Source organism: Stenotrophomonas sp. LARHCG68 (assembly GCF_052871705.1).
This window is the reverse complement of record NZ_JBIXJV010000004.1, coordinates 1-57,671: the sequence shown is the minus strand read 5'-3', so window position 1 is coordinate 57,671 and position 57,671 is coordinate 1. Positions and strand designations below refer to the sequence as shown.

Genomic DNA, 57,671 nt, shown 5'->3' with positions numbered 1-57,671 from the left:
CCGACAAGCCCTATGGCTGGGCCGACGGCCAGCTGGACCTGGACCGCAATGAGTTCGTGCGCGCCGCGCCGAAGTTCAAGGTGGTGGCGTACGACTTCGGCGTGAAGACCAACATCCTGCGCATGCTGGCCGAGCGCGGCTGCGAGCTCACCGTGGTGCCGGCGCAGACCCCGGCCGCCGAGGTGCTGGCGATGAATCCCGATGGCGTGTTCCTGTCCAACGGCCCGGGCGACCCGGAACCGTGCGACTACGCCATCGCCGCGATCAAGGCGTTCGTCGCCGCGAAGGTGCCGACCTTCGGCATCTGCCTGGGCCACCAGCTGCTGGGCCTGGCCTCCGGTGCCAAGACCATGAAGATGGGTCACGGCCACCACGGTGCCAACCACCCGGTGCAGGACATCGACAGCGGCCGGGTGATGATCACCTCGCAGAACCACGGCTTCGCCATCGATGAGAGCGTGCTGCCGGCCAACGTGCGGGTCACCCACCGCTCGCTGTTCGACCAGACCATCCAGGGCATCGCCCTGACCGATGCGCCGGCGTTCTCCTTCCAGGGCCACCCGGAAGCCTCGCCGGGCCCGCACGACGTGGCGCCTCTGTTCGACCGCTTCATCACCCTGATGGAAGAGGCCAAGGCCTGATGCGCGCCATCGCGCTGATCGCCGGCCTGCTGCTGGCCACCTCCGCGGTGGCGGCACCTGCTGAGCGCAAGGACGTGGGCGAGATCATGCAGGCGCTGGGCATGAGCAACCTCGCAGGCAGTGCCATCGGCCCGTTGCTGGCACAGCTGCCGGGCATGCAGGACCAGGATGCGGCTGGCATGGCCTGCGCCTCCACCCAGGTGTCCCGGCTGATGGGCGAACAGTTCCAGCAGGGCATCGCCGACGCCTTCGGCGACGACGGTGCGCAGCTGGTGGGCGAGTGGAAGCAGTTCCTGGCCACGCCGGCCGGCACCGACATGGCGCGGACGTTCCGCGCCACCGCCGCCGCGGCCGCCGCCGGCAAGGAACCGGCCGACCCGGGCGTGGACGAGGCCACCAAGCGCAAGATTGCCGATTTCATGGGCAAGCCGGCCTTCCAGCGCTTCATGCAGGCCTTCAACGACAACGAGCCGCCCGCTGACTTCAGCCAGCGGATCGTCGATGCCCTGCAGCGCGAGTGCAAGATCGCGCTGGACCCGGAACAGATTTCCTGATCGACAGCGTGCGATCACTTCCCCCAGACACGCTGTACTGACTTAGAGAAGACAATGCCAAAGCGTTCCGACCTCAAGACCATCCTCATCATCGGCGCCGGCCCGATCGTCATCGGCCAGGCCTGTGAGTTCGACTACTCCGGCGCGCAGGCCTGCAAGGCGCTGCGTGACGAGGGTTACCGCGTGGTGCTGGTCAACTCGAACCCGGCCACGATCATGACCGACCCGGAGATGGCCGACGCCGTCTACATCGAGCCGATCAACTGGCAGACCGTCGAGAAGATCATCGAGAAGGAGCGCCCGGACGCGCTGCTGCCGACCATGGGCGGCCAGACCGCGCTGAACTGCGCGCTGGACCTGGCCGACCACGGCGTGCTGGAGAAGTACAACGTCGAGCTGATCGGCGCCAAGCGCGACGCCATCCGCATGGCCGAGGACCGCGAGCTGTTCCGCGTGGCCATGCAGGAGATCGGCCTGGAGTGCCCGAAGGCCGCCGTCGCCCACACGCTGGAAGAGGCGCTGGAGATCCAGACCCGCGTCGGCTACCCGACCATCATCCGCCCGTCCTTCACCCTGGGTGGCAGCGGCGGCGGCATTGCCTACAACCGCGAAGAGCTGATCGAGATCGTCAACCGCGGCCTGGAGCTGTCGCCGACCACCGAAGTGCTGGTGGAAGAATCGGTGCTGGGCTGGAAGGAGTTCGAGATGGAAGTGGTCCGCGACACCGCGGACAACTGCATCATCGTCTGCTCGATCGAGAACCTGGACCCGATGGGCGTGCACACCGGTGACTCGATCACCGTGGCCCCGGCGCAGACCCTGACCGACAAGGAATACCAGCGCCTGCGCGATGCCTCCATCGCCGTGCTGCGCAAGATCGGCGTGGACACCGGCGGCTCGAACGTGCAGTTCGGCATCAGCCCGACCACCGGCCGCGTGGTCGTGATCGAGATGAACCCGCGCGTGTCGCGTTCCTCGGCGCTGGCTTCCAAGGCCACCGGCTTCCCGATCGCCAAGGTCGCCGCCAAGCTGGCCGTGGGCTACACGCTGGACGAACTGAAGAACGAGATCACCGGTGGCCTGACCCCGGCCTCGTTCGAACCGTCCATCGACTACGTGGTCACCAAGATCCCGCGCTTTGCCTTCGAGAAGTTCCCGGCCGCCGACGCGCGCCTGACCACCCAGATGAAGTCGGTGGGCGAGGTGATGGCGATGGGCCGCACCTTCAAGGAGTCGCTGCAGAAGGCGCTGCGTGGCCTGGAAACCGGCAAGATCGGGCTGGACCCGACCGGCCTGGACCTGGCCAGCGAAGACGACATCGCAACGCTCAAGCGCGAGCTCAAGGCCCCGGGACCGGAGCGCCTGTTCTACGTCGGTGATGCACTGCGCACCGGCATGAGCGTGGAGGACGTCTACGGCTTGTCGCACATCGATCCGTGGTTCCTGGACCAGATCGAGGAAATCATCGCCGACGAGAAGCAGGTGCAGGCCGAGGGCATCGACGCGCTCGACGCCGCGCGCCTGCGCGTGCTCAAGCGTGCCGGCTTCTCCGACGCCCGCCTGGCCCAGCTGACCGGCACCAACGAAGCCGCCATCCGTGCACTGCGCCGCGCGCACAAGGTGCGCCCGGTGTACAAGCGCGTGGACTCGTGCGCGGCCGAGTTCGCCACCAGCACCGCCTACCTGTACTCGACCTACGAGGACGAGTGCGAGGCCGCGCCGACCAACCGCGACAAGATCATGATCCTGGGCGGTGGCCCGAACCGCATCGGCCAGGGCATCGAGTTCGACTACTGCTGCGTGCACGCCGCGCTCGCCCTGCGCGAGGACGGCTATGAAACCATCATGGTCAACTGCAACCCGGAAACCGTCTCCACCGACTACGACACCTCCGACCGCCTGTACTTCGAGCCGCTGACGCTGGAAGACGTGCTGGAGATCGTCGAACTGGAGCAGCCCAAGGGCGTGATCGTGCAGTACGGCGGCCAGACCCCGCTGAAGCTGGCACGAGCGCTGGAAGCCAACGGCGTGCCGGTGATCGGTACTTCGCCGGACTCCATCGACCTGGCCGAGGACCGCGAGCGCTTCCAGAAGCTGGTCCAGGACCTGGGCCTGAAGCAGCCGCCGAACCGCACCGCGCGCACCGCCGACGAGGCGCTGGCGCTGGCTCGCGAGATCGGCTTCCCGCTGGTGGTGCGCCCGAGCTACGTGCTGGGCGGCCGCGCGATGGAAATCGTGTACGGCGAATCCGACCTGGCGCGCTACATGCGCGACGCGGTCAAGGTCTCCAACGACTCGCCGGTGCTGCTGGACCACTTCCTGGACGCGGCCGTCGAGGCCGACGTGGACATCATCTGCGACAAGGACGGCAACGTCCTGATCGGCGGCGTGATGGAGCACATCGAGGAAGCCGGCGTGCACTCCGGTGACTCGTCCTGCTCGCTGCCGCCGTACTCGCTGTCGGCCCAGACCCAGGCCGAACTGCGTCGCCAGGTCACCGAGCTGGCCAAGGCGCTGAAGGTGGTCGGCCTGATGAACACCCAGTTCGCGATCCAGACCGACGCCGACGGCAACGACGTGGTGTTCCTGCTGGAAGTGAACCCGCGTGCCTCGCGCACCGTGCCGTTCGTGTCCAAGGCCACCGGCATGGCGCTGGCCAAGATCGCCGCCCGCTGCATGGCCGGCAAGACGCTGGCCGAGCAGGGCGCGACCGAGGAAGTGGTGCCGGACTACTACTCGGTGAAGGAAGCCATCTTCCCGTTCGCCAAGTTCCAGGGCGTGGATCCGATCCTCGGGCCGGAGATGCGTTCCACCGGCGAAGTGATGGGCGTGGGCCGCAGCTTCAGCGCCGCCTTCGCGCGTGCGCAGGAAGCCGGTGGCATCAAGACCCCGCCGCTGGGCAAGGCCTTCATCTCGGTGCGTGATGCCGACAAGCAGCGCGTGATGCCGGCGGTGCAGGGCCTGGTCGAGCGTGGCTACTCGCTGGTTGCCACCCGTGGCACCGCGGCGTGGCTGCAGCAGCAGGGCTACACCTGCGAGGTGGTCAACAAGGTGGTGGAAGGTCGTCCGCACATCGTGGACAGCATCAAGAACGGCGAGATCGTCTACATCGTCAACACGACCGAAGGCCGTGCCGCGATCAACGACTCGTTCTCGATCCGTCGCGAGGCGCTGCAGAACCGCATCACCTATTCGACGACGGTTGCAGGTGCCAAGGCATTGGTGCAATCGTTGGAATTCCGCGGCACCGGCCCGGTCTGGTCGCTGCAGGAACTGCACAAGGAGTTGAATGCATGAGAGCCCCGATTACCCTGAAAGGCGCACAGCGCCTGCGCGAGGAACTGGATCACCTGAAGTCGGACAAGCGCCCGAAGGTCATTGCGGCCATCGCCGAGGCGCGCGAGCACGGTGACCTGAAGGAGAACGCCGAGTACCACGCCGCGCGCGAGGAGCAGGGCTTCATCGAAGGCCGCATCAAGCAGCTGGAGGGCGAGCTGTCGCATGCCGAGATCATCGACATCACCAAGCTCAACGCCGGCAGCAAGGTGGTGTTCGGTGCCACGGTGACGCTGGCCGACGTGGAGTCCGACGAGGAAAAGCGTTACCAGATCGTGGGTGACCTGGAAGCGGATATCAAGCTGGGCCTGATCGCCATTTCCTCGCCGGTGGCGCGTGCGCTGATCGGCAAGAACGAAGGCGACAGCATCGCCATCGATGCGCCGGCCGGCCAGCGCGAGTACGAGATCGTCAGCGTCGAGTACCTCGACTGACGATGGCCAAGGCCACGCTGCTGCTGCCTGCGCGCAGCCGTTTCCCGGCCGGCGCATTGCCGGCACCGGTGGCCGCCGCGCTCGGGCGGGCCGAACATGGGCTCGCCGATGCAGGAGAGTCGGCGCAGCTGCGCCGGCATTTCGACATCGCCGCCGACACCTGGTCGGCGGCGGCATTGAGCCGCCACGCCGATGCCGGCGATGCCGCCGGTGCGTTGTGGCTGCGCGCCGACCCGGCCAACGTGGCGCCGGACATGCAGGGCGCACGGCTGATGGCATCGGCCGAGACGCTGCGCCTGGAGCAGCCCGATGCGGACATACTGTTGCCCGCGCTGCAGCCGTTGTTCGCCGGGTTCGGCTTCCAGCTGGACGCCCCCACGCCGTCGCGCTGGTACCTGCGCCTGCCCGAGGACACGCCGCTGCCGGACTTCGTCGACCCGGACGTCGCGCTGGGCGATGACCTGTTCCTGCACCTGCCCGAGGGCGAGGCCGGCCGCCAATGGCGGGCCCTGCTGACCGAAGCGCAGGTGGTGCTGCACCAGCATTCCTGGAATGAGCAGCGCATCGCGCAGGGCAAGCGCGCGGTGAACTCATTGTGGTTCTGGGGTGCCGGCCGGCTGCCGGCGTCGGTACAGACCGCGCATGCGCAGGTGCGCAGCCGCGACGCGCTGTTGCAGGGCCTGGCCAAGATGGCCGGCGTGCGCGTGGGCGGGGAACAGACCGTCGATGCGTTGGTCGACCTGCGCCAGTTGCGTTCGCTGGAGCAGCTCACGCGTGATGCGATCACGCCGTTGCTGGAGGCGATCAACCGCGGTGAGCTGCAGGAGCTGCGCCTGGATTTCGAGGACGGCACGCATTACCGCATCCATCGCGGGCAACGGTGGCGCTTCTGGAAGAAGCCGGTGGCGACGTTGGCCGATGAGTGATGCCGTGAAGATCGTCCGGCGCGACGTGCTCGACGCCGGGCAATGGGATGCACAGACGCTGCCCCTGCTGCAGCGGATCTACGCGGCGCGTGGTGCCCGCTCGGCGGAGCAGGCGCAGCCGAAGCTGGGGCAACTGCACGCACCGGAGTTGCTGGGCGGGATGCAGGCGGCGGTTGAACTGCTGGCCGCGGCGATCGCCGGCAACAAGCGCATCCTGGTCGTCGGTGATTTCGATTGCGATGGCGCCACCGCGTGTGCGGTGGGCGTGCGTGGCCTGCGCCTGCTGGGCGCGCGCGACGTGGTGCACGCCGTGCCCAACCGCATGGTGCATGGCTACGGCCTGTCACCGTCGTTGGTCGAGGAGCTGGCCGCGTTGCAGCCGGATCTGCTGGTCACGGTGGACCATGGCATTGCCTGCCATGCCGGCGTCAACGCCGCCAAGGCGCTGGGCTGGCAGGTGCTGGTCACCGACCATCATCTGCCGGGCGAGAAGCTGCCGCCGGCCGATGCCATCGTCGATCCGAACGTGGATGGCGATGCGTTCCCGAGCAAATCACTTGCCGGTGTCGGGGTGATCTTCTACGTGCTGATGGCGTTGCGTCGCCATCTGCGCGGGCAAGGGGCCTTTGCCGGGCAGCCCGAGCCGGACCTGCTGACGCTGCTGGACCTGGTCGCCGTCGGCACCGTGGCCGACCTGGTCGCGCTGGACGAGAACAACCGTGCGCTGGTGGGCGCGGGCCTGCGCCGGCTGCGCGCCGGCAAGGGCTGCGTGGGCCTGCGTGCGCTGATCGAGGCCAGTGGTCGCGATGCACGTCGACTGACCGGCAGCGACATCGGTTTTGCACTGGGTCCGCGCCTCAATGCGGCCGGGCGCCTGGAGGACATGGCGCTGGGCATCGAGCTGCTGTTGACCGAAGACCCCGCGCAGGCCCGTGAGATCGCGGCGTTGCTTGAAGAGATCAACGCCGAACGCCGTGCCGTGCAGCAGTTGATGACCGACGACGCCGAGTTGGCCGTCTCGCGTGCACTGCTGGCCGACGACGGGCAACGCCCGGTTGCCGCCTGCCTGTTCGATGCCGAATGGCATCCGGGCGTGGTTGGGCTGGTGGCCTCGAAGATGAAGGATAGGCTGCACCGGCCGGTGATTGCATTCGCGCCGTCCGAACCGGGCAGTGCAGCATTGCGTGGCTCCGCGCGCTCGATTCCCGGTTTCCATATCCGCGATGCACTGGCGGCGATCAACGCCACTCATCCGGGCTTGATGGAGAAGTTCGGCGGCCATGCGATGGCCGCTGGCCTGAGCCTGCCGCGCGAGCGGCTGGATGCCTTCAAGGCCGCGTTCGAACAGCAGGTGCTGGCCACGATTGACCCCGCCGCCCTGCAGCAACAACTGCTCAGCGACGGCGAGCTGTCGGCATCGGAGCTGGACTTCACCCATGCCGAAGCGTTGCGTCTGGCCGGGCCGTGGGGCCAGGGTTTCGCCGAGCCGCTGTTCGATGGCGCGTTCGACGTGCTGGAGTGGCGCGTGCTGAAAGAGCGGCACCTGAAGCTGGTGCTGCGCGCGCCAGGGGGCAACGCGAAGATCAGTGCGATCCATTTCAGCGGCTGGAAGGGCGCTGACCCCGGTAGCCGTGTGCATATCGCCTACCGGTTGGTCGGTGACGACTACCGTGGTGGTCAGGCCATCCAGTTGATCATCGAGCATTGCACCCCGGCAGAAGCGCCGTCCCCGTAGGCACGCCTTCAGGCGCGAAGCCGGGCAATTCCGGGCATACGGAGCCTTCGCTACTGCAGGCGTCTCAGCTTCGCCGCCAAGGCCGCTCCTCCGACATTCGGCTTCTACGGGCGGTCGGGTACCGCCGCCGCTGATGCCGCGCTGCCATTGAGCGGGTGCAGGCCGAACAGCGGGCGCAGGATGCGGCCGCGGCGTATCAAGGCATAGCCGGCCAAGCACAGGGCGAAGGTGGCTCCAACCAGCAGCATGGCCTCAAGCGCGGGGGCAATCTTCAGTGGCTTCAGTGCATGGGCCAGTACCACGATCACGGTCTGGTGCAGGATGTAGACCGGGAACACCGCCATGGTGAGGTAGCGCAGGGCGCGGCTGTCGGCATGGCGCCAACGGTAGGCGAAGCCAAGCAGGGCGGCGATCGCGCACCATTGATCGGCCGCCCAGGCCAGTCGCAACCACAGTCGCAGCGCTTCGGGAATGGGGTGCGCATCGTCATATCCGGCGAAGTACCACGCATGGACGAGGGTGGCATAGCAGGCGGCGGCCACCAGCAACGACACCCACCGCAGGCGCTGCAGCGCTTCCCAGAAGCGGCTGTCGAACGCGGCCAGGAATCCGATCAGGAACACGCTGAAGTACTGTGCGTGGCTGTACCAGTCATCGATCAGCGCGTGGGTCTGCTCGAAGCGCTCGACCATCAGCAGGCGGGCCGCCGCGAGCACGGCAACCGGCAGCAACAGCGCGCCCCACCCCGACAACATCCGACCGAGCGCCGCACTCAGGCGCTGCAGCGCCGTCGCTGGCAGCAGTCGCCACGCCAGCCATGCCAGCACCGTATAGCTCCACAGATAGGGCAGGAACCACAGGTGGTTCCAGGTAGGCAGCCGCAGGCAGTCCCCGTCGGTCCCGCAGAACCCGTGGTACCCGCTCAGGTACCTGCCGTAGAAGGCCAGGTACGACTCGGCGTAGCCGCCTGGCAGCTGTTCGACCACCTGCAGGTAGGCCTGCGGTGGAACGATCACCAGCATCCCGAACAGCAGGGGCAGCAGCAGTTGGCGCGAGCGGCGGCGGAAGAACCCGCTGGCGGGGCCGCGCAGCATGTAGGCGGTGGCCACACCGGAGATCAGGAACAGCAGCGACATGCGCCAGGGACTGCTCAGCAGCATGAATGGCTCGGGGCCTTCATTGGCGAACGGACTTTTGACGTGCCACCCCCAGCTCACGTAGTACATGCCCACGTGGTAGAGCACCAGCAGTCCAAAGGCGATCACCCTGAGCCAATCCAGATCGTGGCGGCGTTGCATGGTCCAGTCCCGTTGGAAGTGGCGTGCATCAGAGCACTGCCTGCGTCCGTCGGCGCAGGCCAAGTGATTGATGGAAGGGGATTTGGGACGGGTGGTGGCAACGAGGGGACGAGCCGCGGCAGCGTGTCGCGCCAGCTCCCCTAGAATGCGCGGATGGAACAACGACCTGCTCTCGATGCCTTCACCCGCTTCCGTCCATGGCGACGCCGAGTGGAGGTGGTGTTCTGGTTGCTGGTGGTCCTGCTCAACTGCAGCGGCAATGCGATCACGACATGGATGGATGCCAATCGCTCTGGCCGGCCGCCGATGGAGGCGTGGGAACCGTGGGTCTGGGAGTTCTCCAGCGGCCTGGTCTGGCTGTTCGTGCTGGTGCCGGCCATCGTCTGGCTGACCTCGCGCTTCCCGCTGCACCGAGACAGCTGGCGGCAACGATTGCCGGGGTACCTGTTGGCCAGCGTGCCGGCGTCGCTGCTGCACGTGCTGGCGATGTTCGGCCTGCGCATGCTGGTCTACCGGCTGATGGGCGAGCAGTACCGGGTCCACAGCTGGGGCCAGGAACTGCTCTATGAATACCTGAAGGACATTCGCACGCTGGTGGTGATCGTCGGTTTCATCGAAGGCTATCGCTTCCTGCTGCGCCGGCTGCAGGGCGAGGCACAACTGCTGGCCGAGCCGGACGAAGGTCCACCGGTGGAGCCCATCGAGCGGCCGGAACGGCTGCTGGTGCGCAAGCTTGGAAGGGACTTCCTGATCGCCACCGAGGACATCGAGTGGGCGCAGGCCGCCGGCAACTACGTCAACCTGCGGGTGAAGGGGCATGACTATCCGCTGCGCATCACCATGGCCGGCCTGGAAGAGCGCCTGGCCGGCGGACGCTTCATCCGGGTGCACCGCAGCTGGATGGTGCAGATCAAGCACCTGGTGTCGATAAGATCACTCGACGGCGGCGAAGCGGAACTGCAGATGGATGACGGGCAGGTAGTGCCCTGCAGCCGTCGTTACCTGCCGTCGGTGCGGCAAACAGTGGGCGAGGGCGCAATAGCGCCGGCCGCAGGGTTGCCGGGCCGGTGAAACCGTGACGGTGCGCGAGTCCTGACGCCGGAACGGGGCCACTCGATGGATGCGTGCGGCCGGGCCAGGCATCCCTGGGATCAGGCCCCATCACGTGAGCAGGCGCACTCCGGGTGCACCAGAGGCTCGTCACATCACCGGCCTCCCGGGGCCAGATCAATACGGTTGGCCGTGCCCATGACCCCCCACGCAGCACACGTTCTCAAAGACCTTCGGTCCAGGCTCCGCCCTGCGGCAGTCGCACGGGTCGGTGGCTTCAGGCCCCCGGAAGATCCGACCACCTCCTGGTTCTGCCGGGCGGTCGGCTTGCCCGGCGAGACGGTTCCGCAATGGCAGGGCGAGCCGATGTTCCCCCTCCTGCAGGTACGGGTGTCCGAACTCCCGGTGGTCCCCGAGGCGCTTGCGGGCATCGCACTGCTGGTGCTGTTCCTGAATCGGCACGAGTACCCGTTTGACCGTCCGCACGGGGAGGGCTGGCTCATCCGCGAGTACACCCGCCTGGAGGGGCTGGTCCCCCTCCAGGCCGATACCGGGCCGTTCCGTCCTTTTCCCATTGCCTGGAATCGCGTCGACGATGACGCGCCGGGCTGGGAAGATGCGTGGGAGTTGGTCGACCTGGGGCCGGTGAATGACGACGAAGCGGCGAGCAACGCCTTCTTCAACGCCTTCTCGCGGTACGGAGGCACCAAGTTCGGTGGCTATCCCACGGAAATCCAGCATGGCGTAGGTCTGCAGGACTACGTGTTCCAGGTCGCTTCGGAAGAGAAGGTCGGCTGGATGTGGGCCGACAACGGCCGTGGCTACTTCTTCCGCACCCCGTCCGGCGATTGGCGCTGGGCGTGCCAGTTCTACTAGACGCGGCGGTTCATTCCCCCAAGGCGGGTTCACCTCGGACGTTGCGAACGTCTGCAGGGGGCATTGTGCGGGGCAACACCATCGGTGATGCCGACGGCGCTCACGCGCAAGGCGTGACGATCCGTTCTGATGAATGGGGATGAATCGACGAAGTCACGAGGGCCAGTCGATGCACAGCGGCATCAATATTCATGCGCCCGGTTCACTTTCGGTGGATGCGCGAGTCACCTTCAGACGGACGATACGCGTTCAACGGCTGCGATCTATCGTGATGAATGAGGGTTTCAGGCAGGAACGCTGCCGATTCACGCACTTTCACGACGCATCGATGTACGCCAACGTCAGCTGAAAGCAGGTTGCGGGCTCCGCAAAAAACGCCGCTATATTCCAGACTCCCCAGACGAAGGAGGGAGTGGAATGTTTCTGACCAAACAACAGCTGGTGATGGCACGCAGGCTTGGTGTGGCGATTCTCGTAGCCGGGAGTCTTGCGTCCTGTGCAACCTACAAAGAGGAGTTTGCAGGGATCAACTCGCGCCTGGACCAACTTGATGCGAAGGTGCAGGGCGCAGCGCAGAGTGCCGAATCGGCCAATCAGTCCGCGCAGCAGGCAAACCAACGGCTGGATCAAATCGAGGGCCGCGTCCAGCAGCTCGAAAGGGCCCCGCGCCGTACGCCGCGTGGCTGATCCCCTTTTCCGCACGCGATTCATGACGAACATCTGAATCCAGGATCCGGTGGCCGTTGCTGGCCACTGGTTTCCTTTCCATCGCGCAATCCTCATTCCAAGGAATCGTCCCATCCGTACGCACGCATACCCCGCAATCCGAGCCATTTCCGTGGCAATGGCGCTGGCGTTCGTGAGCATCGGCGTGGCCAGCGCCAAGGATGACGTGGCACCGCCGGTTGCGGCAGTCGACCAGCTGCCGCCGGGCCAGGCCGTGTCCGAGACGGTGATTGAACTCGCAGGCTGGGTTGTCGCCAGCAAGGACAACCAGGGCTACCCGTTCGCGATCATGGACAAGGCCGCTGCACAGGTCCTTGTGTTCGGCGGCGATGGCCGTCTTCGTGGTGCAGCACCAGCCCTGTTCGGTTCGGCGACCGGCGATCACACCGCGCCCGGCGTCGCCGGCCTCGCGCTTCGTGAGATCCCGGGCCGGGACCGCACCACGCCCGCCGGTCGCTTCGTGGGTGGCTTCGGCCCCTCGATCGACGCCGGGCGAGTCCTGTGGGTGGACTACGACTCCGCGGTTTCCATCCATCCCACGGCCACCGGTGTGCCGGCCGAACGGCGCGCCGAGCGTCTGGCTTCGCCTTCCCCGGACGACAATCGGGTCACCCACGGCTGCATCAACCTCTCGCCCGAATTCTACGAACAGGTCGTCCGCACGACGTTCGAGCGGGGCGGGGTGTTCTACATCCTTCCGGACAAGGCATCGCTGGCCGAAACCTTCCCGGAGTTCGCGCAAAGCCGTGCAACGGCGCCGCACGACGACGGCAAGCGCGAGCGGTCCGCGGGCCGATAAGCGCGTCAACGCGTTGTCGTTGGCGTGCCCGATAGCGGCGCGCTGAAGTAGCGTTGCCGGTTGCCCTGACTCGGGTCTTGCGGCCCACGCTGCAGGCTCATTCAGGATGCTTCAGCGGAGCAGCATGTCCCGTTGAGATGCCTGTATCCCCAACGCCGAAGCCGCGCTGGGATTCGCGTATCGGTGGCAGTATCCTGCCTGCATGCGCCTGCTCGTCCTGGAAGATCAATCCGATTTGCGCGAGTCCGTGGCGGGCAGGCTGCGCGCGCAGGGCCATGCGGTGGACGAAGCAGGCGACCTGGCAGAGGCGGAATCTTTCGTGCAGTCCTATGCCTACGATGTTCTGCTTCTTGATCGCAGCGTGCCAGACGGTGACGCCTTGGGCGCGCTGCTGCGCTGGCGCCAGAGCGGTATTGTTGCGCCTGTGCTGTTCCTCACTGCACGTGACTCGATCAAGGACCGGGTGGAGGGCTTCGCCGGCGGTGCCGACGATTACCTGGTCAAGCCGTTTGCGATGGACGAACTGGTCGCGCGCGTCAGTGCAATCGGCCGTCGTGGCGGCATGATCCGCCCCAGCACGATCCACATCGGCGATCTTGAAATTGATCTGGCCCGGCGCGTGACGCGGCGGGGCGGCATCGCTTTGCCGTTACGGCCCAAGGAATTCGCGTTGTTGCAGGTGCTGGCCGAGCGGGCAGGGCAGGTGGTGTCGCGGCAGGACCTTCTCGCGGCCTGCTGGGGCGAAGACCAGCAACCGGCATCCAATGCCGAGGAGGTGCTGATCGCGGCCCTGCGCCGCAAGCTCGGCAATCCCCCGTTGCTGCGCACCGTGCGTGGAACGGGCTATGTGCTGGAGACTCCCGATGTCGCGCGCGCGTGAGCGGCTGTTGCGTCGGTTGCATCTGCGTCTGACGGCGATCTGGAGCCTGGCCTGGTTATTCTGTGTGATCGCCTTGTGCGTGGTCGCGATCCTGACGCATGCCCGGCTGACCGAGCTCGATATCACCTCCACGCTGCGGCTCCGCGCGACCGCCGTGTATGGGCTGACCTGGTTCGATGCCAATGGCAGGTTCCATGACGAGGTGCTGCGCAAGGAGGCGGGTGTGCTTGATGGTGGCGCAGACGTCTGGGTGGTGAGCCAAGGCGCACCTGCGATGGTGCTGCTGCGTCCGGATCGCCCTCGGTTCGAACTGGCCGACGTCACGGCCATTGCCGATATGGCGACGCGCGACGGTACCGATACGGTTCACGAAGGCCGGGATCGACGTGGTCGCCCATTTCTGTTGTATGCCAAGGAAACCTACGATGAGCGTGATCGCCCTGCGGCCATCATCCTGGTGTTGGGTGATCCTGCCGCGCGTGATGCTGCGCAGTCCGCCTTTGTGCGCTCGACACTGTTGATCGCGATCGGCTTTGCGGCGTTCGGGATACTGGTTGGCTACTTCCTTTCGCGGCGTTCGATGCGTCCGGCGATCGCGTCCTTCGAGCAGCAGGAACGCTTCCTTTCGGCCGCGGCACACGAACTACGTACGCCGGTTGCGCGATTGCAGGCATTGTGCGGGACCGCCAGGGATGGGCGGGAACCGCCCACGCAGGTACTCGAGAAAGTCGAACGGGTGGCTGGCCAGACCACACGGCTGGTGGACAAGCTGCTGGTGCTGGCCCGCCTGGATGCCGTTGATACGCCGGTATCGAAGGAGCCGGTGCGTCTGGACCTGCTGGTTGAATCCGTACTTCCGGAGGATGCGCAGGTGGACCTCCACGCGACCGAGTCCGTAGTGAACGCCGACGTCAATCTGGTCCAGATCGCAGTCCGCAACCTGATCGACAACGCGCTGGTGCATGCGGCGAATGCCGGGACGAACGAGGGTGTTCGCGTGACCGTGGTGGGCAGCTCCGTCGTTGTCGAGGACCGCGGCCCGGGTTTTCCCGAGTCACTGCTCGAACGCGTCGGCGAGCCCTTCATGTCTGGTCCCAACAGTCCCGGCAGTGGCCTCGGGCTGTCCATCGTACGACACATCGCGCAACTGCATGGCGGTGAACTGCGCCTTGAGAACCGGGATGGCGGTGGGGCCCGCGTCGAACTGCGCCTGTAGTAGCCGGGATCGGGACCGTCAGCTGGATATCAGGTTGGCTCTTTAAGGTAGGCCCCGTCCAACGGCACTCCGCCGTTCGCAGCCCACCACCGAGTGCTCCGCATGTCCACTTCCGCCACGACCCGTACCCCATGGTTCTCGCTGATGACCAGCCTCCTCCTCGCCGCTGCCTGCACACTCCCGGGCACCGTCCGGGCCCAGTCCGGTTACATGCCTGACGAAACATCCCCCCACGAAGGGACCTGGTTGCAGTGGCCGCATGATTACACCTATGGCCGTGCCTACCGCGACCGGATCGAACCCACCTGGGTGGCGATGACGCGGGCATTGGTGACCAGCGAGAACGTGCACATCGTCGTCTACGACATTGCCGAGAAGGCCCGCGTGCACAATGCGCTCCAGACCGCGGGCGTGTCGTTGGCCAGGGTCGACTTCCTGGTTCGCCCCACCGACGACGTATGGGTGCGCGACAACGGCCCCATTTTCGTCTACGACCGCGACGACAAGCTCACCGTCACTGACTGGGGCTTCAACGGCTGGGGCTACGACGCGCCGTACCGGAAGGACGACCGCGTGCCCGGCGCAGTGGCGCGCACGTATGGACTTCCCAGCGTGGACCTGAACGATGTGGTGTTGGAGGGCGGTGCGATTGAGGTGGACGGGCGCGGGGTGTTGCTGGCCACGCGCAGTTCCACGCGCGAGCCCAACCGTAACGCAGCGCTGAGCCAGTCCGAGTTCGAGCAGGTGCTGCGCGACCAGCTGGGCGTGGCCAAGTTCATCTGGCTGGAAGGCGCTCCAGGTGGCAAGGAGGACATCACCGACATGCACATCGATGGTTTCGCCCGCTTCGGGACGCGCGACACCATCGTCACCATGAGTCCTGCCGATCTGCGCGAATGGGGGCTGTCGGACGCTGACATTGCCACCTTGTACCGCGCCACCGATATCGACGAGGCGCCTTACCGCTTCGTGCAACTGCCGCTGACCCTCCGCGACGTGGTCACCGGCTACGGCTACAAGCTCGGCTACAAGGGGTCCTACGTGAACTACTACGTCGGCAACACCGTGGTACTCGTTCCGGAGTACAAGGACCCCAATGACGCAGTCGCCAGAAGCATCCTCCAGCGCCTGTATCCGGACCGTACTGTCGTGGGCATCGACGTGCGCAACCTGTACCGCAATGGTGGCATGGTGCATTGCGTTACCCAGCAGCAGCCCGTGGCGCTGTGATGGTGTAAGGGTCCCTTCATCCGATGATCGCGGGCGTGTGATCAAGGCGGCGCGTTCCGTTGCCGGTTCGCAGCGTCGGTAACGAGGTGTTCCACGCTGGCGGCGTGGGACAGACGGCTTGAATCTCGACGAATGCAGAGGAGCTGATACTGGCCGTGCTTGGGGCGCTGAAAGGAGGGCTGCCCCTTCGCCCTGTTCGATGAGTTGCATGCTGGCGGCCGACCATGACGATTTACGCCTGCCAGTGCAGCGTCGTGGTGCTTCGAAATGAATGTTTCGGGTGAAGGGTGGATGGTTCAGAGTGGAAAATTTCGACCCATAGCCGGCATCAGACCTTCTACAGGTGCGAGCTTGCGGTGGTCAATGAGCCCTCCTCTGGGTCTGATTGTAGGCTGACTTGATAGCCGGACCCGGCGGCCCTAAGATCGAGCCGTATCAAGGGGAAAGCCCGTCATACGGTGCTTTGGGGATAAGTCGCATAACCGGGCTCGCGGGTCCGTCCATTAGGTAGTTTGGGCCCATGTGGAAGATATTCCCAACCTTGGCGCTATTGATCGCCGGTTGCTCGGCAGAGTCACCGCCATCTTCCATACCTGCCGCTCGTAGCTCTGACCCTTGCTCCACTGAGGTAGTCGAGCCAATCAATGTTTCCTTGGTGGCGCTACTTGCTGATCCGGAGCGCTATGAAGGTCGATCCGTTGCGGTTATTGGCTTCTTGCATCGGTCCTTGGAGCACTCCGCGATCTATCTCCATCGCGAGGACTACGTGCAGGCCATTACGCCCAATGGGCTGTGGGTTAGCGGCGCTACTATTCCTGAAGCATTGAACGACCGCTACGCCCGCATCGAGGGGATTTTCACCACAACTGAGACCGGCCACTTGAATCAGTGGCCAGGTGCCATCTGCAACATCGGACGGGCGACACCCTGGGGGCGGGATGTGCCCTAACAATTCATTCAAGCCGAACCGGCTTCGCCAGTCGGCTTAACTCAGGCATTGAACGTCCGCTCTTGGTCGCTACCGGTCCGCTTCCATGCGAGACGCACAGTCTTGGCCCGTAAGCCCCCTACTTCATCGCAGAATAGAAAAAGGTCGAATTGCGTCTTTCTGCTTCGCTAACAAGGGCGCGAACTGAGGTGGCACTGTTTCGGCATCTACTGAAATTGCCAGTGCCAGGCCTAAGGAAGGACTTCTGCATTTCGAAGAACTCCAAGTCGCTCAACGTCTAGAGGATCCACCTTCCCCTCAGCGAGGTAGAACTTCCCCTTCACCACGACCCTCGAATCAAGATTCCTTTGATTGAGATCGGATGCTGTTTCGTTCCCGTATATGACGATGGACGAGACGGATTCACCATCTTCCATTGCTTCTTTTGTTGGAAAAACGAGGGTGACGTCGCCAGCGGTGCGAGCCCATGCAGAGAACGCCACATCTCGACCATCAAACTTCTCCGGGTGTGCCATCAAGTAAATATAGGGAATGACGCATACTCGCTCAGTGCGGGAGTTTCCTCGATATTTGCAAGCGTCGAAATCTTGCGTCACACCGCATCCTGAAAGTAGGAATAGGCTTAGGCAAATCGTCGAAACTTGTCCAATACTCATTCGGGCACCTGATAATTGCAATTTATTGCGGGTATGTATGAATTGGCGCTGTTTCGTCGTTCCCGGATCATGCCGCCCTCTGCGTGTCCTCTCGACTGCCGATGGCATCTAGCCTGACCGCGCCTCGGCTCAGTCTATCGGGGCTGGCATTACGTCGGTGCCGGGATCGCCAATCGCCAGAGGCTGCTGACTTCGCAGATCCGTTAGCGATAGCTGGAAAAAGAATCTACTCATCGCGAACATCCTGATCCATAAGGTCTAGCTTGATCTCCAGCTTGCTCGCTGATTTTCCGTGGCTGGATATCCTGGTCAGGAGTGAGTGAAAGCCACGGGGATGCGAGACAGAGCCCTTTAAGGAGTAATGCCTCGTTTGGATCTCGATATGAGCCGTCCTGATTCTGATAGGCATCTGAATGGTTGGCTTCGGTGGGAAGCAGATATCAGCAGCGGCCAACCAACGGCCATGAAAGCCTAGGCGATTCAACTACCTGTTGGGCTCGAGCCTGCTTGGCCTTCATGGGCGTCGGGAGGCTGAGGTGCTTCGCGTTCTTTGGGCGATCTGATGAAGGGTTTTGCAGTCATGCAGCCGGGATCAGGCTTTTTGATGATGCGGGCAAAGCCATCCGGTGTCATGCAGCGATACCAGATGTCCAGCTTCAGTGCATCCGTGGGAGGAGGCGTGGGGGATGCGCCGAGGCAACCGCGAGGGCGCAGAGTGAACCGATGACAGTCGAAAACACGGGGAAGGCCTCGGCGGCAGCCATGCGAGCGGATGCCAGCATCGTAGTCTCGTCCTGAGGTGCGTGTGAACCGGGAAACGTCCTGACTTTTTTGCCAGCGGAAGCTGGCAGCGTCTTCTGGGCAGCAATGGCCATCGATGGTTTCGAGAAGCCGCACAGCTGATGCAGGGGGTATCGGGTGATCGGTTGCCAAGGCACGCATAGCGGGTGAATCGCTGGGGCTGGGCGATTGCGTCTAGAATCCGGTAGAAGCCGCTTCACTGGATGTGCAATGAGAATCTCCGTCGCTGCAACGATCTTCTTCTGTTGTTTCTCCCTGTCGGCCGCTGCACAGGACGCGGCCAACGGTCCGCCCCGGGGGGATATCGCGAAGGCAGTTGGATTCGACCTCTCCAGGCGAACGGAGAATGCGCTACCGGTGTTGTCGGCATGGGTGGAGGTGGTTGATGCAAGGGCGCTGGACTACGACTGCTCCGCGAGATTGGATGACCTGGTGGAGTGCGTGGTTACCGGCAGCTTTCAGGGCGTTCTCAGCCTGAACGGAAGCGCGACCTCCGCAGAGCCCAGAACGTTCGTAGTGAAGAAGGCGCTGCGCTTCAGGAAAGTTGAGGCGGCTTGGGCTTTCATCGATGCCGAGGATATCCAGAGTCCCCCGGGCAAGGGATGAGGCCCGGTCCATGCGTCATACGCCCATCAGCACGGCACCGCAGATTTCTGCGCGTTGGGTGTTGAGCGGGCTGGCATCGTGGTGCATGCCAAAGGGCTGCGGATCGCGATGGGTTCCCTGCGGCAATTCGGCAGGACGCTGAATCATCTCCACGGAAAACAGGACCTCCGCATCATGTTTCTTTACTACGGCATCAGTCTCGTCCTCAGCATGTTGGCGTTGGCGGCCTGGTTGATCGTTGCGGTGACGCATGTGCCTGTCCATCAAAGCGATGGTTCCGGGCCCGACGGCGTCGTCATTCTGCTCTACCTGTCACTTTGGCCCGTTGCTCTACTGCTGGTGCACTCCGCATTGCTGGCATGCCTGGTACGGGACAGGAACCCGGCAACGCTCATGCAAGGCCGCTGGGGTCTTTCCCTGCATGGCGTTCTGGGTGCCGGCTTCTTCCTCTACGCGCTGCACCTGTTCCATCCCGGCTGAATGCTGCACGGATGTTATCCAGTGGGACGAGGGCGGACGGGCCCGAATGCTGGCACGGATCACCCTCCGTCGTGCCAGGGTTTGGCCGGCGAAATCCATCCCGGCAAGCACCGGGAATCGTTCACATGGGTTGATCTATAGTCCGCGCCGTGACGCCGCGTGGCGCGGCCTGGACAGGAGGTTTCCTCATGAAAGCTGGACGTTTGCTGGGCATGGCATTGACCGCTGCGGGGGTGTTGGCTGTTGCCCCTGCCTGGGCGGACCCGCCCCATCATGCGCGGGGCAACGGCCCGCCACCCCACGCGGGCGGGCCGCACAACCGTGATGCACCGCCGCCGGGCTGGCAGAAGAAGGCATGGCGTCGTGGCGATCGCCTGGCCTGGGCGGAAGTCGACCGCCGCTACTGGGTGGAGGATTACGACCATTACCACCTGCGTGATCCGGGCCGCGGAGAACGTTGGGTGCGTCAGTCCGATACCGAATACCTGCTGGTGGAGATCGCGACGGGGCTGATCATCGACGCGCTGCATCGCTGAGCGGTGACTTCGTGGAAGGGGCTTCCGGGCGTTGGAATCGCCCGGAAGCCTTTTTTTGTTGCCTGTCCCCGCATCGCCCATGATTCCGAGGCGCGGGGCAACTGGCCGGTCCGCGTCGGCAGTGCCGCCGGGCTGGGATTTCATCCCCGCGCACGGTTACCTTCTGCGGGTAACCCCGAAGCTGGTGTCTGCACGTTCAATCTCCCGGTCCCTGGATGGAGCATCGAGATGGTCCCGAAATCTTGGCAATGGTGTTTGGGTTGGGTGGCGTGGCTGGGCGTGCTGGCTGGGCCTGCAGATGCTCAGCAGGCGTGGCGTGCCCCGCCGCTGATCAGCGTGGCCAAGGCCGAGCAGCCGATCCAGCTGCTGCGCGCGAGCATCGAGGGGGAAGTGCAGGCCGGGGTGGCGCAGACCCGCATCGAGCTTGAGTTCCGCAACCCCAACCGGCGGGTGATGGAAGGGGAGTTGCAGTTCCCGCTGACCGATGGTCAGCAGGTCACCGGCTTTGCGCTGGACATCGACGGGGAGCTGCGGGCGGCGGTGCCGGTGCCGAAGGAACGCGGCCGGCAGGTGTTCGAGCAGGTGATCCGCCAGAAGGTGGACCCCGCCCTGCTGGAACAGACGGCCGGCAACCAGTTCCGGCTGCGGGTCTATCCGCTGCCCGCCGGCGGTACCCGGCGCGTGCAGTTGACGCTCCGGGATGCGATGCCGGTACGTGGTGAGGCCTGGCAATGGCGCCTGCCATTGCAGTTCGCGGCGGGGGCAGGGCAGGTACGCCTGCACCTGCAGGCATCGTCCGTGCCGCAGGGCGGCACCGATGGGTTCCGTTTCAACGGCCGTGAACTGGCCTGGCAGGGCAGCGGCCGGCAACTGCCCGCCGAACTGCAGTGGCAGCTGCCGATGCAGGCGACGGCACGCATGCAGGTGGCCGCGTACGACGGCCAGCAGTACCTGCTGGCGCAGGTGCCGGTGGCGCGCCCGGGTGCGCGCCGCCTGCCCGGCCAAGTCGGGCTGCTGTGGGATGCCTCCGGCTCCGCGGTGCATCGCGACCGGGCGCGGGAGTTCGCGCTGCTTGATCGCTATTTCGCCGCCATGGGTGAGGGCGAGGTGCAGTTGACCGTGCTGCGTGATACCGCCGCTCCGGCGCGCCGCTTCGTGGTTCGCGGTGGTGATTGGAGCGCGCTGCGCAAGACGCTGGAACAGGAGCCGCAGGACGGTGCCAGCGGGCTGGCGGGGTGGCGCGCCGACCCGGGCGTGGGGGAGTACCTGTTGTTCAGTGACGGGTTGTTGAATTGGGGCGGCGATGCCCAGCCCAGCCTGTCCGCGAACCAGCGCCTGTTTGCGATCAGCAGCGCGGGCGCGCGTACCGACAGTGCTCGCCTGCGCGGCTGGGCCGAAGACAATCGTGGTCGCCTGCTGTTGCTGGAGGGCGGTGATATCGCCGCCGCCGCGGCCGAGCTGTTGTCCATGCCGGTGGACGTGGCGCTGGCCGATCCGGTGGGCCTGCGCGAAGTGGTGCTGGACCGTCGCAGTATCGGCCAGGGGTGGTTGTGGATCCTGGCGCGCAGCGATGACGACACCCCGGCATTGAAGCTGCGGGTGGGTGAAGGTGATTGGCAGAGCGTGCCACTGGCAACGGACAAGGCCGATGGAGCGTTGTTGGCCGGGTTGTGGGCGCAGGCGCGGTTGCAGCAGCTGGGGACGGACCCTCGCCGCAACCGTGAGGCGATGCAGCGCTTGTCGCAGGCTTTCTCGTTGGTGAGTGAGGGGACCTCGCTGATCGTGCTGGATTCCCTGGAAGACTACCTGCGCTTTGCGATCCGGCCCCCCGCACCGATGCGGGCGGAGTACGAACAACGTTTCGCCCGGCAGGTGGCCGACCGCGATGCCGCGCGCAGGTCGCACCTGGATGCGGTCGCCGCGCAGTGGAAGGAGCGCGAGCAATGGTGGAACCGGCGTTGGCCGAAGGATGCACCGCCGAAGGTGGCTGGGCCGGATGCGCGCCAGCGGGCGGCGTATGCCGAAGCCCCCGCGCCAGTAGCGGCCATGGCGCCGGCGAGGCCATCAATGCTGCCGCCTCCGCCTCCGCCTTCACCGCCGACGGACCTGGCCGCCGAAGTCGCCGATGGCGCCAGCCTGGACAGGGTCGTGGTGAGTGCTGCCTCGGCCAACGCGGCGCCGGCGGCCGCGGCCGCTGCCAACGACGGCGCGCTGGAGATCCGGCTGGCCGCCTGGGTGCCGGATTCGGAAGCGGCCAAACGCTTGCGCAACGGGCCGTCCAGCACGCTGTACGCGCGCTACCTGGCCGAACGCGCCGCCAATGCCGACAGCAGTGCGTTCTTCCTCGACGTGACCGACCTGCTGCTCGCCGCCGGGCAGAAGCCGCTGGCACTGCGGGTGCTGTCCAACCTGGCGGAGATGGACCTGGACAACCGCCACCTGCTGCGCGTGCTGGGCTACCGCCTGATGCAGGCCGGCGAACCGGCATTGGCGGTGCCGGTGTTTGAACAGGTGCGGGTGATGGCCGAGGACGAGCCGCAGAGCTTCCGTGACCTCGGCCTGGCGCTGGAGGCCAGTGGGCAGGCACAGGCGGCATTGCAGCCGCTGTACGAGGTGGTGCAGCGCGAATGGGACTCGCGTTTCGACGGCGTGGCGTTGATCGCGCTGGATGAGCTGACCAACCTGATCGCCCGCAGTCGCACCCCGCTGGACGTGCAGATGATCGACCCACGCCTGCGCAAGGCGATGCCGCTGGACCTGCGCGTGGTGCTGGCCTGGGACAGCGACAACAGCGACATGGACCTGTGGGTGACCGACCCCAATGGCGAGCGCGCCTACTACGGCAATCGCCTGACCCGCCAGGGCGGGCAGATGTCGCAGGACTTCACCGGGGGCTACGGGCCCGAGCAGTTCTCGTTGCGCGATGCCAAGCCCGGCATCTACAAGGTGGAAGCCAACTACTTCGGCAGCCGCGAACAGCTGGTGACCGGTTGGGCGACGTTGATGCTGCGCCTGAGCACGCATTGGGGCACGCCGGGGCAACAGGACAAGGCGGTGACGATGCGGTTGAGCGAAACCGAATCCACGGTGCTGGTGGGCGAGTTCGAGGTGCGCTGAGCACCGCCGATGGCGACAAAAGAACGGGGCCGGCAATGCCGGCCCCGTTCGTATCCTGCCGCGGTGGTTACTTGCGGCGCGCCAGCAGGCGGTAACCGCCGGTGGCGTTGGAGTCATAGCTGTGCGCGAGCAGCACGTAACGGCCGGCGTCCAGCTCCACTTCCAGCGACGGATCCAGGCTGCTGTCGCTGTCGTCCTGCTGGGCGACTTCCTCGCCGTTGCGCATCAGCGTGAGCATGCCGTCCAGGCCACCGATGCCGGTCATGCTGATCACGTAGGTACCCTTGCGCGGGATCTCCAGCGTGTACAGGTCGCGGTTGCCCGGGCGCAGCTGGCCCTGCACTTCGCGGCCGAGCTTGAGTTCCGGGCGGGCGGAGCCTTCCGGTGCGGCGGTGGTGGTGGTGGCGAGCTGGAACACGCCGCCACGGCCGTTCACCGAACGCACCGAGACGTTGTACTGGCCGGCATCGAGCACCTGGGTCAGGCGCGAGTTGGTGCCATTGCCGGCACCGTCGTCGTCGCTCAGCACCAGGTCGCCGCCCTGCACGGTCAGCAGGGTGTCGAAGTCACGGCTGGTGGCATCGAACTGGACACGGCGGGTTTCCGGCAGGGTCATCACGAAGCTGCGGGTGACATCGCCGGTGACGAAACTGCTGGTCGAGCCGTCCACCGGCAACGCGCTGCCGTCCTCGAAGACCAGGCCTTCGGGCATGTCGGCGCGCTGCACGCCCAGGTAGAACGCGCCGGAGGCTTCGCTGAAGCCGGCGGCGGTGAGGGTGTAGGTGCCGGGCTTCAACGGCGCCAGCAGGCGCGAGTTGAGCTGGTTGCCGCCGTCGTCGTCTTCCATGCTCACGCCGTTGCCGCTCAGGGTCAGGCGTGCGTCGAACTCGTCCGACTCCAGGTCGATGGTGTACAGGCCAGCCTGTTCGACTTCCAGGGTGAAGGTCTTGTCGCCGCCGCGCAGCCAGTCGGTGATGCGGCGGCCGGCGGTCAACGGCTTGCCGTCGTAGGTGGCGATCGGCTCGGCCGACAGCTGGTACGGGCCGAACGCACGGGCGTCCGAGCCGCTGACGGCGACCAGGTACTGGCCGGCCTTGTCGGCGCGCATGCTCAGCGTGGTGCCGCCGTTCTCGCCGGCTTCGGTGCGGCTGATCAGGCTGTCACGCAGGAACACCGCCAGCGAGCCGTTCAGCGGGCCATCCAGCTTCAGTGAGACGGCCTGGCCGGCGGCCAGCTGCAGCGTGTACAGCTGGCTGCGGGTGCCGTCGCTGTAGTTGACCGGGGTCGAGGAGGTGATTTCGCCGTCGGCTTCACCGTTGAGGGTGAGGGAACGGGCGGGACCGGCGGCCTGAACGGGGGAATTCACGGCGGCCGCGATGGCGAGGGACAGCAGTCCTGCTGTGAGTCGCTTCACTTCGATTTCCTTATGGATTGGTACAGGGGTGGAACAGGGGAATGGTTGGCCTCCAGCCCATGGCCGCCGGCAGCGGCCATGGGGCGGGACCGCCGGGGCAGGGACCCCGGCGGCACGGCGCGTTACTGGATGACCGGCTCGGCGACGGCGGCAGCATCGGCTGCGGCGCTGGCGGCCTCTTCGGCGGCATCCTTGCGGTTGCTCGGGCCGGCCACGTCGATGGCGTCACCGCTCAGGTCGGTGGTTTCCAGCTCGAACACGCCCTGCTGGCTGCCCAGGCTGGTGACCGCGACGATATAACGGCCCGGACGCAGGTTCAGGGTCAGGCGCGCGTTGGTGCCGTTGCCGCCGTCATCGTTCTCTTCGTCCACGCCGGGGCCGGTGATGTGCAGCACCGAGTCGAAGCCATCGGCGATGGCATCGAACTGCACCTGGCGCGGCTTGTCCACGGTCAGCACGAAGGTGCGGCGGGCACGCGAATCCATCATCGACTGCGCGGTCTGGCCGATGGTCAGGGCGGTACCGTCACGGGTGACCAGGTTGCCATCGGTCGCGGTCATGGCCACGCTCAGCTTGAACGAGCCGGTCTTGCCGTTCACCGAGGAGGCATCGATGGTGTACTCACCGGGCTCCAGGAAGGTGCGGATACGGGCGTTCAGGCGGCCGCCGTTGTCGTCGTCCTCCAGCTCGACGTTGCGACCGTTCAGGCGCAGGTAGGCGTCGAAGGCACTCGATTCCAGGGTGATCGAGTACAGGCCGGCCTTGTCGACCTGCAGCTTGTACTCCTGCTTGTCGTCCATCAGCCAGTCGATGGCCTGGCTGCCCGCGCCCAGCGGCTTGCCGTCGTAGGGGACGATCTTGCTGCTCTTGAGCTTGAACGGGCCGAAGCTGTTGGAGCCGGCGCTGTTGACCGCGACCAGGTAGGTGCCGTCCTTCGGTGCGCGGAAGGCCAGGTTGACCGCGCTGCCGGAGTCACCTTCTTCCATGTCCGAGTTGCCGCTGGCGTTGGCGAGCATGGTCTGGCCGTCGAACACGGCCAGCTGGCCGTTGAGCGAGCCGCCCAGCTCCAGCGACACCGCCTCGCCGTTCTTCAGGGTGACGGTGTAGGCCTGGTGGCGACTGCCGTCGTTGTAGTTCAGGGTGCTGCGGGAGGTGATCTCACCGGCGACGCTCTCGCCGACGGTCAGCTTGGGGTTGCTGTCGCCGCCGGCGACGCCCCCCAGCTTTTGACAGGCGGCAAGCGCAACTGTCATAGAGATCGCTGCGAACAGGCGGGCATGACGTGTGTTCAAGCGTGGGTCCTTCAAGTAAGGGTGGTTTCCGTTCCCCGCGGGGGCGGGTCGGACGGGATTCTAACGGGTCCGGCGTTGTGTATTCAGCGAGAATCCTTCACACGGGCCGGGGGAGGGCTGGCGGGCCGCTTGGATGCTAGAATTCCCGGCTTGTCTGCCTTTTTCATCGACCGACCATGATCGAATTGAATCCCATCCGCCAGCGAATCACCGATCTGACCGATCGCGTGGTCTCGCTCAGGGGGTATCTTTGACTACGACGCCAAGAAAGAGCGTCTTGAAGAAGTAACCCGCGAACTCGAAAACCCCGACATCTGGAACAACCCCGAGTACGCCCAGTCGTTGGGCCGGGAGCGTTCGATGCTGGACAAGACCGTCGGCGGCATCGCCGTGGTGCTGGACGGCATGACCGAGGCCAACGAGCTGCTGGAGCTGGCCGAGAGCGAGCAGGACGAGGACACCGCGCTGGCGGTGGTCGCCGACCTGGACAAGCACCAGGTCCACATCGAGAAGCTGGAATTCCAGCGCATGTTCTCCGGCGAGATGGACGCCTGCAACGCGTTCGTCGACATCCAGGCCGGTGCCGGCGGCACCGAAGCCCAGGACTGGGCCGAAATGATGCTGCGCATGTACCTGCGCTGGTGCGAATCGCGCGGCTGGAAGGCCGAGCTGCTGGAAGTGTCCGGCGGTGAAGTGGCGGGCATCAAGTCGGCCACGTTCCGCGTGGAGGGCGACTTCGCCTACGGCTGGCTGAAGACCGAGACCGGCGTGCATCGCCTGGTGCGCAAGTCGCCGTTCGACTCGGACAACCGCCGCCACACCAGCTTCACCTCGGTGTTCGTGTCCCCGGAAGTGGATGACAGCATCGAAGTGAACATCAACCCGGCCGACCTGAAGACCGACGTGTACCGTTCCTCCGGTGCCGGTGGCCAGCACGTCAACAAGACCGAGTCGGCGGTGCGTATCACCCACGTCCCGACCGGCGTGGTGGTGGCCTGCCAGACCGAACGCAGCCAGCATGCCAACCGCGACCGCGCGATGAAGATGCTGGCCGCCCGCCTGTACGAGCTGGAAGTGCAGAAGCGCAACGCCGAGCGCGATGCGGTGGAAGCCACCAAGTCGGACATCGGCTGGGGCAGCCAGATCCGCAACTACGTGCTCGACCAGAGCCGTATCAAGGACCTGCGTACCGGCATCGAGCGCACCGACACCCAGAAGGTGCTCGATGGCGACCTGGATGAATTCATCGAGGCCAGCCTCAAATCCGGCCTGCAGGCCGGTGCCAAGCGCAGCGATGCCTGATCCGGCTCCCGCGACGGCCTCGGCCGCCGTCCGGACCGTGGGCGGGTCCCGTCGTGGGGCCCGCCTTGCCATCGCCGGCCGTGGGGCAGGGCGATGATGCGCAGCGAAGAAGAACGCAGGGAACTTGGCGGCTTCCTGAAGGCCTGCCGGGCACGCGTGGATCCCGGCACGCTGGGGCTGCCGGTGGGGCGCCGGCGCACGCCCGGGCTCAAGCGCGAGGAAGTGGCGCTCGCGGTGGGCGTCAGCGTCAGTTGGTACACATGGATCGAGCAGGGGCGCGACGTGCGGGCCTCGCCCGAGGTGCTGGAGCGGCTGGCGCGGGTGCTGCAGCTCAGTGACGACGAGCGTGCCTATGCGTTCGCACTGTCCGGTTACGGCGTGCCGCTGGAATCGCCCGATGAAACGGTCACCGAAGGGCTCCGCCAGCTGGTGTTGGCGATGCAGCCGATCCCGGCCTACGTGCGCAATACCCGTTTCGACATCCTGGCCTGGAACCCGGCCATCGCCGAGCTGTTCGTGGACTATGCGCAGCTGGCGCCACACGAGCGCAATACGCTGCGGTTGATGTTCCTGTACCCGCCGTACCGGCAGTTGATCCTGAACTGGGAAGAGATGACGCGCGGGCTGCTGGCCAGCTTCCGCGCGGCCATGGCGCAGGCGCAGGACAAGGCGCCGTTCCTGGCGCTGGCCGAGGACATCGCCGCGCAGAGCGCCGAGTTCCGGGCGTGGTGGCCGGAGCACGATGTGCGCCGTTTCGACGAAGGGGCCAAGCGGCTGAACCATCCCACGCGCGGCCTGCTGGAGTTGCAGTACGTGGCGTTGATCCCCGAGAGCCGGCACGACCTGTCCCTGGTGACCTACCTGCCGCGGGCCTGAGTCCGCGCATGCCCGGTAGGAGCGGCCCCGGCCGCGAAGCTGGCAACGCCTCCGCGCGGGCAAAGCACAACCCCTCCCCAGCCCTCCCCTTGGCTTCGCCAAAGGGAGGGAGGCGGTCGCTGGCGCGGAAGGAGGCACAAGCGGCCTTGGTCGCGAAGCAGGAGACGCCTTCGCACGTACGCAGAAGCAGCCGCCTGCGGGTCCCACGCCTTCGACAGAACAACAAACCAGCGCTGCATCAAAGGGGGAAGTGCAACTCCTAGGATGGTCACACGCCTTGTTGGCGGTGGGTGGTAGGGTCCAGATTGCGTTCCAGGAAACGGACCGTTGGTCCGTTGTCGACACGACAGGAGAACCTGATGTCCGCCGTCCCCGTACCAAGCGGCGCCGCCGCGATTTCCCGCGACCCCGCCACCGGCGAGCTGATCGCCACCCACCCCTTCATCAGCGATGCCGAACTGGACGAACTGCTGGACCGCAGCCGTGCCGGCTTTGCGGCCTGGAGCGCGCAGACACCGGCGCAGCGGGCCGAGGCCCTGCGCCGCATGGCGGCGATCCTGCGCCGTGACCGCGAGCCGTTGGCGGCGTTGGCTACCGCGGAGATGGGCAAGGTCCTGGCCGAATCGCTTGCCGAGATCGAGAAATGCGCGCTGCAATGCGAGTGGTACGCCGACCACGGCCCGCAATGGCTGCGGGACGAGCCGGCCGAGGTGTTGAGCGGTGAGGCGTACGTGTCGTTCCTGCCGCTGGGCGTGGTGCTGGGCGTGATGCCATGGAACTTCCCGTACTGGCAGGTGATGCGCGCCGCCGTGCCGATCCTGCTGGCGGGCAATGGCTTCCTGCTCAAGCCCGCCGAGAACATCGTCGGTACCGCCAAGCTGCTCGACGCCGCCTGGCGCGAGGCGGGGCTGCCGGACGGCACCTTCATCGGCGCCAACCTCAACCGGGAGCAGACCAGCAAGGCCATCGCCGATGACCGCATCGCCGCGGTGACCTTGACCGGCAGCGTCGCGGCCGGGCGCAGCATCGCTGCCCAGGCCGGGCAGGTGCTGAAGAAGGTGGTGCTGGAACTGGGGGGCTCGGACCCGTTCATCGTGCTGGCGGACGCCGACCTGGAGAAGGCGGTTGCCGCGGCGGTGACCTCGCGCTTCCAGAACGCCGGGCAGGTGTGCATCGCCGGCAAGCGCATCATCGTCGAGGACGCCATCCACGACCGCTTCGTGGCGCTGTTCGTCGAGCAGGTGAAGGCGCTGACAGTCGGCGATGGACGTGATCCGGCCAACCGGCTGGGGCCGATCGCCCGCCAGGACCTGCTCGACCAGTTGCACGCGCAGGTGCAGGCCTCGGTGGCGGCCGGTGCGCAACTGCTGGTCGGCGGGCACCAGCTGGATCGACCGGGCAGCTTCTACGCGCCTACCGTGTTGGTCGGCGTCGAGCCGGGCATGCAGGCCTTCGATACCGAAACGTTCGGGCCGGTGGCGCCGATCACCCGGGCGCGCGACGCCGACCACGCCATCGAACTGGCCAACCAGAGCGAGTTCGGCCTCAGCGGCAACCTGTGGAGCGGTGATGTGGCACGCGCCACGCAGCTGGCCCGACGCCTGCAGACCGGCGGGGTGTTCATCAATGGCTTCTCGGTGTCCGACCCGCGCGTGCCCATCGGCGGCATCAAGAACAGCGGCTTCGGCCGCGAGTTGTCGTACTTCGGGGTCCGGGAGTTCGTCAACGCGCAGACGGTGTGGATCGACCGCGCCTGAGCCGCGCGCATCGTTGCCTGCCATACAACCAGTCCAGCAAGAAGGGCGTCATTCCATGTCCAAGGGTTCTGATCTGCTCGTCGCCGCACTCGAGAACGAAGGCGTCGAGCGTATTTTTGGCATTCCCGGCGAGGAGAACCTCGATGTGGTCGAGTCGCTGCGGCACTCGCGCATCGAACTGGTCATCACCCGCCACGAACAGGCGGCGGTGTTCATGGCCGCCACCTACGGCCGCCTGACCGGCAAGCCGGGCGTGTGCCTGGCCACGCTGGGCCCGGGGGCGCTGAACTTCACCACCGGTGCGGCCTATGCACTGCTGGGCGCGTGGCCGGTGATCATGATCACCGGGCAGAAGGGCATCGTGGCCAGCAAGCAGGCGCGCTTCCAGATCGTGGACATCGTCAGCACGATGAAGCCGCTCACCAAGTCGGCGCGGCAGATCGTCTCGGCGCGCACCATCCCGACCATCGTCCGCGAAGCATTCCGCACCGCGCAGCAGGACCGCCCCGGTCCGGTGCTGCTGGAGCTGCCGGAAGACATCGCGGCGATGGAAGGGGACGAGGTCGCGCTGATCCCGCCGCATCCGCTGGAGCTTCCCATCGCCAGCCCGGAAGCGCTGGATCGGGCCGCCGGGATCATCCGCGCCGCCAAGCGGCCGTTGCTGATGATGGGGGCCGGCGCGTCACGGCCGCGCTCCAGCGAGGCGCTGTCGGCGTTCGTGCTGCGCGCGGGCATCCCGTTCTTCACCACCCAGATGGGCAAGGGCTCGGTGGCCGGCGGCTCGGGGCTGTACATGGGCACCGCCGCGCTGACCGAGCGCGACTACGTGCACATGGCCATCGACCAGGCCGACGTGATCGTCACCATCGGCCATGAAGTCACCGAGAAGCCGCCGTTCGTGATGCGCCCGGGTGGCCCGACCGTCATCCATGTCGGCTACCTGCCGGCGGAGGTCGAGCAGGTGTACTTCCCGCAGGTGGAGGTGATCGGCGACATCGGCCGATCACTGACCCTGCTGGCCGACCGCATCGAAGGCAAGGTGGCCAACGCCGACGCGCTGGTGCCGCTGCGCGAGCAGATCCTGTCGCATATCACCGACCGCGCCGGGGAAGACCGCTTCACCCCGCAGCGGCTGGTGCACGACGTGCGCCAGGTGATGCCGCCGGACGGCATCGTGGCGCTGGACAACGGCATGTACAAGATCTGGTTCGCCCGCAACTACCGCACCCAGGTGGCCAACACCCTGTTGCTGGACAACGCGCTGGCGACCATGGGCGCGGGCCTGCCCTCGGCGATCACCGCGGCCATCCTGTATCCGCAGCGGCGGGTGCTGGCGGTCTGCGGCGACGGCGGCTTCATGATGAACAGCCAGGAGCTGGAAACCGCCCGCCGGCTGGGCCTGAACCTGGTGGTGCTGATCTTCAACGACAACGCCTACGGGATGATCCGCTGGAAACAGGCGGTGGACGGCTTCGCCGACTACGGCATGACCTTCACCAACCCGGACTTCGTCAAGTACGCCGAGGCGTATGGCGCCACCGGGCACGAGGTGCGCGAGATCGGGCAGTTCATCCCGACCCTGGAAGCGGCCTTCAACGCTGGCGGCGTCCATCTGGTAACGGTGCCGGTGGACTACTCGGAGAACGCGCGGGTGCTGGTGGACGAGCTCCGCCAGGCCTTCCCGCCGGCCATCCATTGACGTCGGCGGGGCAGGGGCCGGGCCGACCGGCCCGGCCGGGGGAGGGTGGTTTTGGTATGCTGTACGACCGGCGTTGCCGGCCGTATCCCCCCACTATCCACCTGCAGATCCATGAGCGAAGCCACCGAAACCCCACCCGTCGACGAAAACAAGTTGATTGCCGAGCGTCGCGAGAAACTCAAAGCGCTGCGCGGGCAGGGGATCGCCTATCCGAACGACTTCCGTCGTGAAGACTTCGCCGGCAAGCTGCAGGCCGAGTACGCCGACGCCGAGCAATGGACCGCCGAAACGCTGGAAGGCAATGGCCGCCGCGTGAAGATGGCCGGCCGCCTGATGGCCAAGCGCATCATGGGCAAGGCCAGCTTCGCCCAGATCCAGGACGAGAGCGGCCGGATCCAGCTGTTCCTGCAGGGGGCCACGTTGGGCGATGCCTACACTGCCTTCAAGGGCTGGGACGTGGGCGACATCATCGCCGTCGAAGGCGGGCTGACCCGCACCAAGACCGGCGAGCTGTCGATCAAGGCCGAGTCGATCCGCCTGCTGACCAAGTCGCTGCGCCCGTTGCCGGACAAGTGGCACGGACTGGCCGACGTGGAGCAGCGTTACCGCCAGCGCTACGTCGACCTGATCGTGACCCCGGAGTCGCGCGAAGTGTTCATCAAGCGCTCGCGCATCATCCGCGCGATGCGCGCCTGGCTGGACAACCGTGACTTCCTGGAAGTCGAGACGCCGATGATGCATTACATTCCCGGCGGCGCGACGGCCAAGCCGTTCACCACCCACCACAACGCGCTGGACCTGGACCTGTACCTGCGCGTGGCACCGGAGCTGTACCTCAAGCGCCTGGTGGTCGGTGGCCTGGAACGCGTCTACGAGATCAACCGCAACTTCCGCAACGAAGGCGTCAGCACCCGCCACAACCCGGAATTCACCATGATGGAGTTGTACGAGGCCTATGCCACGTACAACGAAGTGATGGACCTGACCGAAGGCGTGATCCGTGACGTCGCCCAGCAGGTGCTGGGTACGACCGAGGTGGAATGGGACGGTGCACGTATCAACCTGGGCCCGGCGTTCCGTCGCTGGCGCATGGACGAGGCGGTGCGCCACCACAATCCGGAGATCAGCGTCGCCGACTGCACCGATCGCGAAGCGCTGCTGCGTCATTGCGAGCGCCTGAAGATCAGGGTCAAGCCGTCCTACGGCTGGGGCAAGCTGCTGCTGGAGATCTTCGAAGCCACCGTCGAGCACACCCTGGTGCAGCCGACCTTCATCACCGACCATCCGGTGGAAGTTTCGCCGCTGGCCCGCGCCAGCGACAACGAACCGGGCTACACCGATCGCTTCGAGCTGTTCATCAACGGCAAGGAGATCGCCAACGGCTTCTCCGAGTTGAATGACCCGGAAGACCAGGCGGCGCGTTTCCAGGCCCAGGTTGCAGCGAAGGACGGCGGCGACGACGAGGCCATGCACTACGACTCCGATTACATCCGTGCGCTGGAATACGGCCTGGCGCCGACCGGCGGCCTGGGCATCGGCATCGACCGCCTGGTGATGATGCTGACCGGTCGTGCGTCGATCCGTGACGTGCTGCTGTTCCCGTACATGCGCCCGGAAGCCTGAGGCCCGCCGTATTGAGTCGAGAGCCCCGCGCAAGCGGGGCTTTTTCGTGGGCATGGTGGTAGGCGCAGCTCCGTCCGCGAAGCAGGTGATGCACAGGTGCAGCGGGTTGCCGTGATTGCAGCCGGTTTCCGTGGCGGGGCAGGTGCGTCGGGTTCGCGGCCGAGGCCGCTCCTGCTGGCCTGCGTGTGCCCAAACAAAAAGCCCTCCCGGTGAGGGGAGGGCTTGGGTCATTCCGGGGCCGGGAGGATCAGGCTTCCGGCTTGGAGTCGCGCAGTTCGCGGCGCAGGATCTTGCCCACGTTGGACTTGGGCAGCTCCTTGCGGAACTCGACGATGCGTGGGTGCTTGTAGCCGGTGAGGTTGGCGCGGGCGAACTCCTTGACGTCTTCCTCGGTGAGCTTGGGGTCCTTCTTGACGATGACCACCTTCACCACTTCACCGGACTTCTCGCTCGGTGCGCCGACCGCGGCCACTTCCAGCACGCCGGGCATCATCGCGATGACATCCTCGACCTCGTTCGGGTACACGTTGAAGCCGGACACCAGGATCATGTCCTTCTTGCGGTCGACGATGTAGAAGAAACCCTGTTCGTCCATGCGCGCCATGTCGCCGGTATGCAGCCAGCCGTCGGCATCGAGCACCTTCTCGGTCTCGTCCGGACGATGCCAGTAGCCCTTCATCACCTGCGGGCCGCGGATGCACAGCTCGCCGACTTCACCGACCGGCAGCACCTGGCCCTCGTCGTTCTTGACGCAGGCATCGGTGGAGGGGATCGGCAGGCCGATCGCGCCGTTGTAGTCCTTCAGGTCCAGCGGGTTGATGCAGGCCGCCGGCGAGGTTTCGGTCAGGCCGTAGGCTTCCACCAGGGTGACGCCGGTGACCTTCTTCCACTTCTCGGCCACGGCGCGCTGCACGGCCATGCCGCCGCCCAGTGCCACCTTCAGTTCGGAGAAGTTGATCTGGTCGAAGCCTTCGGTGTTGAGCAGGCCGTTGAACAGCGTGTTGACGCCGGTGATGGCGGTGAAGCGGTTGTTCTTCAGCTCCTTGACGAAGCCCTTCATGTCGCGCGGGTTGGTGATCAGGTAGTTCAGCGCGCCGATCTTCATGAAGACCAGCCCGTTCGCGGTCAAGGCGAAGATGTGGTACAGCGGCAGCGCGGTGATGATCACTTCCTCGCCCTGCTTGACGCCGGAGCCACTGATCCAGGCCGAGGCCTGTTGCATGTTGGCGATCAGGTTGCGGTGGGTGAGCATCGCGCCCTTGGCCACGCCGGTGGTGCCGCCGGTGTACTGCAGGAAGGCGATGTCGTCATGGTCGATGTCCACCACCGGCATCGGGTGGCGCTTGCCCAGCTTCAGCGCGTCCTTGAAGCGGATCGCATTGGGCAGGTCATAGTCCGGGACCATCTTCTTCACGTACTTCAGCACGAAGTTGACGATGCCGCCCTTCGGGAAGCCGAGCATGTCGCCCAGGCCGGTGGTGATGACCTGCTTGACCGGGGTATCGGCGATGACCTGCTGCACGGTGTCGCCGAAGTTGTCGACCACCAGCAGCACGCTGGCGCCGGCATCGACCAGCTGGTGCTTGAGCTCGCGGGCGGTGTACAGCGGGTTGACGTTCACCACGGTCAGGCCGGCGCGCAGGATGCCGAAGATGGCGATCGGGTATTGCAGGCAGTTGGGCATCATCACCGCGACGCGGTCACCCTTCTTCAGCTGCAGCTCGCCCAGCAGGTAGGCGGCGAACTGGGTGACCAGTGCGTCGGTTTCACCGTAGGTGAGGACCTTGCCGAAGTTGGAGTAGGCGGGGCGATCACGGAACTTGGCTACGGACGTATCGAACACCGCGGCAACGGAACGGAATTCGTTGACGTCGATTTCAGCCGGGACACCGGCCGGGTAGCTCTGCAGCCAGGGACGTTCCTGATTCATCTTCCCCTCCAGGAAATGGATGTGATCTAGTGATGGGAGCGGGGCACCGGGGCGCCACAGCCGCTGATGCCAGCATACCGTCCAGAATGGAAAAGGCGAAGGGTTCAGATGATCCGAACGGTTCTGAAATACATGCTTATTGCGGTGATTGTGCTTTCCGTCGCCGGTTGCAAGCGCGCGCCGCCGGAACAGCGGCTGCGCGACACGATTGCTGCAATGCAGAAGGGCGTGGAGTCGGGTAGTCCCGCGGACTTCATGGAGGCGGTCTCGCCCGAGTTCGTTGGCAACGAGGGCGTGGACCGGGCGGGGCTGGAGCGCCTGGTCAAGGCGCAGCTGCTGCTCAACAGCAAGGTGTCGGTGCAGACCGGTCCGATAGCCATCGAGATGGCAGCGGACAACAAGACGGCGACAGTACGTTTCAGTGCCCTGCTGGTCGGGGGTACGGGCGGGTTGCTGCCCGTGCGCGGCGACATGCAGGAGATCCAGACCGGCTGGCGGGACGAGGACGGCCAGTGGCGGGTATACAGCGCCAGCTGGGGGCCAGTGGGTGGCGAGCGCGGGTAAGCGGGTGGGGGTGGAAGCAAGAGCAGGAGCGGGAGCGTCACCCCTCCCCAGCCCTCCCCTTCGCGATGCGAAAGGGAGGGGGAAGAAGCCGGCTCGCTGCGATCTCGAACTCTAGTCGCCGCCGTGCAACTCGATCGCGGTCTGACAGGTCAACGGAAACCGCCCCCTCCCTTTCGCATCGCGAAGGGGAGGGCTGGGGAGGGGGAAAAAAGAACGCCCCGAAAGGGGCGTTCTTTGCTTCGTCAAATCAATCCATCCGTCAGGCCGCTTTCTTCGCCGCCAACTGGCGCAGCACGTACTGCAGCAGGCCGCCGTTGCGGAAGTACTCCACTTCCTTGGGCGTGAGCAACAGCACCTTGGCCTGGAACTGCTGCTTGCTGCCGTCAGCCTTGGTCGCGGTGACCGTGGCGGTCTTGGCCTTGCCGTCGTCCAACCCGGTGACGTCGAAGGTCTCCGAGCCATCCAGGCCCAGTAACTGTGCGTTCTGGCCGTCGATGAACTGCAGCGGCAGCACGCCCATGCCGACCAGGTTGGAGCGGTGGATGCGCTCGAAGCTCTCGGCAATCACGGCCTTGACGCCCAGCAGGTTGGTGCCCTTGGCCGCCCAGTCGCGCGAGGAGCCGGTGCCGTATTCCTTGCCGGCCAGGACCACCAGCGGCACGCCGTCGGCCTTGTACTTCATGGCCGCGTCGTAGATGGCCAGCTTCTCGCCGTCGGTGCTGCCCGGGGCGTAGTACAGGGTATTGCCGCCTTCTTCGCCACCGAACATCAGGTTCTTGATGCGGATGTTGGCGAAGGTGCCGCGCACCATCACGTCATCGTTGCCGCGACGGCTGCCGTAGCTGTTGAAGTCGGCCGGGAGCACGCCGCGCGACTGCAGGAAGCGGCCCGCCGGCGAGTCCTTCTTGATGTTGCCGGCCGGGGAAATGTGGTCGGTGGTGATCGAGTCACCGAACAGGCCGAGCACGCGCGCACCATGCACATCGCTGATGTTGCCGACCTGCATGGTCATGCCGTCGAAGTAGGGCGGGTTCTTGATGTAGGTGGAGTCGCCGTTCCACTGGTAGGCCTGGCCTTCCGGCGATGCGATCTGCGCCCAGCGGGTGTCGCCCTTGAACACGTCGGCATAGTTCTGCTTGAACATCTCCGGGCCAACGGTGGCGGCGATCATGTCGCCGATGTCCTTGTTGGTCGGCCAGATGTCACGCAGGTACACATCCTTGCCGCTGCTGTCCTGGCCGATCGGCTCCTTGGTCAGGTCGATGCGCACGGTGCCGGCGATGGCGTAGGCCACCACCAGCGGCGGCGAGGCCAGGTAGTTGGCCTTTACTTCCGGATGCACGCGACCTTCGAAGTTGCGGTTGCCCGACAGCACCGAGGCCACCACCAGGTCGCCGGCGGCGATGCCGGCGCTGACTTCGACCGGCAGCGGGCCGGAGTTGCCGATGCAGGTGGTGCAGCCGTAGCCGACCACGTAGAAGCCGAGCTTCTCCAGGTCGGTCAATACGCCGGCCTTTTCCAGGTAGTCGGTGACCACGCGCGAGCCCGGCCCGAGCGAGGTCTTGACCCACGGCTTGGCCTTCAGCCCCAGGCGCGCCGCGTTACGCGCGAGCAGGCCGGCACCGAGCATCACCGCCGGGTTGGAGGTGTTGGTGCAGGAGGTGATGGCGGCGATGACCACCGCGCCGTCCTTCAGGCGCACGGACTGGTTGTCGATGACCACGTCGGCGTGGCCCTTGGCCAACTGCTCGTTGCCGACCGCCGCGCCGCCTCCTTCATTGATGAAGTCGGCGACGTCGCCGTTGCGCTGGTCGCGGTTGACGGTCAGGCCCTTGAGCGCCTCAGTGAAGTTGTCATGCACATCGCCGAGCAGGACGCGGTCCTGCGGGCGCTTGGGGCCGGCCATCGACGGCTTGACGTCACCCATGTCCAGTTCCAGTGTGGCGCTGTACTGCGCGTGCGGGCTGCTGGGCTCGTGCCACAGGCCCTGGGCCTTGGCGTAGCTTTCGACCAGCGCGATCTGCGCCTCGCTGCGGCCGGACAGGCGCAGGTAGTTCAGCGACTCGGCGTCGATCGGGAAGATGCCGCAGGTGGCACCGTACTCCGGGGCCATGTTGGCGATGGTGGCGCGGTCGGCCAGCGGCAGGTGCTGCAGGCCGTCGCCGTAGAACTCGACGAACTTGCCGACCACGCCGTGCTTGCGCAGCATCTGGGTGACGGTCAGCACCAGGTCGGTGGCGGTGGTGCCCTCGGGCAGCTTGCCGGTGAGCTTGAAGCCGACCACCTGCGGGATCAGCATCGAGGACGGCTGGCCGAGCATGGCGGCCTCGGCCTCGATGCCGCCCACGCCCCAGCCCAGCACGCCGATGCCGTTGATCATGGTGGTGTGCGAGTCGGTGCCGAACACGGTGTCCGGGAACGCCCAACGGGTGCCGTCGACGTCACGTTCCATCACCACGCGGGCGAGGTTTTCCAGGTTCACCTGGTGGACGATGCCGGTGTTGGGCGGAACCACCTTGAAGTTCTCGAAGGCCTTCTGGCCCCAGCGCAGGAAGCTGTAACGCTCGCGGTTGCGCTCGAACTCGATCTTGCCGTTGAGGTCCAGCGCGTCGGCGCGGCCGAACACGTCCACCTGCACGGAGTGGTCGATAACCAGTTCGGAGGGGATCAGCGGGTTGATCTGCTCGGCCTTGCCGCCGAGCTTGGTCACCGCGTCGCGCATGGCGGCCAGGTCGACCACGCAGGGCACGCCGGTGAAGTCCTGCAGCACCACGCGGGCCGGCATGAAGGCGATCTCGGTGTCCGGTTCGGCCTTGGGGTTCCACCGGGCCACCGCCTCGATGTGCTCCGGGCCGACGGTCTGGCCGCCGTCCTCGTGCCGGAGCAGGTTCTCCAGCAGGATCTTCATCGAGTAGGGAAGGCGGGAGATGTCGAACTTCTGGCCGAGCTTGGGAAGGCTGCAGTAGGTGTACTGCTGGCTGCCAACTTCCAGTTGGCTGCGGGTGGAGAAGGTATCGCTCATACAGCTGACTCCTCTTTACAGATGGCTTGCCGCGGTGCCGGTGCGGCACCGCGCGGGCTTTCAGGGCCGTGGGCCCTGTCACTGAATGCAGGTCCGAGTATGGACGATGCACGCATACTTGGGCGCATGGCGGTCCGGGCCAGTTTAGACAACGGCGTGTTGCGGTTGTGTAACGGTGCATTTGCCGGGGAGGCCAGGCGGGGCGGGGCCTGGCGGGTCAGCGGCGGGTTGGGGTATGCCGGCAGAAGTATGTATAATTCGTGCATACTTCATTGGAGGTCCCATGGAAGCCACCGTAGCTGAACGCGGGCAGATCACCCTGCCCAAGGCCGTACGTGACGCGCTGGGCCTGACCAAGGGCACGTTGCTGAAGGTCGAGCTGGAAGGCAGCCGGATCATCCTGCGCAAGAGCGTGGACGACGCCATTTCCCGTGCGCGCGGCAAGTTCGCGCTGGACGGCTTCGACTCGGCCGAGCAGGCCGTGCGTACCGTGCGTGACGAGGCCGACGACGCATGATCGCCGTCGACTCCCCGGTCCTGATCGAACTGCTCAGCGATGGCCCGCGTGCCGACGCGGTGGAGGCCTGCCTGCGGCAGGCGCTGGTCGGCGGCCGGGTGGTCATCTGCGGCACGACCTTGGCCGAGGTCTGCGCCTCGCTGCGCGGCGGTGCCGAAGTGCAGGAGGCGCTGGAGGAGATGGGCGTCCATTTCAATCCGCTGGAAGCCAAATCCGCGCTGCGCGCCGGCGAGATGCACCGCCGTCACCGGCAGCGCAGCGGCGAAACCCGCCGTATCGACGATTTCATGGTCGGTGCCCACGCGCTGCTGCAGTGCGACGGCCTGATCACCTGGAACGACACGTTTTATCGCGACTACTTCAAGGGCCTGAAGCTGATCGTGCCGCAAGCCTGAGCCCATCCATTACTCAAACCGTAACACCCGGGAGTTGTCATGTTGGAAGCCTACCGCCACCACGTAGCCGAGCGCGCCGCGCTTGGCATCCCGCCGCTGCCGCTGACCGCACAGCAGACGGCCGACGTCATCGAGCTGCTGAAGAACCCGCCGGCCGGTGAGGCCGAGTTCCTGCTCGACCTGATCACCCACCGCGTGCCGGCGGGTGTGGACGACGCCGCCAAGGTCAAGGCCTCGTACCTGGCCGCCATTGCCTTCGGCACCGAGAAGAACGCACTGATCAGCCGTGCGCGCGCCACCGAACTGCTGGGCACCATGCTCGGCGGTTACAACGTCGCCCCGTTGATCCAGCTGCTGGACGACGCCGAAGTCGGCGCCATCGCCGCCAACGGCCTGAAGCACACGCTGCTGGTGTTTGATGCCTTCCACGACGTGCAGGAAAAGGCCAAGGCCGGCAACGCCAATGCACAGGGCGTGCTGCAGAGCTGGGCCGATGCCGAGTGGTTCACCAGCAAGCCGGAAGTGCCGCAGAGCCTGACCATCACCGTGTTCAAGGTGCCGGGCGAAACCAACACCGACGACCTGTCGCCGGCCCCGGATGCGACCACCCGCCCGGACATCCCGATGCACGCGCTGGCGATGCTGAAGAACAAGCGTCCGGATGCCCCGTTCGTGCCGGAAGAAGACGGCAAGCGTGGCCCGATCCAGGAAATCCTGTCGCTGAAGGAAAAGGGCAACCTGGTTGCCTACGTCGGCGATGTGGTCGGTACCGGTTCCAGCCGCAAGTCCGCCACCAACTCGGTGCTGTGGTTCACCGGTGAAGACATCCCCTTCATCCCGAACAAGCGCTTCGGCGGTGTCTGCCTGGGTTCGAAGATCGCCCCGATCTTCTACAACACCATGGAAGATGCCGGCGCGCTGCCAATCGAGCTGGACGTGTCGAAGATGGAGCACGGCGATGTCGTCGAGCTGCGTCCGTACGACGGCAAGGCCCTGAAGAACGGTGAAGTGATCGCCGAATTCCAGGTCAAGAGCGACGTGCTGTTCGACGAAGTGCGCGCCGGTGGCCGCATTCCGCTGATCATCGGCCGTGGCCTGACCGCCAAGGCACGTGAGGCGCTGGGCCTGCCGGTGACCGACCTGTTCCGCCTGCCGGTGCAGCCGGCCGATACCGGCAAGGGTTACTCGCTGGCCCAGAAGATGGTGGGCCGCGCCTGTGGCCTGCCGGAAGGCAAGGGCATGCGTCCGGGCACCTACTGCGAACCGAAGATGACCTCGGTGGGCTCGCAGGACACCACCGGCCCGATGACCCGCGACGAGCTGAAGGACCTGGCCTGCCTGGGCTTCTCGGCCGACCTGGTGATGCAGTCGTTCTGCCACACCGCCGCCTACCCGAAGCCGGTGGACGTGAAGACCCACCACACCCTGCCGGAGTTCATCTCCACCCGTGGCGGCGTGTCGCTGCGCCCGGGCGACGGCGTGATCCACAGCTGGCTCAACCGCATGCTGCTGCCGGACACCGTCGGCACCGGTGGCGACTCGCACACCCGTTTCCCGGTGGGCATCTCGTTCCCGGCCGGTTCGGGCCTGGTCGCCTTCGCCGCTGCCACCGGCGTGATGCCGCTGGACATGCCGGAGTCGGTGCTGGTGCGCTTCAAGGGCAAGATGCAGCCGGGCGTGACCCTGCGTGATCTGGTCAATGCGATCCCGCTGTACGCGATCAAGTCCGGTCTGCTGACCGTGGCCAAGGCCGGCAAGAAGAACATCTTCTCCGGCCGCATCCTGGAAATCGAAGGTCTGCCGGACCTGAAGGTCGAGCAGGCGTTCGAACTGTCCGACGCCTCGGCCGAGCGTTCGGCCGCCGGTTGCTCGGTGCGCCTGAACAAGGAGCCGATCATCGAGTACCTCAATAGCAACATCACGCTGCTGAAGTGGATGATCGCCGAAGGCTACGCCGATGCCCGTTCGCTGGCCCGTCGCGTGGAGAAGATGGAAGCCTGGTTGGCCGACCCGCAGCTGCTGGAGCCCGATGCCGACGCCGAGTACGCCGCCGTCATCGAGATCGATCTGGCCGACATCCACGAGCCGATCGTGGCCTGCCCGAACGACCCGGACGACGTGAAGACGCTGTCCGAAGTGGCCGGCGCCAAGATCGACGAAGTGTTCATCGGTTCGTGCATGACCAATATCGGTCACTTCCGCGCCGCTGCGAAGCTGCTGGAAGGCAAGCGTGACATCCCGACCCGCCTGTGGGTGGCCCCGCCGACCAAGATGGATGCCTCCGAGCTGACCAAGGAAGGCGTGTACGGCACCTTCGGTTCCGCTGGCGCGCGCATGGAAATGCCGGGCTGCTCGCTGTGCATGGGCAACCAGGCGCAGATCCGCGAAGGCTCCACCGCGATGTCGACCTCGACCCGCAACTTCCCGAACCGCCTGGGCCGCAACACCAACGTGTACCTGGGTTCGGCCGAGCTGGCCGCGATCTGCTCGCGTCTGGGGCGCATCCCGACCAAGGAGGAGTACATGGCGGACATCGGCGTGATCAACGCCAATGGCGACACGATCTACCGCTACATGAACTTCGACCAGATCGCCGACTACAAGGACGTGGCCGATTCGGTCAACGCCTGAGTTCGATCACGGTAGTTGAGTGTTGAAGAAAACCCCCGGCGCAAGCCGGGGGTTTTTTGTTGCCTGTCGCCAGGCTGTCGGAGTTGCGGGGCGGAAGGTGATGTTTGAGGTGAATCTCATATACGGCTACCGGGGCGCTCACCAGAATGCCGGCCTTCGCGACGCGTTGATTTCAGATGAAACCCCGAGCCACGGGATGGCCGCGCTGCGGAACTGACGCTACACCAGTGCATACGGCGATGACGTCGCGCGATGAGGGAGCGTGCCTCCTTGCGGCGACCTCGTGGCCGCGCCCTCTGGATCTTTCTTGCGGGCGATGGAATCGGCACCGGGTGCCCCTGACCTCGCGCCGGTGGCATGGCATCGACAACAACGACCTGTATCGCCCCACGCGGGGCGGTTTCACTACCTGATGGAGCTGGAAATTGAACGACACCCGTAACGTGGACCCCTTGGCCGCCAGCCGTGACGCCGCCGCGCGCGGCATTGTCTACACGGTGCCCGTGATCGACGCGATCGTTGATGGCGTGGGCAGCGTGCAGGGGGCCGTCGCCCCCGGTGGCTACACCGACGACGGCCGGCCGACCATCAGCGGCCGCGGCCGCCCGGGCGATCTGGTGCATGTCTATGACAACGACCTGCTGCTGGGCCGGGTGCGTGTTCCTGCCAGCGGTCAATGGTCGCTGGTGCCGCTGCGGCCGCTGGCCGAGGGCGCGCACGGGATCAGCGTTAGGGATATCGCGGTGAGCAGCCGTCCGGGCGAGGGCACCTGCGTGACCCTGCGGCTGCCGCTGGAGGTGTTGGACCCGGCGGACGGGCAGCCGGCGGTCCCGCCGCGACCGCACGTACAGTTGGCACTGCGCAAATGGCGGATCTTGGTGGTGGACGACCGCCCGGCCAACCGGGTGCTGCTGGTGGAACAACTGTCATTCCTCGGGCAGGCCGTGGTCAGTGCACAGAACGGTGAGGAGGCGCTGGCGCTATGGCGTACGCATGGATTCGACATGGTGATCACCGACTGCTGCATGCCGGTGATGGACGGTTACACGCTGAGCCGTCGCATCCGCGAGGACGAACGCGCACGCGGTGCATCGCCCTGTGCGGTGATCGGCTATACCGCCAACGCACTGCCGGAGGAGCGCATCCGTTGCCTGGACGCGGGGATGGACGACTGCCTGTTCAAGCCGCTGACCTTGTCGGCGTTGTCGTCGCGGCTGGCATCGCTGCAGGGCAGCGGCATGTCCGGTGACGGCACTACCGTCGCAGTGGATGGTTCGATGATGGCGATGGTGCGGGCGCTGACCGGCGACGACGATAGGCTGGCCTGCGTGTTCCTGGATGAAGCGATCGACAGCTTCCGCCACGACCTGGACGCTGTGCTGGCCTGGAGGGAAGATCCGCAGGTACCAGCCTTGGCAGCGCTGGCGCATGGCATCAAGGGCGGTGCACGGATGGTGGACGCTGGCGAGGTAGTGCACGCCTGTGAGCGTGTGGAGCAAGCGTGCCAGTACCCGCTCCATCCGCAGCTGCTGGAGACGGCGGTGGCGGAGTTGGCAGCCCGGTTGGAAACCACGACGGCGCAGGCCATCGCACTGCGCGAGGTGCTGTGCGACGGCAGGTGCCCTGCGGCGGCATGAGCCCGGCTTCAGCAGCTTGAGCGCGGCGCAACCAGGCCGTGCATGCGGGCGGTCAGGCCCGCGCCAGTGCCAGCAGGCGCTCGGCGATGCGTTCCAGCGGCAGCACTTCGTCCACCGCGCCCAGGCGCACCGCGCTGCCGGGCATGCCCCAGACCACGCTGGTGGCCTCGTCCTGTGCCAGGGTGGCGGCACCGGCCTGCTTCATCTCCAGCAGGCCACGCGCGCCGTCCTCGCCCATGCCGGTGAGGATGGCGCCGATGGCGTTGGCGCCGGCGTTCTGCGCCACCGAACGGAACAGCACGTCCACCGCCGGCTTGTGCAGGTTGACCGGCGCGGTGTCGTCCACGCGGCAGCGCCAGCGGGCGCCGTCGCGGATGATGCGCAGGTGCTTGCCGCCGGCCGGCAGGTAGGCATGGCCAGGCAGGATGGCTTCGCCGTCGCTGGCCTCGCGTACCGACATGGCCGAATGGCGATCCAGGCGCTCGGCGAAGGCGGCACTGAAGGCCGCAGGCAAGTGCTGGGTGAGCACCACGGCCGGCGCGTCGGCGGGCAGGGTCTCCAGCACGGTCCGCAGTGCTTCGGTGCCGCCGGCAGAGGCACCGATGGCGATCAACCGGTCGGTGGTGCGGAAGCCGATGTGGCTGGAGGCGCTCTGCACGGGCAGGCGGCGCAGCGGCGACGCCGAGGCACGTACGCGCGAGCGCGCGGCCATCTTGACCTTGGCGCGGATCTCGTCGGCGTAGGCTTCCAGGCCGCGGGCGATGTCCAGCTTGGGCTTGGCCACGAAGTCCACCGCGCCCAGGGCCAGGGCCTGAAGGGTGGTATCGGCGCCGCGCTCGGTCAGCGAGGACACCATCACCACCGGCATCGGGTGCAGGCGCATGAGGTTCTCGAGGAAGGCCAGCCCGTCCATGCGTGGCATTTCCACATCCAGGGTCAGCACGTCCGGGTTCAGGCGCTTGATCTTCTCGCGCGCCAGCAGCGGGTCGGCGGCGGTGCCGACCACCTCAATGCCGGGGTCGGCGGCCAGCAGTTCGGTGAGGACTTGGCGCACCAGCGCCGAGTCGTCCACCACCAGCACGCGGCAGGGCGGGGCCAGGCTCATTCGAACAGCTCCACGCCGCCGCTGACCGGCGTGCGCGACAGCTTGGCGCGCACCGCGGTTTCGGCGGCCAGCACTTCGGCGTCGTGCGCATGCGGCAGGCGCTGCACCACGACCCGGCCGGTGGTCGGGAAGAACCACACCTTGCGCGGGTGGATGCCGCACAGGTCCTCGGCGACGATGGGGATGTGCTCGGCCTGCAGGTACTGGCGCACGAACTCGGCGTTGCGGGTGCCGACCGGGTTGCTGGTGAAGCCCTTGAGCACGTTGGCGCCGCCGAAGACCTTGGCTTCCAGGCGCTTGCGGTGCGCGCCGCGCTTGAGCAGGTCGTTGATCAGCAGTTCCATCGCGTAGCTGCCGTAGCGTGCGGGCGCGCCGTCGCCGACGTTGCCGTCCGGCAGCAGGAAGTGGTTCATGCCGCCGATGCCGAGGATCGGGTCGCGGATGCAGGCGGCCACGCAGGAGCCGAGCGTGGTGGTCAGCGCGGTGTCATCGTCCACGACCAGGTACTGGGTGGGCAGCAGCTTGGCGGCGACGGTCTGGAAGCGACTGTCGCGGTAGCGCATGACCTCGTCGGGATAGGACTGGGAAGGCTTCATGCACCGCTCCGGCGGGTACGGCGGTACAAGGTGCGGCCGCATGGCTGGATCAGATCGGCCGCATGCAGGTAGTTCTCCGAATGGCCGGTGTAGAGCAGCCCGTCGTCGCCCATGTGCTCGACCAGCCGCGACAGGATGGCGCGCTGGGTGGGTTTGTCGAAGTAGATCATCACGTTGCGGCAGAACAGCGCGTCGAATGGGCCGCCGACGTCATAGCGGGAGCTGAGCAGGTTGAGCTGGCGGAACTCCACCAGCGCACGCAGCGCCGGCACCACCCGGCATTTGCCCTCGTTCGGGCCGGTGCCGCGCTGGAAATAGCGGCGCTTGGTCTCCGCATCCAGCCCGGCGATGCGTTCGATCGCGTACACGCCCTGGCCGGCGGTGGCCAGCACCTGGGTGTCCACGTCGGTGGCGAGGATGCGTACCGGCGGGGTCATCGTGCCGAACGTCTCGCAGGCGGTGATGGCCATGGAGTAGGGCTCTTCACCGGTGGAGGCGGCGCACGACCACAACTTGATCGGCGCATGCGAGGCGCGCTGCTGCAGTTCCTCGTGCAGCTTGTCGAAGTGGTGCGGCTCACGGAAGAACGAGGTCAGGTTGGTGGTCAGGGCGTTGGTGAATGCCTGCCATTCCTCGCCGCCGTGCTGCTCGAGCTGGTCCAGGTAGTCCTTGAATGACTGCAGGCCCAGCGAGCGCAGCCGGCGCGACAGCCGGCCGTACACCATGTCGCGCTTGGCCGGTGCCAGCGCGATCCCGGCACGGGCATGGATCAGCTCGCAGACGCGGCGGAAGTCGCGGTCGTTGAACTCGAAATCGCGCTGGGTGGTGTCGACGCTGGACATGCTGGCAGGTGCTCCGTTCAACTGGCCAACGCCAGCGCGGCCGGGACCTCGGCCGGCGCGCCGGCGCCGGTGGCCTCGATGCGGAACACCGCCACGGCCTGATCGAGCTGGATGGCCTGTTCTTCCAGCAGGCGCGCCGCGGCACTGGCTTCCTCGACCAGGGCGGCGTTCTGCTGGGTGGTTTCGTCCATCTGCACGATGGTCTGGTTGACCTGCTCGATGCCGGCGCTCTGTTCCTGCGAGGCGGCGGAGATCTCGGCCATGATGTCGGTCACGCGCTGCACCGAAGTGACGATCTCGCCCATGGTCGCACCGGCCTGGTGCACCAGCTGCGAGCCTTCGGAGACACGCTGGGTGGAGTCATCGATCAGGCCCTTGATCTCCTTGGCGGCCGCCGCCGAGCGCTGGGCCAGGGTACGCACTTCACTGGCCACCACGGCGAAGCCGCGGCCCTGTTCGCCGGCGCGCGCGGCTTCGACCGCGGCGTTCAACGCCAGGATGTTGGTCTGGAAGGCGATGCCGTCGATCACCGAGATGATGTCGGCGATGCGGCGCGAGGACTGCTCGATCTGGCCCATCGTGACCACCACTTCCTCGACCACGTTGCCGCCGCGCGCGGCGACGCCGGCCGCGCCGATGGCCAGCTGGTTGGCCTGGCGGGCGGAGTCGGCGTTCTGGCGCACGGTGGAGGTCAGTTCCTCCATCGAGGCGGCGGTTTCCTCCAGGTTGGCCGCCTGCACTTCGGTGCGGCGCGACAGGTCGCTGTTGCCGGTGGCGATCTCGCCGGCGGCCAGGTTGATGCTGTCGGCGGCGGACTGGATGCGCGAGACGATGCCCGAAAGCTGGGCGATGGTGCTGTCCGCGTCCTCGCGCATGCGGGCGAACACGCCCTGGAAGTCACCGTGCATGGTGGCGGTCAGGTCACCCTGGGCCAGGGCGCGCAGCAGCTGCGAGATCTGTTCCAGGTTGTGGTCGCTGGTGCGCATCATCGCGTTGAGGCTGCGCACCATGTCCAGGAAGTCGTGCTCGAAGCGCTGCTCGTCGCCGCGCAGGCTGAAGTCGCCGGCGGCGGCCGCGTTGCCCAGCCGCTTGATCTCGCTGTTGATGGCCGACAGGTTCTGCTTGATGGTGGCCATGGTCTCGGTGATGACGCGCTTCTCGCCCGGCAGCAGGGGCATGTCCGGGGTGAGGTCGCCCACCGCGTAGCGCTGCGCGATGGCGATGACCTGCATCTTCACGTCGATGTGGTTGGCCACCAGCACGTTGGTTTCGGCCACCATCACGCCGTAGTCGCCCGGGAACGCCTCGGCGTCGATGCGGTAGCTGATGATGCCGGCGTCGTGCTGGCGGGCCATTTCATTCTGGGCCTCGATCACCGCGCGCAGCTGGTCCTGCATGCGCTGCATGCTGGTGAGCAGCTGCCCGGTCTCGTCGCGGCTGGGTACGGGGATGGTGTTGTCCATGCGGCCGCGCGCGATGGCATTGGCCACCGCGGTGGCGTTGCGCAGCGGCGTGACGATGCGGCTGCCGATGACCCAGCTCAGGCCGACCACCAGCAGCACCAGCACGCCACCGGCGACGGTCATGATGGCGGTGAACTTCAGCGCCTGGCCCTGCACCTCGTCCATGTAGACGCCGCTGGACACCACCCAGTTCCACGGGCCGTACAGGCCGGCGTAGGCCAGCTTGGCGACCGGGCCCTGCGTGCCGGGCTTGGCCCAGGTGTAGCCGACGTAGCCGCCACCGCGGCGCGCGGCCTCGACCTGGTCGTAGTACAGGCGTACGCCGTCCTCGCCACGGAAGTCCTTCATGTCCTTGCCGACCAGGTCGGCGCGGAACGGATGCATCAGCAGCACGTAGTCGGTGTTGTAGACGTTGAGGTAGTTGACGTCGGCGTTGGAGCGCATGTTCTGCAGCGCGGCCAGCGCCTGCTGCTGTGCGTCGTGCAGCGACAGCTCACCGGCCTTCGCGCGGTTGGCGTAGTAGTCCAGCACGCCTTGGCTCATCTCCACCTGGGCCTTGAGGGACTCCTTGCGGGTTTCGTACAGATCCACGTACTGCATGCGGGCGGCGATCACCGACAGCGCGATCACGCCCAGCGCGATCAGCACCGTCAACAGGTTCAGCTTGCGCCGCACGGAGATGTTGCTGATGTAGTTCGACCAGAGACGGTAGGGATTCATGGCAGAGGGCAGCGCCCGTGGGGGGGCGAGCGGGAAAGGGGAAGTTACGGGTGTATCGGCCGCGGGAGCCGAATGTTTAGCCGGCGCATAACGCACGACCCCGGCCGGAGCCGGGGTCGAGTGGGTCAGAACTCCTGCCAGTCCGAATCGGCCAGCTCGGCAACCGCGGTCCGGTTGCCGGCCACCCGCCGGCGTGCCGGTTCCGGTGCGGGTGCCGGGCGACGCGGCTCGGGCTTGCTGGCGAGCGGTGGCGCGGCGACGGGTTCTTCCGGCTGGCTGTCATCGAGGCGGAACACCGACACGACGGTGGCCAGGTGGCCGGCCTGTTCTTCCATCGAACGGGCCGCGGCGGTGGCTTCCTCCACCAGCGCGGCGTTCTGCTGGGTGGTCTCGTCCATCTGGGTGACGGTCTGGTTGACCTGCTCGATGCCGGCGCTCTGTTCCTGCGAGGCGGCGGAGATCTCGGCCATGATGTCGGTCACGCGCTGCACCGAGGCCACGATCTCGCCCATGGTGGTGCCGGCCTTGCGGACCAGCGCCGAGCCGTCGGACACCTTGCCGACCGAGTCATCGATCAGGCCCTTGATCTCCTTGGCCGCACCGGCCGAGCGCTGGGCCAGCGTACGTACTTCCGAGGCGACCACGGCGAAGCCGCGGCCCTGCTCGCCGGCACGCGCGGCTTCCACCGCGGCGTTGAGCGCCAGGATGTTGGTCTGGAAGGCGATGCCGTCGATGACCGAGATGATCTCGGCGATCTTCTTGGACGAGGCCTCGATGGCGCTCATCGTGGTCACCACCTGGCTGACCACCTCGCCACCCTGCGAGGCCACCGAGGCGGCACCGATGGCCAGCTGGTTGGCCTGGCGGGCCGATTCGGCGTTCTGGCGCACGGTGGAGGTCAGTTCCTCCATCGAGGCGGCGGTTTCCTCCAGGTTGGCGGCCTGCTGCTCGGTACGGCGCGACAGGTCGTTGTTGCCGCTGGCGATCTCGGTGGCGGCCGCATTGATGGCAACCGAGGACTGCTTGATGCGGCCAACGATGCCGGTCAGCTGCTCGGCGGTGGCGTTGGCGTCGTCACGCATGGTGGCGAACACGCCCTGGTACTGGCCATGCATGCGCACGGTGAGGTCGCCGCGCGACAGCGCCGAGAGCAGCGCGGAAATCTGTTCCAGGCTGCTGGCGTTGGCGTCGAGCAGGCTGTTGATCTGGCCGGCCAGCTGCAGGAAGAAGCCGTCCTTGTCGCTGGTCTCGATGCGGCCGCTGAGGTCGCCGGCGGCGGCGGCTTCGATCACGCGCGCCACTTCCTTCTCCACCAGCGCTTCGGTGGTGCGGTCGCGCCATTCGACCACGTGGCCGACGGCCACGCCGCCGTCGTTGCGGATGACCGAGATCGCCTGCGCGAACTGGGCATCGCCGAAGCTCATCTGGCGACGGGCCACGCCGTTCTTTTCCAGCGCTTCGAGCACCTTGTTGTCGACCTGGCCGTTGTGCTCCAGCGCGGTGACCGGTTGGCCGACCAGGGCGATGCTGGCGTCGTAGTGGGACAGGGCGCCTGTCAGCGCGTCGTTGTACTGGGCCAGCGTGTCCAGCAGGGCACGGTTGGCGTAGACGATTTCCAGGTCTTCGTTGGTCAGGTACACGCCGGTGGAGGAGTAGTCCAGCGCGGTACGGATGCGCAGGTTCTCCGCGGCCACGGCCTGGTCGCGCTCGATGCGCTCGCGCAGGTCGCGCTGCATGCGCTGCATGGCGCGCAGCAGGTCGCCGACTTCATCGGCGCGGTTGACGTCGATATGGCCGTCGAGCTTGCCGCTGGCCACTTCGTTGGCCACGTCCACGGCGCCGCGCACGGAGCCGACCAGCGAGCGGGCGAACAGCCATACCAGCAGCACGCCGCCGGCCGCACCGACCAGGATGGCGATGGCGGTCAGGATGGCCGAGGTGGTGTAGGTCTCCGCGGCGGCCTTGGCACCGGCCTGGGCGCGGGCATTGTCGTTGGCGGCCAGTGCCTCCAGCGACACGTAGGCCTTGCGGTGCAGGTTGCGGGTTTCGCCGACGAAAGTGTCGATGGCGTCATCGGGCAGGTCCAGCGACAGCATCTCCGTCACCGAGTCGTAGGACACCGTGGCGGCCTTCCAGTCGGCGGCGAAGGCGTCGAACAGCTTCTTCTGCTCGGGGTTGTCGATCAGCTTGGGATAGCTGGCGATGGTGGCGTCGATCTCCTTGCGCAGCTCCTCGGCGCGGCGCTTGGCGTCGGCCTTGACCTCGTCACTGGCTCGCACCAGGCCTTGGTAGGACGCGTTGCGGTACTCGCTGACCATCCCGCTCAGTTCACCGGTCGCGCGCAGGCTGGGCATGCGGTTGTCGGCCAGGTCGGTGGTGGCTTCATTGAGGGTGTACAGGCCACGGAACGCGACGATGCCCTGCAACAGCATGACGAACAGCACGACGCCGAAGGTAAGCATCAGCTTCGGCTTGAGTTTGAGCGAGTTGACCCACTGCATCTTGGAGATCTCCGGTGACGTCCCGCGCGCGCACGGGCAGCGTGCGCCGCACCGGCGGGGCCGGCGCGGCACCAGGCTGGGATTACTTGATGTTTGCCAGCTTCAGGCTGGCCGGCGAGCTGACTTCGATCTCGGCGCGCGAGGAGTCACGCTGGATCTTGCCGATGACGCAGACGGTCTTGCCTTCCAGCGATTCCAGCGGGAAGCCGAAGTTGCCACGGTTGGCGCCGGAGATGCGCGCGGAGAAGGTGTGGCGCGGGAACTGGCCACCCATGTGCAGGAAGGTCGGCTGGCCTTCGGAACCTTCGGCGTAGCGGGCCTTCTCGACCTTGCCGCAGACCATGCCGTCCTTGCCGGCGAAGCGGGCGGCGTTTTCCGGCGGGATCATCTCGGCCGGGTCGGCGGCGACGTGGAACGAGGCGGTGGCCAGGACGGCTGCCGACAGCAGGCAAATCAGGTGCTTGGACATCAAAATCTCCGGGGATGACGAGAGGGCGCCAGTCGGGGAGGACGGGCATGCAATGGGCTATCGGCCGACAGGGCAGGCGGCTGAGGGCGCATGTTCGGAAATGTGATGCGCCTCCCGGTTGGCTGGGTCAGGCCGCGGCTTCTTCGGTCACCGCGGCCTGCCCGAGGTCGGCGGTGTCGAGCAGGGTTTCGATGTCCAGCAGGATCAGCATGCGGTCGTCCTGGGTGCCGATGCCGGAGATGAAGCGGGTGTCCACCGCGGCACCGAATTCCGGGGTCGGGCGGATCTGCTCGGCCGACAGCGGGATCACGTCCGAGACGCTGTCCACGACGATGCCGACCACGCGGTCCTCGACGTTGAGCACGATCATTACGGTGAAGGCGTCGTAGCGTGCCTCGTCCAGGCGCAGTTTCAGGCGCAGGTCGATGACCGGCACGATGGTGCCGCGCAGGTTGATGACGCCCTTGATGTAGTCCGGGGCATCGGGCACGCGGGTGACCGCGTCGTAGCCGCGGATCTCCTGCACCTTGAGGATGTCGACGCCGTAGTGCTCTGCGCCGAGGGTGAAGCTGAGGTACTCGCCGCCGGTGCCTTCGGCGGAAGTGGTACGCGTATCGTTCATGGCAGGTCCTGGTCCTGGCGTGGCGCCGGTGGCTGTTGCACCGGTATCGGCGCCAGGAGGCGGGACTTTAGCGACGGACGGCCACAGAGGGCGGGGCGCGTTCGGCCAGGTGGGGCGCACAATGGCGCCCGGGCCGGGTCAGTCGCCGTTGCTGCGCGCCTTGCGCAGCCGATCGATGCGGAAGATGTACCGCTGGATCAGCGTGTCGGCACCGCGTGGCAGGTCGTCGAAACGCAGGCCGGCGCGGATGGTTTCCATGCCGTTGGCCTGTTTCTGCTGGCGCAGGTTGCAGACCACCAGGGTGGTGGTCACCGGCGGCGCGTCGGGGATCAGCAGCCCGCAGCCGCGATAGCGGCCCTGCAGGGCGAGCAGGTCCTGCGGCGAGGGCAGCATCAGCGCCATGCCGCCGGCGCTGATGTCGATCACCCGCCAGCGGCTGGGCTCGCCGCCGTCCGGGTCGGGGATCAGACAGTAGGGTGAGTCGCCCACCGGGGTTTCCAGCCGGTAAAACTCACGGCGCTGCAGGTGGTAGACCTCCTCCGGCAGCGGTACCCGGAATGCCACCCGGCCGTCCTGTTCGATGCGGCGGTGGCCATGCAGCTGGAAGCGCACGGTGACCTTGTCGACCTGGCCAAAGCACAGCAGGGAAGCGGCGACCTCCGCGCTGCGGTTGATCGCCGGCAGCGGGCTGGCATCGAGCAGCAGGCCGTCCTCGTCCACTTCCAGCACCGCGCTGGGGAAGGACTGGTCGCGTCCATCCGGGTGCGCGTTGACCATCGACCGCTGGTCGATCATCTGCTGCAGCAGGTGCCGGATCTGGTGCGGGCTGCGCACCATGTAGCGTTCATCGGCATACAGGTTGCCGGCGACGGTGGACGGGCTCGACTCGAAGGATTCGGGTACGGACATGGAGGCGCTTGCAGAGGGTCGAAGCCAGGGAACCCGCAATCGGTCTCCTGGAAACTGTGATATCGGCCGCTCTTTCTAACTCTTTAGGCGCACTGTTACGAGCCTTTTGTGAAGCAGGTGGCCGTTGGCACCGGCTGGCGATTCCGGAGACGGAATTCCGTCACTGGCTGGCGGCGTACGTAGAGGGCCGTTTCGGCCGTGGAAGAGGCGCGGCTATTGCTGCAGGCGCGACTGGAGGAACGCCCCGACCACCCGCTGGTATGCGGCGGGGTCATGCGCGTAGAGGTCGACATGGGCCGCGCCGGGTACCTCCCAGAACTGCTTGGGCGCGGCGGCGGCACGATAGAGCGCGCGGGCTTCGTCGATGGGGGTGTGGCGGTCCCGTGAACCGGACGCGATCAATACCGGGGCGCCGATTGCGGCCAGGTGATCAATGGGTCGAAGGTCGTCGGCCGAGAGCTGCAGGCGCAACGGCAGCTGCCACAGCAGCAGCGGTGCCAGCGGACGTCCGGGGGCGCCCAGACGGATGGCCAGGCGGTCGGCGACGGCTTGGTCGAGGCTGGGGTACATCGATTCCAGGACAACGGCGGCCAGTTGTCGCGTGGAAGCGGACAGCACTGTGGATGCGGCCCCCAGGGACACCCCGATCACCGCGACGGCCCGGCCCGGCGCTTGTTGGCCAAGGAACGTGACTGCCGCGTCGACCGCCTTGGACTCGTTGGCGCCGAAGGTGATGTGCGCGGCGGGGGATTGCCCATGCGCCGGAAGGTCGATGAGCAGCACGGAATAGCCCAACTGCTTGAGCCACTGCGCGCGGGGGAGCATCTGGCGCCGGTCCGAGCGCACGCCGTGCAGAAGGAGCACGCTGCCCTTGTCCGCCTGGCCAGGGACAAACCATCCAGAGACCGGGCCAGCAGCCGAATCAATGCGCACCGGACGGGCGCCGAGCGAGGCCGGCGGGGGCCCTATGGTGCGCGGCACCGGAGTGATCAGTGCCTGGCCGATGAGCAGGCTGCCGGCCACACCGACCACCAGCAGGGCGGCAAGCCCGATGAGAATGCGCGTGATGCGGGGCATGGGACGTCGCGTGGGAGGGACCGTCCTGGGATCTTCGATCCTTTCGCCGGCCCATGTCCACGAGGCGTCACACGATGACCCTGGATGAAGCCAAAGAGGCCGGCGGTGGACAGGCCGGAGAGTTCCCGACCACCGCCGGCAAGCAACGGATCAGAACTCCTGCCAGTCCTCGCCACTGCTGACCGGTGCATGGGCTGCCGGCTTGCCCGGGATGGCACGCAGGGTGGGGCGTGGCCGCGGGGCGGCCGGCGGCGGTACGCTGGCGGCAACGCGGGCCAGTGATGCGCTGACGGCGTCGGAGAGGCGGAACTGGGCCACTGCATCGGTCAGCTGGCGCGCCTGGTCTTCCATCGAGCGTGCCGCCGCGGAGGCTTCCTCGACCAGCGCGGCATTCTGCTGGGTGCTCTCGTCCATCTGCATCACGGTCTGGTTGACCTGTTCGATGCCGGCGGTCTGTTCCTGCGAGGCGGCGGCGATGTCGGCCATGATCGTGGTCACGCGCTGCACCGAGGCCACGATGTCGTCCATGGTGCTGCCGGCGCGGCGGACCAGTTGCGAGCCTTCGCTGACCTTGCCGACCGAGTCGTCGATCAATCCCTTGATCTCCTTGGCCGCGGCGGCCGAACGCTGCGCCAGAGTGCGCACTTCCGAAGCCACCACCGCGAAGCCACGGCCCTGGTCGCCGGCCCGGGCCGCTTCCACCGCCGCGTTCAAGGCCAGGATGTTGGTCTGGAAGGCGATGCCGTCGATCACGCTGATGATGTCGGCGATGCGTTGGGAGGACTGCTCGATCGAGCTCATGGTGTTGACCACGCGCCCGACCACTTCGCCACCCTGCGCGGCCACGTCGGCGGCACCGCGCGCCAGCTGGTCGGCCTGGCGGGCATGCTCGGCGTTCTGGCGCACGGTGGAGGTCAGTTCCTCCATCGAGGCAGCGGTTTCCTCCAGGTTGGCGGCCTGCGTCTCGGTGCGGCGCGACAGGTCGCTGTTGCCGGTGGCGATCTCGCTGGCCGACAGGCTGATGCTGCCGCTGGCGGCCTGGATGCCGGAGACGATGCTGGCGAGCTGGTCGATGCTGGTGTTGCCGTCGTCACGCATGCGCGCGAAGATGCCGTGGAAGTCGCCTTCGACACGACGGGTCAGGTCACCCTCGGCAATGGCCTGCAGCAGCCGCGAGATGTGGCCGAGGTTGTCCTCGGTGGTCTGCATCAGTGCGTTGAGCCCGCCGACCATCTCGCGGAAGTCGTGCTCGTAACGGTCGATGTCGCCACGCTGGCTGAAATCACCGGCGGCGGCGGCGCGCGACAGGCGCTTGATCTCGTTGTTGATGGCCGACAGGCTGGCCTTGGTGCCGTCCATCGCGTCGGTGATGGCGGCCTTCTCGCCGGGCAGGCGGTCCATGTCCACCGACAGGTCGCCACGGGCGTAGTGGCGCATCACCTCGACCACCCGCATCTTCACGCCGATGTGCTGGGCGACCAGGGCATTGACCTCGCGCACCATGCGCCCGTACTCGCCGGGGAAGCGGGATTCGTCGATGCGGTAGCTGATCTGGCCCTGGTCGTGCTCGCGCGCCATGTCCGACTGCGCGGCGATCACTGCCTTGAGCTGGTGCTGCATGCGCTGCATCGAAGCCAGCAACTGGCCGACCTCGTCACCGCGTCCGGCGTCGATGGTGCCGTCCAGGCGGCCGGTGGCGACCTCGTCGGCGGCCCGCAGGGCGTCCTTCAGCGGGCGTACGATGGCGCGCACGATGACCACGCCGAGGGCGACCGACAGCAGGCCCAGCAAGGCCATGCAGGCGAACAATGCGTTGGTGCTGCGCGCCTGGGTGGCATCGGCGAGCGCCACCTCGCTGTCCAGGGCCGACACGACGTAGCTGCTGAGCTTCTCCACGTCGCTGAACAGGTCGCGGCGGCTGACGCGCGAGTGTTCGTTGGAGATCTGCTGGGCCAGCTCGAACTGGCCATCGGCCACGGCCTTTTCCATCTGCGCGTGGGCGCTGAGGTATTGCTCCAGGGTCTTGAGCATCTGGCCGTACAGGCGCTTCTGCTCATCGCTGGCGGGCAGGGCCTCATAGCGCTTCTGGTGCTCGGCCAGCTTGGCGCGCTGGTCGGCGATGCGCTGGTTGTACTCGGCGACGAACGCCGGCTCGTGCAGGTGGGACAACTGTGACAGCTCGGCGATGCGGATTTCGGCCAGGTCGGCGCGGATGCTCTCCAGGTGTTGGACGGCCGGCATGTAGCGCTGGCTCATCTCGTTCAACTGGGTGGTGGCCTGCTTGAGGCGGACCACCGCGAACGCGCCCATGCCAACGGTGGCGACGGTGGTGAGGGTGAAAGCGATCGCGAGCTTTCGGGCGATCGTGAGGTTGCGGAAGAACTCCATCTCTTTCTCTCCGGATCGACTTTGCGGGTGACGCCCCCGCCCGAGGATGTTGCCGGCGCGTTGGCGCGGATAAGGCCGGCGTTCATTGCCGGCTGTTCAGCGGATAGCGGCGCGATCCGGAGGCGGCTTGATGGCTGAACAGGGGGCGTTTTATGAACTGAAAGGGCATGTGATGAAATCGTGAGGATCGTGATGAAACTCTTACGATTCAGGGCGTTATCTGTAATCCCGGCTACGCGGAAAGTGGGTTGGATGTCCCAAAACACGACGACCACGGGCATGCCGTGGTCGTCGTGGGGGTGAAGCCGGAAACCGCGGGAAAATCAGAATTCCTGCCAGTCCTCGCCATTGGCGACCATCGGTTCGATCCGGCGTGCTGCCGGCGCGCGGGCGATGCGCGGACCGGCCGGTGCCGGGCTGGCCGGGCGGCTGCGCGGCGGGCTGGCGACGCTGGCGCCGCCCGCCTTGGACGCGATGTGGAAGGCGGCCACCGCTTCGTTGAGCAGCAATGCCTGTTCTTCCATCGCCCGGGCGGCGGCGGTGGCTTCCTCCACCAGCGCGGCGTTCTGCTGGGTGGTCTCGTCCATCTGCATCACGGTCTGGTTGACCTGCTCGATGCCGGCGCTCTGCTCCTGCGAGGCGGCGGAGATCTCGGCCATGATGTCGGTCACGCGCTGCACCGAGGCCACGATCTCGCCCATCGTGGTGCCGGCCTGGTGCACCAGCACCGAGCCTTCGCCGACCTTGTCCACCGAGTCCTCGATCAGGCCCTTGATCTCCTTGGCCGCGCCGGCCGAGCGCTGGGCCAGGGTCCGCACTTCCGAGGCGACCACGGCGAAGCCGCGGCCCTGCTCGCCGGCACGCGCCGCTTCGACTGCGGCGTTGAGCGCCAGGATGTTGGTCTGGAAGGCGATGCCATCGATGACCGAGATGATCTCGGCAATCTTCTTGGACGAGGCCTCGATGGCGCCCATGGTGTTGACCACCTGGGCGACCACGTTACCGCCCTGGCTGGCCACGCCGTGCGCGCCGATGGCCAGCTGGTTGGCCTGGCGGGCCGACTCGGCGTTCTGGCGCACGGTGGAGGTCAGTTCCTCCATCGAGGCGGCGGTCTCTTCCAGGTTGGCGGCCTGCTGCTCGGTACGGCGCGACAGGTCGTTGTTGCCGGTGGCGATCTCGCTGGAGGCCAGGTTGATGCTGGAGGCCGCGTTCTGGATGCGACCGACGATGACGGTCAACTGGTCGACGGTGGCGTTGGCGTCGTCGCGCATCTGTGCGAACACGCCGTTGAACTGGCCGTCCATGCGCACGGTGAGGTCACCCTGGGCCAGTGCCTGCAGCACCTGCGAGACCTTGGCCAGGTTGCCGTCGGCGGTTTCCATCAGGTGGTTCAGGCCGGCGACCATGTCACGGAAGTCGTGCTGGTAGCCGTCCACGTCGCCGCGCTGGGTGAAGTCACCGGCCGCGGCCGCGG

General features: G+C 66.5%; 45 protein-coding genes (1 of these 45 running past the window's edge). 28 read left to right on the top strand and 17 right to left on the bottom strand.

The genetic code is table 11. From position 1 onward, the window contains the following. The 6 genes in view from carA to recJ are tightly spaced (at most 54 nt apart) and all read left to right on the top strand, a layout consistent with a single transcriptional unit that may run on beyond the window. Positions 1–641, top strand: the 3' portion of a protein-coding gene (carA, locus tag ACIPR8_RS14425) for a glutamine-hydrolyzing carbamoyl-phosphate synthase small subunit (RefSeq protein ID WP_446541445.1). Its footprint begins 487 nt before the window's first position; the window shows 641 of its 1,128 coding nt (coding positions 488–1,128); its start codon lies beyond the left edge, outside the window; its stop codon occupies positions 639–641. Further along, a complete protein-coding gene (locus ACIPR8_RS14420) occupies positions 641–1,195 on the top strand; it encodes a hypothetical protein (RefSeq protein ID WP_446541444.1) in 555 nt (184 codons plus the stop codon). The genes carA and ACIPR8_RS14420 overlap by 1 nt, the downstream gene beginning before the upstream one ends. 54 nt (positions 1,196–1,249) lie before the next feature. Beyond that, complete coding sequence (gene carB, locus ACIPR8_RS14415; RefSeq protein ID WP_192285933.1) at positions 1,250–4,492, top strand: carbamoyl-phosphate synthase large subunit; 3,243 nt, start codon at positions 1,250–1,252, stop codon at positions 4,490–4,492. 8 nt (positions 4,493–4,500) lie between these two features. After that, positions 4,501–4,965: a transcription elongation factor GreA gene (gene greA / locus ACIPR8_RS14410; RefSeq protein ID WP_192287234.1), complete on the top strand. Its 465-nt coding sequence runs from the start codon at positions 4,501–4,503 to the stop codon at positions 4,963–4,965. Between the two features lie 2 nt (positions 4,966–4,967). Then, positions 4,968–5,891 carry a phosphoglycerate mutase gene (locus ACIPR8_RS14405; RefSeq protein ID WP_132863120.1) on the top strand — a complete coding sequence of 308 codons (924 nt, stop codon included), beginning with the start codon at positions 4,968–4,970 and terminating at the stop codon, positions 5,889–5,891. Then, positions 5,884–7,626, top strand: coding sequence for a single-stranded-DNA-specific exonuclease RecJ (gene recJ, locus ACIPR8_RS14400; RefSeq protein WP_446541443.1), 1,743 nt, complete (start codon positions 5,884–5,886; stop codon positions 7,624–7,626). Before ACIPR8_RS14405 ends, recJ begins: the two co-directional genes overlap by 8 nt. Positions 7,627–7,730: 104 nt before the next feature. Here recJ and ACIPR8_RS14395 read toward each other — a convergent pair whose 3' ends face one another. Continuing rightward, positions 7,731–8,924: an acyltransferase family protein gene (locus ACIPR8_RS14395; RefSeq protein ID WP_446541442.1), complete on the bottom strand. Its 1,194-nt coding sequence runs from the start codon at positions 8,922–8,924 to the stop codon at positions 7,731–7,733. A 153-nt stretch (positions 8,925–9,077) separates the two neighbouring features. On the opposite strand from ACIPR8_RS14395, the gene ACIPR8_RS14390 reads away from it, so the two are divergent. The 8 genes from ACIPR8_RS14390 to ACIPR8_RS14355 all read left to right on the top strand — a co-directional run bounded on the left by ACIPR8_RS14390 (position 9,078) and on the right by ACIPR8_RS14355 (position 16,650). Beyond that, complete coding sequence (locus tag ACIPR8_RS14390) at positions 9,078–9,995, top strand: LytTR family DNA-binding domain-containing protein (protein WP_446541441.1); 918 nt, start codon at positions 9,078–9,080, stop codon at positions 9,993–9,995. Positions 9,996–10,340: 345 nt separating this feature from the next. Next, positions 10,341–10,850: a DUF1963 domain-containing protein gene (locus ACIPR8_RS14385; protein ID WP_446541440.1), complete on the top strand. Its 510-nt coding sequence runs from the start codon at positions 10,341–10,343 to the stop codon at positions 10,848–10,850. 417 nt (positions 10,851–11,267) lie between these two features. Then, positions 11,268–11,537: a hypothetical protein gene (locus tag ACIPR8_RS14380; RefSeq protein WP_132863125.1), complete on the top strand. Its 270-nt coding sequence runs from the start codon at positions 11,268–11,270 to the stop codon at positions 11,535–11,537. Positions 11,538–11,694: 157 nt separating this feature from the next. Continuing rightward, positions 11,695–12,375: a L,D-transpeptidase family protein gene (locus ACIPR8_RS14375; protein ID WP_446541568.1), complete on the top strand. Its 681-nt coding sequence runs from the start codon at positions 11,695–11,697 to the stop codon at positions 12,373–12,375. Positions 12,376–12,577: 202 nt separating this feature from the next. Then, complete coding sequence (locus ACIPR8_RS14370; RefSeq protein ID WP_446541439.1) at positions 12,578–13,255, top strand: winged helix-turn-helix domain-containing protein; 678 nt, start codon at positions 12,578–12,580, stop codon at positions 13,253–13,255. After that, positions 13,239–14,471, top strand: coding sequence for a sensor histidine kinase (locus ACIPR8_RS14365; RefSeq protein ID WP_446541438.1), 1,233 nt, complete (start codon positions 13,239–13,241; stop codon positions 14,469–14,471). The genes ACIPR8_RS14370 and ACIPR8_RS14365 overlap by 17 nt, the downstream gene beginning before the upstream one ends. A gap of 144 nt (positions 14,472–14,615) precedes the next feature. Further along, the gene (locus ACIPR8_RS14360; RefSeq protein WP_446541437.1) at positions 14,616–15,701 is read left to right on the top strand and encodes an agmatine deiminase family protein; all 1,086 of its coding nucleotides are present in this window, start codon (positions 14,616–14,618) and stop codon (positions 15,699–15,701) included. A 520-nt stretch (positions 15,702–16,221) separates the two neighbouring features. Continuing rightward, a complete protein-coding gene (locus ACIPR8_RS14355; RefSeq protein ID WP_192285914.1) occupies positions 16,222–16,650 on the top strand; it encodes a hypothetical protein in 429 nt (142 codons plus the stop codon). A 230-nt stretch (positions 16,651–16,880) separates the two neighbouring features. Here ACIPR8_RS14355 and ACIPR8_RS14350 read toward each other — a convergent pair whose 3' ends face one another. Next, complete coding sequence (locus tag ACIPR8_RS14350) at positions 16,881–17,165, bottom strand: hypothetical protein (RefSeq protein WP_446541436.1); 285 nt, start codon at positions 17,163–17,165, stop codon at positions 16,881–16,883. Positions 17,166–18,317: 1,152 nt separating this feature from the next. On the opposite strand from ACIPR8_RS14350, the gene ACIPR8_RS14345 reads away from it, so the two are divergent. From ACIPR8_RS14345 to ACIPR8_RS14330, 4 genes are all read left to right on the top strand, one after another. Beyond that, positions 18,318–18,713, top strand: coding sequence for a hypothetical protein (locus tag ACIPR8_RS14345; protein WP_446541435.1), 396 nt, complete (start codon positions 18,318–18,320; stop codon positions 18,711–18,713). 78 nt (positions 18,714–18,791) lie between these two features. Continuing rightward, positions 18,792–19,193 carry a hypothetical protein gene (locus ACIPR8_RS14340; RefSeq protein ID WP_446541434.1) on the top strand — a complete coding sequence of 134 codons (402 nt, stop codon included), beginning with the start codon at positions 18,792–18,794 and terminating at the stop codon, positions 19,191–19,193. Between the two features lie 188 nt (positions 19,194–19,381). After that, positions 19,382–19,729: an RcnB family protein gene (locus tag ACIPR8_RS14335; protein WP_132863127.1), complete on the top strand. Its 348-nt coding sequence runs from the start codon at positions 19,382–19,384 to the stop codon at positions 19,727–19,729. 228 nt (positions 19,730–19,957) lie between these two features. After that, a complete protein-coding gene (locus ACIPR8_RS14330; protein ID WP_446541433.1) occupies positions 19,958–22,846 on the top strand; it encodes a VIT domain-containing protein in 2,889 nt (962 codons plus the stop codon). 67 nt (positions 22,847–22,913) lie between these two features. Here ACIPR8_RS14330 and ACIPR8_RS14325 read toward each other — a convergent pair whose 3' ends face one another. Both ACIPR8_RS14325 and ACIPR8_RS14320 read right to left on the bottom strand, forming a co-directional pair. After that, positions 22,914–24,260, bottom strand: a complete 1,347-nt coding sequence (locus tag ACIPR8_RS14325) for an ABC transporter substrate-binding protein (protein WP_446541432.1) — start codon at positions 24,258–24,260, stop codon at positions 22,914–22,916. Positions 24,261–24,382: 122 nt separating this feature from the next. After that, on the bottom strand, positions 24,383–25,513 hold the full coding sequence (locus ACIPR8_RS14320; protein WP_132863130.1) for a PPC domain-containing protein: 1,131 nt from the start codon (positions 25,511–25,513) through the stop codon (positions 24,383–24,385). A gap of 215 nt (positions 25,514–25,728) precedes the next feature. On the opposite strand from ACIPR8_RS14320, the gene prfB reads away from it, so the two are divergent. The 5 genes from prfB (at position 25,729) to lysS (ending at position 32,809) form a co-directional block, all read left to right on the top strand. Continuing rightward, a protein-coding gene (gene prfB / locus ACIPR8_RS14315) for a peptide chain release factor 2 (protein WP_446541431.1) occupies positions 25,729–26,854 on the top strand; the annotation gives its coding sequence in 2 pieces (ribosomal slippage) (positions 25,729–25,803 and positions 25,805–26,854; 1,125 coding nt in all). Between the two features lie 93 nt (positions 26,855–26,947). Further along, the gene (locus ACIPR8_RS14310) at positions 26,948–27,730 is read left to right on the top strand and encodes a helix-turn-helix transcriptional regulator (RefSeq protein ID WP_446541430.1); all 783 of its coding nucleotides are present in this window, start codon (positions 26,948–26,950) and stop codon (positions 27,728–27,730) included. A 359-nt stretch (positions 27,731–28,089) separates the two neighbouring features. Then, positions 28,090–29,487: an NAD-dependent succinate-semialdehyde dehydrogenase gene (locus tag ACIPR8_RS14305; protein WP_446541429.1), complete on the top strand. Its 1,398-nt coding sequence runs from the start codon at positions 28,090–28,092 to the stop codon at positions 29,485–29,487. A 55-nt stretch (positions 29,488–29,542) separates the two neighbouring features. Next, positions 29,543–31,186: an acetolactate synthase large subunit gene (locus ACIPR8_RS14300; RefSeq protein ID WP_446541428.1), complete on the top strand. Its 1,644-nt coding sequence runs from the start codon at positions 29,543–29,545 to the stop codon at positions 31,184–31,186. A gap of 111 nt (positions 31,187–31,297) precedes the next feature. Then, positions 31,298–32,809 carry a lysine--tRNA ligase gene (gene lysS, locus ACIPR8_RS14295; protein ID WP_192285898.1) on the top strand — a complete coding sequence of 504 codons (1,512 nt, stop codon included), beginning with the start codon at positions 31,298–31,300 and terminating at the stop codon, positions 32,807–32,809. A 247-nt stretch (positions 32,810–33,056) separates the two neighbouring features. Here the strand turns inward: lysS and ACIPR8_RS14290 are convergent, their stop codons facing one another. After that, complete coding sequence (locus tag ACIPR8_RS14290; protein WP_192285896.1) at positions 33,057–34,739, bottom strand: long-chain fatty acid--CoA ligase; 1,683 nt, start codon at positions 34,737–34,739, stop codon at positions 33,057–33,059. A gap of 144 nt (positions 34,740–34,883) precedes the next feature. Between ACIPR8_RS14290 and ACIPR8_RS14285 the strand changes: the two genes are divergently transcribed. Then, positions 34,884–35,303, top strand: a complete 420-nt coding sequence (locus ACIPR8_RS14285) for a nuclear transport factor 2 family protein (protein WP_446541427.1) — start codon at positions 34,884–34,886, stop codon at positions 35,301–35,303. Between the two features lie 259 nt (positions 35,304–35,562). Here the strand turns inward: ACIPR8_RS14285 and acnA are convergent, their stop codons facing one another. Then, a complete protein-coding gene (gene acnA / locus ACIPR8_RS14280; RefSeq protein WP_446541426.1) occupies positions 35,563–38,325 on the bottom strand; it encodes an aconitate hydratase AcnA in 2,763 nt (920 codons plus the stop codon). A gap of 283 nt (positions 38,326–38,608) precedes the next feature. Here acnA and ACIPR8_RS14275 point away from each other — a divergent pair, with 283 nt between their 5' ends. The 4 genes from ACIPR8_RS14275 to ACIPR8_RS14260 all read left to right on the top strand — a co-directional run bounded on the left by ACIPR8_RS14275 (position 38,609) and on the right by ACIPR8_RS14260 (position 43,505). Continuing rightward, positions 38,609–38,842, top strand: a complete 234-nt coding sequence (locus ACIPR8_RS14275) for an AbrB/MazE/SpoVT family DNA-binding domain-containing protein (RefSeq protein WP_192285890.1) — start codon at positions 38,609–38,611, stop codon at positions 38,840–38,842. Continuing rightward, a complete protein-coding gene (locus ACIPR8_RS14270; RefSeq protein ID WP_132863140.1) occupies positions 38,839–39,237 on the top strand; it encodes a type II toxin-antitoxin system VapC family toxin in 399 nt (132 codons plus the stop codon). The genes ACIPR8_RS14275 and ACIPR8_RS14270 overlap by 4 nt, the downstream gene beginning before the upstream one ends. Before the next feature lie 39 nt (positions 39,238–39,276). Then, on the top strand, positions 39,277–41,868 hold the full coding sequence (acnB, locus tag ACIPR8_RS14265; protein ID WP_192285888.1) for a bifunctional aconitate hydratase 2/2-methylisocitrate dehydratase: 2,592 nt from the start codon (positions 39,277–39,279) through the stop codon (positions 41,866–41,868). 425 nt (positions 41,869–42,293) lie between these two features. Then, positions 42,294–43,505, top strand: a complete 1,212-nt coding sequence (locus ACIPR8_RS14260; protein WP_446541425.1) for a response regulator — start codon at positions 42,294–42,296, stop codon at positions 43,503–43,505. Between the two features lie 52 nt (positions 43,506–43,557). Here ACIPR8_RS14260 and ACIPR8_RS14255 read toward each other — a convergent pair whose 3' ends face one another. From ACIPR8_RS14255 to ACIPR8_RS14205, 11 genes are all read right to left on the bottom strand, one after another. Further along, positions 43,558–44,610, bottom strand: coding sequence for a protein-glutamate methylesterase/protein-glutamine glutaminase (locus ACIPR8_RS14255; RefSeq protein WP_446541424.1), 1,053 nt, complete (start codon positions 44,608–44,610; stop codon positions 43,558–43,560). Next, complete coding sequence (gene cheD / locus ACIPR8_RS14250; protein ID WP_132863144.1) at positions 44,607–45,206, bottom strand: chemoreceptor glutamine deamidase CheD; 600 nt, start codon at positions 45,204–45,206, stop codon at positions 44,607–44,609. The genes ACIPR8_RS14255 and cheD overlap by 4 nt, the downstream gene beginning before the upstream one ends. Further along, complete coding sequence (locus ACIPR8_RS14245) at positions 45,203–46,048, bottom strand: CheR family methyltransferase (protein WP_446541423.1); 846 nt, start codon at positions 46,046–46,048, stop codon at positions 45,203–45,205. Before ACIPR8_RS14245 ends, cheD begins: the two co-directional genes overlap by 4 nt. A gap of 17 nt (positions 46,049–46,065) precedes the next feature. Next, positions 46,066–48,231: a methyl-accepting chemotaxis protein gene (locus ACIPR8_RS14240; RefSeq protein ID WP_446541422.1), complete on the bottom strand. Its 2,166-nt coding sequence runs from the start codon at positions 48,229–48,231 to the stop codon at positions 46,066–46,068. Positions 48,232–48,356: 125 nt separating this feature from the next. Beyond that, positions 48,357–50,732, bottom strand: coding sequence for a methyl-accepting chemotaxis protein (locus ACIPR8_RS14235; RefSeq protein WP_446541421.1), 2,376 nt, complete (start codon positions 50,730–50,732; stop codon positions 48,357–48,359). An 82-nt stretch (positions 50,733–50,814) separates the two neighbouring features. After that, entirely contained in the window at positions 50,815–51,201 is a 387-nt protein-coding gene (locus ACIPR8_RS14230; RefSeq protein ID WP_165931125.1) for a hypothetical protein, read from the bottom strand. Between the two features lie 127 nt (positions 51,202–51,328). Beyond that, complete coding sequence (locus tag ACIPR8_RS14225; RefSeq protein WP_132863148.1) at positions 51,329–51,823, bottom strand: chemotaxis protein CheW; 495 nt, start codon at positions 51,821–51,823, stop codon at positions 51,329–51,331. Positions 51,824–51,961: 138 nt separating this feature from the next. Further along, positions 51,962–52,732: a flagellar brake protein gene (locus ACIPR8_RS14220; RefSeq protein WP_192285875.1), complete on the bottom strand. Its 771-nt coding sequence runs from the start codon at positions 52,730–52,732 to the stop codon at positions 51,962–51,964. A gap of 213 nt (positions 52,733–52,945) precedes the next feature. Continuing rightward, positions 52,946–53,809 carry an alpha/beta hydrolase gene (locus ACIPR8_RS14215; protein ID WP_446541420.1) on the bottom strand — a complete coding sequence of 288 codons (864 nt, stop codon included), beginning with the start codon at positions 53,807–53,809 and terminating at the stop codon, positions 52,946–52,948. 150 nt (positions 53,810–53,959) lie between these two features. Further along, the gene (locus ACIPR8_RS14210) at positions 53,960–56,197 is read right to left on the bottom strand and encodes a methyl-accepting chemotaxis protein (RefSeq protein WP_446541419.1); all 2,238 of its coding nucleotides are present in this window, start codon (positions 56,195–56,197) and stop codon (positions 53,960–53,962) included. Between the two features lie 323 nt (positions 56,198–56,520). Next, positions 56,521–57,671, bottom strand: a 1,151-nt coding sequence (locus ACIPR8_RS14205; RefSeq protein ID WP_446541418.1) for a methyl-accepting chemotaxis protein, incomplete at its 5' end; no start/stop codon positions are given.

What these genes read in the sequence shown, in the direction of transcription:
- ACIPR8_RS14420 (WP_446541444.1), top strand. Translation starts at nt 641, where the DNA reads ATGCGCGCCATCGCGCTGATCGCCGGCCTGCTGCTGGCCACCTCCGCG.
- carB (WP_192285933.1), top strand. Translation starts at nt 1,250, where the DNA reads ATGCCAAAGCGTTCCGACCTCAAGACCATCCTCATCATCGGCGCCGGC.
- ACIPR8_RS14405 (WP_132863120.1), top strand. Translation starts at nt 4,968, where the DNA reads ATGGCCAAGGCCACGCTGCTGCTGCCTGCGCGCAGCCGTTTCCCGGCC.
- recJ (WP_446541443.1), top strand. Translation starts at nt 5,884, where the DNA reads ATGAGTGATGCCGTGAAGATCGTCCGGCGCGACGTGCTCGACGCCGGG.
- ACIPR8_RS14395 (WP_446541442.1), bottom strand. Translation starts at nt 8,924, where the DNA reads ATGCAACGCCGCCACGATCTGGATTGGCTCAGGGTGATCGCCTTTGGA.
- ACIPR8_RS14390 (WP_446541441.1), top strand. Translation starts at nt 9,078, where the DNA reads ATGGAACAACGACCTGCTCTCGATGCCTTCACCCGCTTCCGTCCATGG.
- ACIPR8_RS14385 (WP_446541440.1), top strand. Translation starts at nt 10,341, where the DNA reads ATGTTCCCCCTCCTGCAGGTACGGGTGTCCGAACTCCCGGTGGTCCCC.
- ACIPR8_RS14380 (WP_132863125.1), top strand. Translation starts at nt 11,268, where the DNA reads ATGTTTCTGACCAAACAACAGCTGGTGATGGCACGCAGGCTTGGTGTG.
- ACIPR8_RS14375 (WP_446541568.1), top strand. Translation starts at nt 11,695, where the DNA reads ATGGCGCTGGCGTTCGTGAGCATCGGCGTGGCCAGCGCCAAGGATGAC.
- ACIPR8_RS14370 (WP_446541439.1), top strand. Translation starts at nt 12,578, where the DNA reads ATGCGCCTGCTCGTCCTGGAAGATCAATCCGATTTGCGCGAGTCCGTG.
- ACIPR8_RS14365 (WP_446541438.1), top strand. Translation starts at nt 13,239, where the DNA reads ATGTCGCGCGCGCGTGAGCGGCTGTTGCGTCGGTTGCATCTGCGTCTG.
- ACIPR8_RS14360 (WP_446541437.1), top strand. Translation starts at nt 14,616, where the DNA reads ATGACCAGCCTCCTCCTCGCCGCTGCCTGCACACTCCCGGGCACCGTC.
- ACIPR8_RS14355 (WP_192285914.1), top strand. Translation starts at nt 16,222, where the DNA reads ATGTGGAAGATATTCCCAACCTTGGCGCTATTGATCGCCGGTTGCTCG.
- ACIPR8_RS14350 (WP_446541436.1), bottom strand. Translation starts at nt 17,165, where the DNA reads ATGGCACACCCGGAGAAGTTTGATGGTCGAGATGTGGCGTTCTCTGCA.
- ACIPR8_RS14345 (WP_446541435.1), top strand. Translation starts at nt 18,318, where the DNA reads ATGAGAATCTCCGTCGCTGCAACGATCTTCTTCTGTTGTTTCTCCCTG.
- ACIPR8_RS14335 (WP_132863127.1), top strand. Translation starts at nt 19,382, where the DNA reads ATGAAAGCTGGACGTTTGCTGGGCATGGCATTGACCGCTGCGGGGGTG.
- ACIPR8_RS14330 (WP_446541433.1), top strand. Translation starts at nt 19,958, where the DNA reads ATGGTCCCGAAATCTTGGCAATGGTGTTTGGGTTGGGTGGCGTGGCTG.
- ACIPR8_RS14320 (WP_132863130.1), bottom strand. Translation starts at nt 25,513, where the DNA reads ATGACAGTTGCGCTTGCCGCCTGTCAAAAGCTGGGGGGCGTCGCCGGC.
- ACIPR8_RS14310 (WP_446541430.1), top strand. Translation starts at nt 26,948, where the DNA reads ATGATGCGCAGCGAAGAAGAACGCAGGGAACTTGGCGGCTTCCTGAAG.
- ACIPR8_RS14305 (WP_446541429.1), top strand. Translation starts at nt 28,090, where the DNA reads ATGTCCGCCGTCCCCGTACCAAGCGGCGCCGCCGCGATTTCCCGCGAC.
- ACIPR8_RS14300 (WP_446541428.1), top strand. Translation starts at nt 29,543, where the DNA reads ATGTCCAAGGGTTCTGATCTGCTCGTCGCCGCACTCGAGAACGAAGGC.
- lysS (WP_192285898.1), top strand. Translation starts at nt 31,298, where the DNA reads ATGAGCGAAGCCACCGAAACCCCACCCGTCGACGAAAACAAGTTGATT.
- ACIPR8_RS14290 (WP_192285896.1), bottom strand. Translation starts at nt 34,739, where the DNA reads ATGAATCAGGAACGTCCCTGGCTGCAGAGCTACCCGGCCGGTGTCCCG.
- acnA (WP_446541426.1), bottom strand. Translation starts at nt 38,325, where the DNA reads ATGAGCGATACCTTCTCCACCCGCAGCCAACTGGAAGTTGGCAGCCAG.
- ACIPR8_RS14275 (WP_192285890.1), top strand. Translation starts at nt 38,609, where the DNA reads ATGGAAGCCACCGTAGCTGAACGCGGGCAGATCACCCTGCCCAAGGCC.
- ACIPR8_RS14270 (WP_132863140.1), top strand. Translation starts at nt 38,839, where the DNA reads ATGATCGCCGTCGACTCCCCGGTCCTGATCGAACTGCTCAGCGATGGC.
- acnB (WP_192285888.1), top strand. Translation starts at nt 39,277, where the DNA reads ATGTTGGAAGCCTACCGCCACCACGTAGCCGAGCGCGCCGCGCTTGGC.
- ACIPR8_RS14255 (WP_446541424.1), bottom strand. Translation starts at nt 44,610, where the DNA reads ATGAGCCTGGCCCCGCCCTGCCGCGTGCTGGTGGTGGACGACTCGGCG.
- cheD (WP_132863144.1), bottom strand. Translation starts at nt 45,206, where the DNA reads ATGAAGCCTTCCCAGTCCTATCCCGACGAGGTCATGCGCTACCGCGAC.
- ACIPR8_RS14245 (WP_446541423.1), bottom strand. Translation starts at nt 46,048, where the DNA reads ATGTCCAGCGTCGACACCACCCAGCGCGATTTCGAGTTCAACGACCGC.
- ACIPR8_RS14240 (WP_446541422.1), bottom strand. Translation starts at nt 48,231, where the DNA reads ATGAATCCCTACCGTCTCTGGTCGAACTACATCAGCAACATCTCCGTG.
- ACIPR8_RS14235 (WP_446541421.1), bottom strand. Translation starts at nt 50,732, where the DNA reads ATGCAGTGGGTCAACTCGCTCAAACTCAAGCCGAAGCTGATGCTTACC.
- ACIPR8_RS14230 (WP_165931125.1), bottom strand. Translation starts at nt 51,201, where the DNA reads ATGTCCAAGCACCTGATTTGCCTGCTGTCGGCAGCCGTCCTGGCCACC.
- ACIPR8_RS14225 (WP_132863148.1), bottom strand. Translation starts at nt 51,823, where the DNA reads ATGAACGATACGCGTACCACTTCCGCCGAAGGCACCGGCGGCGAGTAC.
- ACIPR8_RS14220 (WP_192285875.1), bottom strand. Translation starts at nt 52,732, where the DNA reads ATGTCCGTACCCGAATCCTTCGAGTCGAGCCCGTCCACCGTCGCCGGC.
- ACIPR8_RS14215 (WP_446541420.1), bottom strand. Translation starts at nt 53,809, where the DNA reads ATGCCCCGCATCACGCGCATTCTCATCGGGCTTGCCGCCCTGCTGGTG.
- ACIPR8_RS14210 (WP_446541419.1), bottom strand. Translation starts at nt 56,197, where the DNA reads ATGGAGTTCTTCCGCAACCTCACGATCGCCCGAAAGCTCGCGATCGCT.